Raw genomic sequence first — 57,671 nt, forward strand, 5'->3', positions numbered from 1 at the left:
AACGACACCGTCAAGCTCGACGGACGGGTCGACGACGTGGGCATTCTTAAGAAGCAAGGCCATTATCGGCACCTCCAAGCAGCAGATACAGGATAGCCATACGCACGCAGATACCGGCGTAGACCTGCTCCAGGATGACGGAGCGTTGCGGGTGGTCGGCCATATAGGAGTCGAACTCGACGCCGCGGTTGATGGGGCCCGGGTGACAGATGATCGCGTCGGGCTTCATGAGCTTCTCGCGGTCCTTGGTCAGGCCGAAGAGCTTGTGGTACTCACGAATGGTCGGGAACGGGGCACCCTCGAGGCGCTCCTGCTGCACGCGCAGCATGTAGACGACGTCCAGCTCGGGCAGGACGGAATCGAGGTCGCTCGTCACGTGGTCGCAGCCCAGGACCTCGGGCGCCGGCGGCAGCAGCGTGCCGGGGGCGACGGCGTAGGTCTCGCAGCCCATGATCTTAAGGGCGGGGATCAGCGAGCCGCAGACACGGGAGTGCGCGATATCGCCGACGACGGCGACCTTCAGACCGTGGAAGTCGCCCTTGTGCTCCCAGATGGTGTACAGGTCGAGCAGGGCCTGCGTGGGGTGGTTGTGCTTGCCGTCGCCGGCGCAGATGACGCTCGCGGGCGAGTTCTGCGTGACGATGTAGGGCGCGCCGGCGTGCTTGTCGCGCACGACGATGCAGTCGATCTTATAGGCGTTGAGGGTCTCGACGGTATCGACGAGGCTCTCGCCCTTGACCGTGGAGGTCGAAGAGCCGCCAAAGTTGAGGCTGTCGGCCGAAAGACGCTTCTCGGCGAGCTCGAAGGAGCTGCGCGTGCGCGTCGAGGGCTCGTTAAACATGTTGACGATGGTCTTGCCCTTGAGCGTGGGGACCTTCTTGATCGCACGCTCGTTGACCTCGGAGAACGCCTTGGCGGTCTCGAGGATGAGCTTGATGTCCTCTTCGGAGTACTCGGTAATGTCGATCAGGTGCTTATGGTTGAACGCCACGGTACTACTCACCTCCCAGCGGCGCGGAGCCCACGTGGGAACCCGGCGCGACGTCGTTAATCTCGACGGCGGTGTGGCCGTCGACTTCCTTCATATATAGGTGCACGTTCTCCTCATGCGACGAGGGAACGTTCTTGCCGACAAAGTCCGGCGAGATGGGGAGCTCACGGTGGCCACGGTCAACGAGAACTGCCAGCTCAACACGGCTCGGACGGCCCAGGTCCATAACGGCGTCCAGAGCGGCGCGGATGGTACGGCCCGTATACAGGATGTCGTCCACCAGCACGACGCGCTTGCCGTCGACGCTGAAGGGAATGTTGGTAGCGTGGATCGCGGGAGCGAAATTGGTCGCATAGTCATCGCGGTAGAAGCTGATATCGAGGCTGCCGAGCGGAACGTCGACGCCCTCGATCTCCTTGATCTCCTCGGCGAGCTTCTTTGCCAGAAGGTCGCCGCGCGTGACGATGCCGACCAGAGCGAGGTCTTCACAGCCCTCGTTGCGCTCGAGAATCTCGTGCGCGATGCGGGTCATCGCTCGATTGACGGCGGTCTCGTCCATGATGACCGCCTTGGGGGAAGTCGTGCCCATCGATCTCCTTCCTCACATGTCTTGACTGCTGACACAGTCAAAAAAATAGATGCCCGACCGCTCAAAGCGGACCAGACACCCACAGGAAGGGCTGCTCTTTGGCAGCTATGTAATTCCATGTGGGTATCTCGTACCCCTTTAATGGTCAAGGGATAGTGTAGCCAACGTTGAGCTTAATTGCGAGCATAAATACAGAGCAATCCGTAAACGGAGCCCTACGCTCAATAAACCTATATATATTTGTGGGACGAGCTTGAAAACCTTGTTGCGAGCTGGCATAATCCCCCCTGCTGCACGCAAATCGGATCTACGTCCAGGGCCGTAGCGTGGGCACTATCGCCAAAAGAGGAATATCTCTGTGTAGATTGCGCACAGGGAGTGACTTCTGTGCTATAGTTCAGGCTTGTTTGTTAACGCGACATGTTCGTTTGTCGCCCAAGGAGGGTCAGTTATGTCCAAAGTTTGCGAAGTTTGCGGTAAGCACCCCGTTGCCGGTCGCTCCATCAGCCACTCTCACCGCGTCACCAACCGTAAGTTCCGCCCCAACATCCAGCGCGTCTACGTCGTCGTCGATGGTCACCGTCGCAAGATGAACGTTTGCTCCACCTGCCTCAAGTCCGGCAAGGTTGCGCGCTCCTAAATAAGGTCTTACCAACAAGTACCTCGGACTCTCCGGGTCAAAGACCTCGCGTTCACATAGAACTTACCAAAGGCGTCCTCCCCCACGGAGGGCGCCTTTTTGCACTCATTGGGGACAGACTTACATGAGTGTTTGCAGATGTCAAAGGAATCATAGCCCCACTCATTGGGGACACACTTAGATGAGTGTTTTCACGCATTGGGGACAGACATGACGCACGCATGCGGCGTCCCGATCGGCTCCGGCCCCTATCTCACGCTGCATCCTTCCAGCCTGCAGTAGCCTTGGTCACGCTTGTGGCGCCGATACCGGTGATACGGGCAATTTGCTTGACCGTGAGATGTGCCCGCCTGAGCCTCAGCAGGCAGGCATCGCGTTCGGGGCGTGGCAGGGCCTTGAGCAACGCAGGATCTATGCTCGTCAGGACTTCGCGCGCAACGAAAAGGGCCTCCTCATCGGGGATCCGCCGGCGCGGAAGAACCTCCACTGACCAGATGCGCCCGGCAACTTTCTTGAGATGCTCGCAATAGCGACGGGAGCCTCCGACAACATCAAGCATAGGGGCCGCATCACAGATGTCAAAGGGATCATAGCCCAGCTGATACGCCTTATAGCTTGACCAGCGGTACGCCTCGAGCGAGTCAAGCGCACCCTTCACAGGATTGAGATGAATATAGTCGAGCAGCTGCACTGCCTGCGTGTCCGACTCAACCGCGACCCGCGAATAGCGATTGTCAAACAGATGGCCCGTTCTTCCCGTTTTCCCATTGAAATACTTGGCATACGCCGTCAGCGCGCACTGCATTGCCTTTGAAAGGTTGTCATATGGGTCATCAACCATCAAATGGAAGTGGTTGTCCATAAGACACCAGGCCAACACCGCCACGTCATGGCACGCAAACCTGTCCGATATGTCCGATAGGAAACGATAGCGGTCGGAATCATCTTCAAAAATGATCTGTTTGGAGTTACCGCGGTCAAAGACGTGGTAATAGCCGGTGAGCGAAATTTCGCGGGCGCATCGGGGCATGGTCTCTCCTTTCAAAGCCGTACAGGCAACACCTAAAAGGAGAGAAGAAACGCGAAATGCTGAGCCTGTGACCTATTTATATCCAATCAGCGACAAAAACAGGCCCAAAACGACAAAATCGCAAATCGATGTCTGTCCCAAATGAGTGAAACCACTCATGTAAGTCTGTCCCCAATGAGCGGGGCGATGCACTGGCAGATAGTTTTAGTTAAAACGCTTCAGTATATTGAAGCGTTTTAGTATGCCTTTTACGGGAATCTTGCCGTTCGCCGAATAATTTCTTGCTATCATGCAAGTCGTAGGGTAAATCTCCGATCGCAAGGAGACACAAATGGTGAAAAAGTCACCGGAAAACACTACTCCCGCAATTGTGGACAACGTAGAGGCGCTTGAGGCTAAGCTCGCTCAGATGCGAGAGGCCCAGGCGCTTTTTGCTACGTACACGCAGGAGCAGGTCGACAAGATCTTCTATGAGGCCGCCATGGCCGCCAACAAGGCTCGTATCCCGTTGGCGAAGATGGCCATCGAGGAGACCGGCCGCGGCGTTCTTGAGGACAAGGTCATCAAGAACCACTACGCCGCAGAGTACATCTACAACGCTTACAAGAACACCAAGACCTGTGGCGTTCTGGAGCGCGACGAGGCTTACGGCATCACCAAGATCGCCGAGCCCATCGGCATCGTGGGCGCCGTCATCCCGACGACCAACCCCACCTCCACCGCGATCTTCAAGACGCTGATCAGCCTGAAGACCCGCAACGGCATCATCATCTCCCCGCACCCGGCAGCCGCCAAGTGCACCATCGCCGCCGCCAAGCTCGTGCTTGACGCCGCCGTCAAGGCCGGCGCCCCCGAGGGCATCATCGGCTGGGTCGATGTCCCCTCCATCGAGCTGACCAACATGGTCATGCGTGACGTCGACATCATCCTCGCCACCGGTGGCCCGGGCATGGTCAAGGCCGCCTACTCCTCGGGCAAGCCCGCCCTGGGCGTTGGCGCCGGTAACACCCCGGTCATCATCGACGACACCGCCGACGTGCTGCTCGCCGTCAACTCCATCATCCACTCCAAGACCTTCGACAACGGCATGATCTGCGCTTCCGAGCAGTCCGTGACCGTCATCGACACCATCTATGACCAGGTCAAAGCCGAGTTCCAGAAGCGCGGCTGCTACTTCGTCAAGCAGGGTGCCGAGATGGAGGCCCTGCGTGCCGCCATGTTCAAGAACGGCGCTCTCGATCACCGCATTCCCGGCATGGCTGCCGCCAAGATCGCCGAGCTCGCCGGCATCGAGGTTCCTGCCAAGACCAAGATCCTGATCGCCGAGGTCACCTCCACCGACCCCGCCAAGGAGGAGTTCTCCCACGAGAAGCTCTCCCCGGTCCTGGCCATGTATCACGCCAAGGACTTCCAGGAGGCCGTCGACAAGGCCGAGCACCTGGTGCTCGCCGGTGGCCCGGGCCACACCGCCTCTCTGTACGTGCACCCCGCCCAGGCCGAGAAGATCAGCCTGTTCGAGCACGTCATGAAGGCCTGCCGCATCGTCATCAACACCCCGTCCTCGCACGGCGGCATCGGTGATCTGTACAACTTTGGCATGAAGCCGTCTCTGACCCTGGGCTGCGGCTCCTGGGGCGGCAACTCCGTCTCCGAGAACGTTGGGGTGAAGCACTTGATCAACGTTAAGACTGTGGCCGAGCGCCGTGAGAACATGCTGTGGTTCCGCGCTCCCGAGAAGGTCTACTTCAAGAAGGGTTCCACGCCCGTCGCTCTCGACGAGCTCGGTACCGTCATGGGCAAGAAGCGCGCCTTCATCGTCACCGACCAGTTCCTCTTCAAGAATGGCAACACCCGCGCCATCGAGGCCAAGCTCGACGAGATGGGCATCGCCCACGACTGCTTCTACGACGTCGAGCCCGATCCGTCGCTGCAGTGCGCACGTCGCGGCGCCAAGCAGATGGCTCTCTTTGAGCCGGACGTCATCATCGCCGTCGGCGGTGGCTCAGCTATGGACGCCGGCAAGATCATGTGGATGATGTACGAGCACCCCGAGTGCAAGTTTGAGGACATGGCCATGGACTTCATGGACATCCGCAAGCGTATCTTCACTTTCCCCGAGATGGGCAAGAAGGCCTACTTCGTCGCCGTCCCGACCTCTTCGGGTACCGGCTCCGAGTGCACGCCGTTCGCCATCATCACCGACAAGGAGACCGGCATCAAGTGGCCGCTCGCCGACTACGCGCTGCTCCCCAACATGGCTATCGTTGACGCCGACAACTGCATGACCGCCCCGCGCGGCCTGACCGCTGCCTCCGGCATCGACGTCATGACCCACGCCATCGAGTCCTACGTCTCCATCATGGCTTCCGACTACACCAAGGGCCTCTCCGAGCGCGCTGCTAAGCTCGTCTTCGAGAACCTGCCCTCCAGCTTCACGAACGGCGCCAAGGACCCGCATGCCCGCGAGGAGATGCACAACGCCTCTTGCATGGCCGGTATGGCCTTCGCCAACGCCTTCCTGGGCCTCAACCACTCCATGGCTCACAAGCTCGGCGCCTTCCATCACCTGCCTCACGGCCTCGCCAACGCCGTCATCCTGACCCGCGTTATGCGCTACAACGCCGCCGAGGCTCCCGTCAAGATGGGTACCTTCTCCCAGTATCCTTACCCCAACGCGCTGCACAACTACGCCGAGATGGCCAAGTACTGCGGCATCGACGGCAAGGACGACAAGGAGGTCTTCGAGAACTTCATCACGAAGCTCGAGGAACTCAAGGACTTCATCGGCGTCAAGAAGACCATCGCCGACTACGGTGTTGACGAGCAGTACTTCCTCGACACCCTCGACGAGATGACCGAGCAGGCATTCAACGACCAGTGCACCGGCGCAAACCCGCGCTACCCGCTCATGAGCGAAATCAAGGAGCTCTACCTGGACGCCTACTACGGCCGCGAGCCTCAGGACTACGCCGTCTGCTAGTTTTAGCACGGTTTTTAACGGCGGGGGTGCACGGGTGTTTCACACACCCCCGCCGTCGCTTCTATCGCATCGTTGAAAGGATGCAACCATGCTGCTACCCGATTCCAAGACCGAGCTCGTCCGCCGTGGCAACAAGGTCGTTTACGACCTGGGGGACAAGATCGTCAAGGTCTTTAACGAGACCAAGCCTGTCTCCGACGTGTTCAACGAGGCTTTGAATCTTGCCCGCATCAATGAGTGCGGCATCCGCAGCCCCAAGGCTCTCGAGGTTTCCCAGCTCGAGAACGCCAACGGCTGGGCGCTCGTGACCGAGAAGGTTCCGGGCACCACCCTTGCCGAGAAGATGACTGCTGAGCCCCAGCGCTTTGGTGAGTATCTCGAGATGTTCGTCGACCTCCAGATCGAGATCCACGGCTACACCTCCCCGCTGCTCAACCGTCAGCGCGACAAGTTCGCCCGCATGATCGACAGCCTTGATCAGCTCAATGCCACCACGCGCTACAACCTTCAGGAGCGTCTGGACGGCATGACCAAGGAGTTCAAGGTCTGCCACGGCGACTTCAACCCCTCCAACGTCATCGTCGGCGACGACGGCCAGCTCTATGTGTGCGACTGGGCACACGCCACCCAGGGCTCCCCTGCTGCCGACGTTGCCACCACCTACCTGCTCTTCGCCCTCAACAGCAAGGATCAGGCCGAGGCCTACCTGGAGCTCTACTGCGACCGCGCCGACATGCCCATGCAGGTCGTGCGTCAGTGGACGAGCATCGTCGCCGCTTCCGAGCTCGCTCGTAAGCGCAACGTGAACGATGAGTTCCTGAAGAACTGGATCGACGTCGTCGATTATCAGTAATATCTGAGCGATTTATTTCGCATCGGAGGCACAAGAAAACCCCGCAGCTCATATGGGCTGTGGGGTTTTTCTTTACCCATCGAGTTTATTCCAACAAAATAGACTGCTCCGCATCTCATCCTAAGAGAGATACGGAGCAGCCCCGCAATTACATCTAATAGCAGAAACGTCGATTAACGGCGGGCCGCCTTAACAAGCTCGGCAATCTTGGCGACGACCTCGTCGATCGCCACGTCCTCACGCTCGCCCGTGGCACGGTCCTTGAGCTCCACAGTACCATTCTTGAGGCCACGCTTGCCAAGCACGACCTGATACGGGAAGCCCATGAGGTCGTTATCGGCAAACTTAAAGCCAGGACGCTCGTCACGGTCATCGACGACAACCTCGATACCCTCGGCGCACAGGCCCTCGACGATTTGGTCGCAAACGTTAGCGCACTCCTCCTTCTTGGGATCGAGCGGAATCACCGCGACCTCGTACGGGGCAACGGAGACCGGCCAGACGATGCCGTGTTCGTCGTTGTGCTGCTCCACGACGGCAGCAAGCGAGCGGGACACACCAACGCCGTAGCAACCCATGATGAGCGGCTTCTCCTTGCCGTCCTCGTCCATAAAGGTGGCACCCATGGCCTCGGAGTACTTGGTGCCCAGCTGGAACACCTGAGAGACCTCGATGCCGCGGGCAGCAGAGAGCGGCTTGCCGCAGTGCGGGCAGGGATCGCCGGCAACGACGGTGACCAGATCTGCCCACTCATCGACGGTAAAGTCGCGCTCGGGGCAGGCACCGGTAAAGTGATAATCGACCTCGTTGGCACCGCAGGCCCACTGCTTGGACTCGCGCAGGCTCTCGTCGCACACCAGACGGATGCCCTCGGGCAAGTTAACCGGTCCGATAAAGCCCTTGTGCAGACCGTAGGTCTGGAGCTCCTCGTCGGTCATCATGCGATAGCCCTTGCCAAAGACATGCTCGGCCTTGCAGTCGTTGAGCTCGTGGTCGCCCGGAACAATGGCCACGACGGGCTTGTCCTCGGCATCGATGAGCGCCAGGGACTTGCGCGTGCCGTTCTCGGGGAACCCAAAGAACTTAGCAACAGCCTCAATGGTGCCCATGCCCGGAGTCTCAACCTTGGTAAGCGTACCGTCACCGGGACCCTCAGTCACGACGACCTTGGTGCTTGCAGCCTCATCATCGGCGGCAAAACCGCAGTCATCGCAATAGACGAGAGAAGCCTCGCCGGCGTCGGCCAAAGCCATGTACTCGACGGAGGTATCGCCACCGATCTCGCCGGAATCGGCGACAACGGGCAGGGCCTTGATATAGCAGCGCTCGCAGATATTGGCGTAAGCCTGCTTCATCTTGTCGTACTCCTCCTGCAGGCTCTCCTGCGTGGCGGAGAAGCTGTAGGCGTCCTTCATGATGAACTCGCGACCGCGCATCAGGCCAAAGCGGGGACGGAACTCGTCGCGGAACTTGTCCTGGATGTGATAGAGATTCACCGGCAGCTGCTTGTAGGAACGCAGCTCATTGCGCACCAGAGCAGTCACGGTCTCCTCATGCGTGGGGCCCAGCACGAACTCGCGACCATGACGGTCGTCAAAGCGCACAAGCTCCTTGCCATAGGCATCGATACGGCCGGACTCACGCCACAACTCGGCATCGACCATGATAGGCATCATAAGCTCCTGGGCGCCGGCGGCGTCCATCTCGTCGCGCACGATGTTCTCAATCTTGCGAATCGAGCGCCATGCGAGCGGCAGGTAGGAATACAGACCGGCGGCCTCCTTGCGGATCATGCCGGCACGGAGCAGCAGGCGGTGGCTGGCGAGCTCAGCGTCCGCCGGATCCTCTTTAAGCGTCGGCGCATAGAGCTTAGACATATACATTGCTCGGGTCATTTATTTCTCCTCAATAAGCTTGTCGACCTCTGCCATAAGCGCGTCGACAATTTGGTCCTCAGCTACTTTACCAATGATCTGGCCATGCGAAAAGAGCAAGGCCTGACCACGTCCGCAAGCAACGCCCAGGTCGGCATCAGAAGCCTCGCCGGGGCCATTAACGGCACATCCCATGACGGCAATCGAAAGCGGCGCGGAATAGTTCTTAAGCCGCTCGGTGACCTCCTCGGCGATGGGAATGAGGTTAACCTGGCAGCGGGCGCACGTGGGGCACGAGACAATCTCGGGACCACGGCGACGCAGGCCCAGCGACTGTAGAATTCCCCAGGCGACCGGCGGCTCCTCAACCGGATCGGCCGTGAGCGACACACGCATGGTGTCGCCGATGCCTTCGGAAAGCAAGATACCCAAGCCTACAGAGCTCTTGATGGTGCCCTGAAGCTTGGTCCCCGCCTCCGTCACGCCCAGGTGAAGCGGAACGTGGGGAATCTCACGTGACAGGGCTCGATAGGTATCGAGCGTCGTTTGCACGCTATGGGCCTTGGCCGAAAGCACAATGTTCGTAAAGCCGCGATCCTCAAAGTGCTTGACGAAGCGCTCGCTCGACATCACGAGCTTTTCGGGCTGCGTGAGGTCGTCGCGCTCGGCAATATCTTGCTCAAGCGAGCCCGCGTTCACGCCAATGCGAATCGCACAGCCCGCGGCACCCGCAGCATCGATCACCGCGTCAACCTTGGCCCAATCGCCGATATTGCCGGGATTGATGCGCAGCTTGGCGGCACCGGCCTCAACGGCACCAATGGCGAGCTTATGGTTAAAGTGGATATCGGCGACAATCGGCACCGGAGACTCGGCACAGATGGTGCGGAAGCCCTCAAGCGCGGCCTCGGAGGGCACGCTCACGCGCACGATATCGCAGCCAGCCTGCGCCAACGCGCACACTTGCGCAAGCGTTGCCTGGGCATCAGCGGTATCGGTGCAGGTCATAGATTGGACCACCACCGGCGCGCCGCCACCGATCTGCACGCCGCCCACATGCACGGGGCGCGTCAGCTCGCGAGGCAAAGGATGGGATAAAGACAATCCAAACACTCCCCTACAGAATAAATCGAAGGATGTCGGAACGAAGCATATAGACAAACAGCAGCGCAAAGAGCGCGATGCCCACATAGCTCACAATCGTCTGGACCTTGAGCGGAAGCTCGCGGCCCGCAATCTTTTGAATGATCTCGATGACTAGCTTGCCGCCATCGAGTGGCGGGATGGGCAGCAGGTTCATAAAGCCAAGCGAGAATGAAATGAGGGCGGCAAACGAAAGGAACGTGGCAGGGCCGGCAGCAGCAGCCTGTGAGGACATAACGCTAATACCCACGATCGAAGAGGACTGATCGAGAATCTCCATCGTATGCTGCGGCTGGAGCAGGCGCATCACGCCCTCCGCTGTCTGCACAACATAGGAGAACGACAGACGAGCCGACGTGATGGGGTCTAAACGGACCACCTGCGTAGAGGCATACACACCTAGGCGATCGTCCTCTTTGAGCGCAACCGTGGTCGAATGCTGCTTGCCGTCACGCTCGTACTCAATGGCGATATCGTCCTTACCGGCAGCCTTGCCGATGGCATCGTAAACGTCCATCCAGGTAGAGCACGATACACCGTCGACCGAAAGAATCGCGTCGCCGCCCTCGATTCCCGCCGAGGCGGCAATCGAGCCTTCGTCAACCTGGCCAATCACATTGGTATCCACCGGCACGGTGACACCTGCGATGGAATAGATGCTCATAAGGAGCAAAAAACCCGTCAGGATATTGACGATAATGCCCGCAAGCAGCATAAAGGCACGCTTGACAAAGCCCTGGCCCAAATAGGTGTGCGAGCGCTCGCGCGCAAGGAACTCGGCCTCGCCGCACGGCAGCTCCCACACATCGCCCTCGGCAGTCGCATGTTCGCGATCGAAACGGCGACCATCAAAGGTGGTATAGCCTGCCTTGTCTCGCGGCAACGTCTGATATTTGGTGGGATAGTAGCTCGGCGAGGGCTTCTCCCCTTCCTCATACCAGGGCGCGATGGAGCCCCAGCCCAGCAAAAGGGCGCATGCCTCGAGCACATCCTCCTCGGAAAGCTCGAGCTCGACAGCAAGGTCGGCCACGGTCACGCGACCATGACGATAGATAGCCGCGAGCACGCGGTCGGCGCACGAAACATCGGTCGGATCCATACCGCAGATGGCAGCGTAACCACCCAGCAGCAGCGGGGTCACGCCAAACTTGGTTCCAATGCGACGCGACGTGTAATGGATGTCAAAGCGGCACGGCAGACCCAAAAAGAACTCGGTCACACGGACGCCGCAGGCACGCGCCGCCAAAAAGTGGCCGCCCTCGTGCAAAAACACGAGGACGGAAAGCATCAGCAGGCCCCAAAAGACCGATGAGAGAACGCTCAGAACAGTATCCATAAAACGAAAATGCAATCCTTATGGGTTAGGAACGGGTTGCGGCGAGCACCTGCGCAGCCTTTTCACGCGCCCACGCATCGATGTCGCGAAGCTGCTCAAACGAATCGACCACCTGCATATCGTGGGCGTCCATGCAGGATTCCACAATGCGATCGATATCGGTAAAGCTGCAGCCATCGTGCAGGAAGGCATCGACGGCGACCTCGTTGGCGGCATTGAGCACGCACGGCATGGTGCCACCCGTCTTGCCGGCACGCTCGGCCAGTGCCAGACAGCGGAAGGTATCCATGTCGGCAGCATCAAACGTGAGCTGCCCCAGCTCGCGGAAATCGATACGAGGCGCCGGAGTATCCCAACGCTCGGGATACGAGAACGCGAACTGGATGGGAATACGCATGTCGGATGCACCGAGATGCGCCATCACGGAGCCGTCGGCGAACTCGACCATAGAGTGAATCTTGGACTGACGCTGCACGACCACGTTAATGAAATCGAGGTCGCAGTTAAACAGATGCATGGCCTCAATGCGCTCCAGGCCCTTGTTCATGAGGGTGGCGGAGTCAATGGTGATCTTGGCACCCATGGCCCACGTGGGATGCGCGAGGGCATCGACACGCGTCACGCGATCGAGCTCGTCGCGCGTGCAGCCAAAGAACGGACCGCCCGAGCAGGTGAGCCAAATACAATGAGCCTCGCGCGGGTTCTCCCCCAGATAGCACTGGTAAATGGCGGAGTGCTCAGAGTCGACTGGAATAAGCTGGCCCGGTTGCGCCAACGGCATAAGCAAGTCGCCACCGACGACGAGGGACTCCTTGTTGGCAAGGGCAAGGCGCTTATTCGAGGTCAAGGCCGCATGGCTCGCCTCGAGACCGGCGGCGCCCACAATAGCGACAAGCACGCAGTCGACATCGTCGCGACGCGCGAGCTCGCAAACCGCCTGCGCGCCAACGCCGAGCTTCGTTCCCTCGGGCAACTCCTGCAGCACGGCGTCATCGCCATGATCGACATCGGCCACGGCAACCGCCGGAACCGAGAACTCGCGGGCAGCGGCAACGAGCTCGGAGGTACTGGAGTTAACGGACAGCGCCGTCACCTGCAGGCGATCGGCATGCTGGCGGCACACATCGAGCGCCTGGGTGCCAATAGAGCCTGTACAGCCCAGGATGGCAACGCGAAGGCGTCCATCGGGGCCATACGTCGTCTGGAAGGACATTACAGCACGCCTCCGATCATCAGCAACAGCTGCGCGGTGATGCAGCCGAAGATAAGCGAATCGCTACGATCGAGCATTCCGCCGTGGCCCGGGATAAGGTTGCCGGAATCTTTGACGCCCACACCGCGCTTGATGCGCGACTCGATAAGGTCGCCGATAACGCCCAGAATGGACACGACCACGCCGCACAGCAGCGCATAGGGCAGGCTGAGCTTGTAGAAGTGCGTCGCCCACAGGATGAGCCAAATCAAAACCGAGCCCAAGATGCCGCCGGCAAACCCCTCCCAGCTCTTTTTGGGAGAGATCTTGGGAACCATCTTGTGCTTGCCGATACGGCTGCCCACGATGTAGGCAAACGAATCGGAGACCCAAAGGGACGCGCAAACGCCCACTGAAAGGAGGGCGCCGGCAAAACCGGGCACGGCATCGCGCAGCAGCACGATAGCCGACAGCATAAAGCCAGTGTAGATGGGACCCATGAGCGTCACGGCCACATCAGAGATGCGGGTACGCGGCGACCAGACATACCAAATGCCCACAGCGAGCATCAAGGCAAAAAGCAGGGCATTCAGCAACATCGAATCGCCCAACGCCGACAGCGGAAAGAGTACGGCGGCAGCGATACCCATGCGCTCGTTAGCCATCTTGCCATCGAGCCTTGTCATACGGAAAAACTCATAGCAGCACAGACCGCTCATGACGGAAACAAAGATGGCCGTGGGCACGATACCCAAAACCAGGCACAGGATAAAGACAACGGCGTAGACGATACCGGCGGCGGCACGGGTAATAAAGCCCGCCAGCCACGAACCGGTGCCGCTCTTCGCTGCAGGCGCTCCCGCAGTGGCAGCTTTGCGCGCAGGCGTCTTGGGAGCAGATGCCTTGGGACGATCGGACACGATTAAGCCTCCTCGGTCTTGCTCAGTCCACCAAACCTACGGTCACGGCCCTGATAGGCCAAAATGGCGTCGACAAGGCCCCAACGATCAAAGTCGGGCCAATAGGTATCGGTGACGTAGAATTCAGAATAAGCCACCTGCCACAGCAGATAGTTCGAAAGGCGCAGCTCACCAGAGGTGCGAATCACAAGCTCAGGATCGGGAAGGCCGGCAGTATAGAGGTGGGAAGCCACCATGTCGTCATCAATTGCGGCAGGATCGATCTTACCGGCGGCAGCGTCGAGTGCAATCTGACGGACAGCGCGGGTAATCTCGGCACGCGCGCCGTAGTTGACGGCAAGCGCCAGCGTCATACCGGTGTGATCGGCGCACTCGGCAAGACCGCGTTCAAAAACGTCGCGGGTCTTCTTGGGCAGCGCGGAAATGTCGCCCAAAAAGACAACACGCACATTTTCGCGCTTCAGAAGCGGCAGCTCGTCGATAAACGTCTTGGCAAACAGATGCATCAAGACGTTGACCTCATGCTGCGGACGGTTCCAGTTTTCGGTAGAAAACGCATAGGCAGAAAGCACGTCGACGCCCAGGCGCACGCAGGCGGTAATGATCTCGCGCAGCGAGAGGATACCTGCCTTATGACCCTCGGTGCGTGCAAGACCGCGCGACGTGGCCCAACGACCGTTGCCGTCCATGATGCACGAGATATGGTGCGGAATGTTATTGAGGTCAAGGTCGGAAAAACCGACGCCCGCAGGGGCGTCGGCAAAGTACTCGACCAGTTTATGCTCGTCGTATTGCACCTTAGATCTCCATGACCTCGGCTTCTTTTTCCTTCAGAAGCTCCTCGACCTTGGCGACATACTCATCGGTGTGCTTCTGGACCTTGGCCTGCTCGCGACGGACATCGTCCTCGGTGAGCTCCTCATCGCGCTCGAGCTTATTGTTGAAGTCGCGACGGATGTTACGGATAGACACCTTGGCCTGCTCGGCGTACTCGCGGCACTCCTTGACGAGCTCGCGACGGCGCTCCTCAGTGGGAGCCGGGAACGGAAGACGAACGACGGTGCCATCGGAGTTGGGGGTAATACCCAGATCGGAAGCGCCGATGGCCTTGACGATAGCATTGATGAGCGCCTTATCCCACGGCTCGATGAGCAGCATGTGAGCCTCGGGGGTCTTGACGGCGGCAACCTGCGTGACCGGCGTGGGGACACCGTAATAATCGACGGTGATGTCGGACAGAATGTTGGCGTTGGCACGACCGGTACGGACCTTGGAGAAGTTATGCTTGAGGGACTCGAGCGACTTGTCCATATGGGCGGTGATATTCTCTGCCATGCTTAATCCTCCTGATAGACGAGCGTGCCGACGGGCTCACCCGCGAGCGCGCGCTTGACGGTGTCCTCGCCATCGATGTTGAGGACCAAAATAGGCATACGGTTATCCTGGCACAGGGCCGTAGCTGTGGAATCCATAACCTGCAGACCGCGAACGAGAACCTCGTGATAGGTAATCTTGTCAAAACGGACGGCATCGGCGCACTTGACGGGATCCTTGTCGTAGATGCCGTCAACCTTGGTGGCTTTAATCAGAATCTCGGCGCCGATCTCGCACGCACGAAGAGCCGCGGCGGTGTCGGTCGTAAAGTACGGATTGCCCGAACCGGCGGCAAAAATAACGACGTTGCCCTTGGAAAGGTGGTTGATGGCGCGACGGCGAATATAGGGCTCGCAGATCTCGTTCATCTGGATAGCGCTCATCACACGGCAGGGAACGTCGTTATGCTCGAAAGCATCCTGCAGGGCGAGCGCGTTCATAACGGTCGCGAGCATGCCCATGTAGTCGGCCTGAGCACGCTCCATGCCACCGGCAGCGCCTGCCATGCCGCGGAAAATATTGCCGCCGCCGACAACGACGCCGACCTCATGGCCAACGGCGAGCAGCTCCTTGACCTGCTTGGCAAGATGATCGGTAACCTTGGGGTCGATGCCATATTGGCCGTCGCCCATCAGCGCTTCGCCGGAAAGCTTAAGAAGCACTCGTTTATATCGGATGTCGGACAAAGCGATCCTCCTTTAATTAGACTCTCAATATGATATCAAAGGCTCTGATAAGAGCCATGAAAAAGCAGGCTGTGAGTAAAACCCACAGCCTGCTCATTACCAGCTACAAGAGCTTATTTACTCGCCACGGACCAGACGGTCAAAGGCAACGACGGTAATGGTGTCGCCGAGCTCCTTGGAGACCTGCTCAGCGTACTTCTTGATGGTGAGGGAGCTGTCCTTGATGAACTCCTGCTCGGTGAGCACGGACTGCTTGTAGAACTTCTCCAGACGGCCAACAGCCATCTTCTCCTGGATAGCCTCGGGCTTGCCGGACTCGGCAGCCTGGGCCATGTAGATCTGCTTCTCGTGCTCGACGGTCTCGGCCGGAACCTGATCGCGGGTAGCGCAGATCGGGGCGACGGCGGCAACCTGAAGGGCAACGTCGTGAGCGAAGGTCTTGAAGGACTCAGCCTGAGCGGTCTCGGCCTTCTCGAAGGCGAACTCGACGAGGACGCCGATCTTACCACCCATGTGGATGTAAGAAGCGAGCGCGCCGTTCTCGGCCTTGCGGGCAGCGAAGCGGGAGATCTTCATGTTCTCGCCCATGATGTGAATCATCTCGGTGAGCTCGGAGGAAACGGTCTCCTCGCCCATCGGCTTCTCGAGCAGAGCGTCGACGTCAGCAGGCTCGGTGGTAGCGACAACCTCAGCGACCTTAGAAGCAAAGCCGGTGAACTTGGCGTTGGAGCCAACGAAGTCGGTCTCGCAGGAGAGCTCGAGCAGAGCGCCGGTCTTGCCATCCTCGGAGACGAACGCGGCGACAGCGCCCTCGTTGGTCTCACGGCCAGCCTTCTTGGCAGCCTTGGCAAGGCCGTTCTTACGCAGAACGTCGACAGCGGCGTCCATGTCGCCGTCAGCCTCGACGAGAGCCTTCTTGCACTCCATCATCGGGGAGTCGGTCATCTCGCGGAGCTGCTTGACCATAGCGGCGGTAATCTGGGCCATTGTGGTTCCTTTCAAAGAGATGAAAAAGAATTAACTAAGACTGATTTACTCGGCCTTGGGCTCAGCGGCCATCTCGGCCTCGGAGACCTGCTCCTTACCGGAGCCAGCGAGGCAGGCGTCAGCCATGAGCTCGCACATAAGGGTGACAGCGGAGATAGCGTCATCGTTGCAGGGGATGCCGTACTCGACCTCGTCGGGATCGGAGTTGGTGTCGATCAGAGCGACGACGGGGATGTTCAGGCGCTGAGCCTCCTTGATGGCGTTCTCCTCGCGCTTAGTGTCGATGACGAAGAGAGCCTGGGGCAGACCCTTCATGTCGCGGGCGCCACCGAGGTTGGTCTGGAGCTTGGTGAGCTCCTTGCCGAGCACAGCCTGCTCCTTCTTGGGGAGCACTGCCATGCGGCCGTCCTCGACCATGGCCTCGAGCTCCTCCATGCGGTTGATGCGGGAGCGGATGGTGACGAAGTTGGTCAGCATACCGCCGAGCCAACGCTGGTTGATGTAGGGCATATTAGCGCGCTCAGCAGCGTTCTTGACGGCCTCCTGAGCCTGCTTCTTGGTGCCGACGAACAGCACGTTGCCACCCTTGGCGATGTTCTTGACGAAGGTGTAGGCCTGGTCGGCGTCGAGGATGGTCTGCTTGAGGTCGAGGATGTAGATGCCGTTGCGCTCACCGAAGATGAACGGCTTCATCTTGGGGTTCCAGCGACGGGTCTGGTGACCGAAGTGGCAGCCGGCCTCGAGCAGGGTGCGGATATTAATCTTGGTAGCCATGTTAAACCTCCTGTGGTTTGCCTCCGCGCGGGGTCATCCTCCAAAACCAACCCGGACATGTGCTACCAAAGCCCGGGCACCACGGTATGAAGTAGCCGCGCGTGCGTGATAAAAACATGTTGCCGTGAAGCAACCCGATGAATGATAGCAGGAATGCATCTTCGTGCCAACCCGCAATCAAAACCACACACCTGAGTGCGGCGCGGGACGTCCCAGCCACTATTCGCCTCGGGGATGGGCTTGAGCCACGGCACGTTTGAGCCGATCGGGCGTGAGGTGCGTGTAGATCTGCGTCGTGGACAGGCTCGCATGACCCAGCAGCTCTTGAACCGAGCGCAGGTCCGCACCGCCCTCGAGCAAGTCGGTCGCAAAGGTATGGCGCATCGCATGCGGGGCGATGTCGGCCGGAATGCCGGCGAGTGTCGCCAGAGTATGGAACCGCCGCCTGAGCATGGCGGCACTCATGCGATTACCGCGCGCCGATATAAGCAGCGGATGCGGCCCGGTAGTGGGGTCACGGCGCTTTGCCTGAGCGAGCAACTCCGGCCGCCCCTCCTCAATATAGAGACGCGTCGCCTCGAGCGCGCGACGATACAGAGGGACGATACGTTCTTTGCTCCCCTTGCCCCACAGGCGCAGCGTGCGTTCGGACCACACAATGGACTCCACATTGAGTGCTGCGAGCTCAGAGATACGGGCGCCCGAGGCATAGAGCAGCTCGAGCATCGCCGCATCGCGCAGTCCCGCGGGTGTTGAGGTATCAGGCGTCTTGAGCAGCGCCTCCACCTGTTGGGTCGTCAGCACACCGGGTAGATCGCGCGGGAGCTTGGGCGAGGAAATTGCCGAGACCACATCGCCCTCCACGACCCCCTCGGCAGCCATCCACCGATAGAGCGAGCGAATGGCAGACAGGTGTGCCGCAAGCGTTCGGGGAGCCACCTGCTCACGCGAAAGTTCGGCAAGATAGCGACGAATGGTGCGCACGTCGGCAGCGAAAGCATCTATATCCTCACGCTCGCACCAGGCAGCAAAACGCTCCAGCCTCGAGCCATAGGCCGTCACCGTGTTGGGAGAAAGTCCCTCGACACGTGAGATATAGGCGATAAACGAGTCGACGGTGTCGTACAGGTCAAAGGCTATGACCGGTCGCCTCCAAACAAATCGGGGCGAGTGGCCAGATAGGCATCAAGGGCCTCGAGCGCACGGTCCGCATAGGCCTGGTAGCGGTCGCGCTTGCTGCGGCGCTTACCATCCTCGAGTGGCGGCACCAGGCCAAAGTTGACATGCATAGGCTGATAGCCCACGGTGGCAGGATCGGTCGCATAGCCCACGAGCGCACCCAGGGCGCCCACACGCGGCAGCTCGACGCCCGCGGCCCCGATAGCCTCGGCATAGGTGTTGAGCGCCGCGAGCAGACCCGTCGCCACGGCTTCCATGTACCCCTCGGTGCCGGTGATCTGACCGGCCAGGCGCACGCCGGTGCCGGGCACGGCAAAGGTGCCATCGAGCACGTGCGGGGCGTCGACAAAGGTATTACGGTGCATGACACCGTAGCGGAAGAACTCGGCGTTCTCCAGGCCCGGCACCATATGGAAGACGCGCTTCTGCTCGCCAAAGGTCAAGTTGGTCTGGAAGCCCACCAGGTTATAGGCGGTCTTCTCCTTATTCTCGGCACGCAGCTGAATCGCCGCCCAGGGACGACGACCGGTTCGCGGGTCGGTGAGGCCGACGGGCTTCATGGCGCCAAAGCGAATGGCGTCCTTGCCGGTGCGCGCAACTTCCTCGGCAGGCTGGCAGGCCTGGAACAGATCGCCGCCCTCAAAGTCCTTGAGCACCACGCGGTCGGCCGTGGTAAGCGCCTCGATAAAGGCCTCGTACTCTTCCTTGTTGAGCGGAGCGTTGAGATAGTCGCCGCTCCCCTGCTCCTCGTAGCGCGACTGCGAGAACAGCACGTCCATATCGAGCGTGGAGGCATCGACGATCGGCGCCGCGGCATCGAAGAACGCAAGGGCGTCGCCACCGACGAGCTTCATGACCTCTTCGCTCAGCGCCGGCGAGCACAAGGGGCCAGCGGCAATGACCACGTGACCTTCGGGAATCTGCGTGACCTCGCCGTGAATGATCTCGATATTGGGACGGGCGGCAACCTCGGCCTCGACAAACTCGGAAAACTTGACGCGGTCGACCGCCAAGGCGCCACCGGCGGGAACAGCCGCGCGATGGGCGCAATCGAGCAGGACCGAACCCATGCGCTCAAGCTCGGCCTTCAGCAATCCAGCCGCGGAATCCGGACGGGTCGACTTAAACGAATTGGAACAGACGAGCTCTGCCAGGTGATCGGTATGGTGGGCCGGGGAGCTAACCTGGGGGCGCATCTCGCACAGCTTTACGGCGAACCCGCGATCTGCCAGCTGAATCGCGCACTCCGAACCCGCCAGACCGCCACCGATAACCGTCACCTGATCAAACAGCATCTGCAAACACCTTTCTAATTGACATGTTTTCCATTGTGACCGAAGGGTGTCTGAGCGTGAAGGGCAAACTTGGAGGGCGCATACCTTCCATCCATCATGCGCTCGATAAGACCCTCGAGCTCAAGCGAACCCAGGAGTTTGAGTACGCCGACGGCATCGAGCGAGACGAGCGCCGCGATGTCGTCGACCTTGAGCGGAGAGGCGATGAGCGCATGCATCACGGTCTGCTGTGTTTGATCCAGGTCGGCAATGCCGGGAGCATCGGGGCGCGAGTAGCGCAGGGTGCCGTAGATGCGTGAAATAGCCATCTCGATAGATTCCTCGTCGATGATGCAGCAGGCACCGTTCGCAATGAGGTAATTCGTGCCACGCGACTCGGGCGATAGGATCGACCCTGGCACGGCAAGAAGTTCTCGCCCCAAATCCATAGCAGCCTCGGCTGTAGAAAACGTCCCGGAAGGCATACCCGCCTCGGATACAAAGAGGGCTTGCGACAGGGCCGCGATTACGCGATTGCGGCGCGGAAAGGCAAACTTGCGCGGACCCATGCCCCACGGAGAGATCGACACGACCGCGCCACCCGTATCGAGCGTGCGCGTAATAAGCCCCGCGCTCGAACGCGGGTAGACCACGTCGGCGCCCGTCCCCAGCACCACGACGTGTTTGCCGCCGGCATTGACCGCAGCCCAACCCGAGGCCTGGTCACAACCGACCGCGCCGCCCGAAACTACCGTCACGCCCGCCTCGACCGCAACCTTTGCCGCAAGCTCTGCCACGGCAAGACCATACGGAGAGGCCTTGCGCGCGCCGATGATGGAGAGCGCGGGCGTCGAAAGCACCTCGGGGTTGCCGCGCACATAGAGTGTCTGGGGTACATCAGAAAGCTCCAAAACGGTCTCGGGATACAACGCGTCACCTGGATGCAGCTCGAAGGTCCCCTCGGCCATCATTGGTCCCTCCTTCCCTGGTACATCGCCGCCTCGAGCACGTGGTCCTGCGTCACTTGCTCGCTCTCGGCGACGTCGGCGATGGTACGCGCGATACGCACCAGGCGCACGATGCCGCGGCCCGTGAGATGCGTGCGCTTCGACAGGCCGAGCACACACTTCTCCGCCGCATCATCGAGCTCAAAGGTCGAAACGACGCCGTCAATGGACCGTGTCTCGTCATCCTCGGCCTCGGCATCAGCATCGTCCATACGGGATTCGCGCCAAGCGCGAAAAGCGCGACCGCGCACAACGTAGTCACGTAACTCAGCTGACGACATACCCTCCGCGCCCTCGATAATCACCTGAGGGTCGGGACGGGTCACATCGATCATCATGTCGATACGGTCGGCCAAAGGACCGCGCAGTTTAGACCGATAGCGCTCGACCATCGCCGCCGAGCAGCGACACGGTACCTCACGATCGCCCAAAAAGCCGCAGGGGCAGGGATTGCTCGCAGCCAGCAGCTGAAAGCGCGACGGGAAGGTAAAAGCCCCGTCGACGCGTACGATCCTGACGTAGCCGCGTTCGATGGGCTGACGCAGCGTCTGCAGCACACCCGTGGGAAACTCAGCAAGCTCGTCCAAAAATAGCACGCCGCCATGAGCAAGGCTGATCTCACCCGGGTGCACCGGGCGCCCACCGCCGATAAGACCTGCGGTCGAAATACTGTGATGGGGACTGCGGAAGGGCCGGTGCCCCGCCAACAAGCCATCAATGTTCTCACCCAAAACCGAATGGATGCACAGCGCCTCCTGTTGATCCTCAACGGAAAGCTCGGGCAGGATGCCGGTCATACGACGCGCGAGCATCGTCTTGCCCGATCCCGGGGACCCGATCATGAGCAAGCCGAGTTCTCCTGCCGCCGCAAGCGCCATGCCGCGCTTGGCGACCTCCTGCCCCAGTACGTCGGCATAGTCGAGCTCGGGCTCAAAGGTCGCCTCGAGCACTTCAGAATCCAAGTAGTGCCGCGCGGCATCGCCCATGCCATGGGCAAGCTGAGACAAATGATCGATGAATCCACAATCCACGCCCGCAAGCGGCACATGCTGATCGGACCTGCCGGCGATAAAGGACAGCCCCATATCACGCGCCAATAGCTGAAACGCCACCTCGCCCTTGACAGGAAGCACCGTACCGTCCAAGCCAAGCTCACCAGCGATAAGACAACGATCGAGGTTGTCGCGGGGAATCTGACCATCGGCCGCCAATACCGCGATGGCGATGGGCAGATCAAAGCCGCTACCGGTCTTGCGAATATCGCCAGGCGCCAGATTGACCGTAATGCCCGAGCGCGGGATCTCGAACCCGGCGGAGCGCATCGCGCAGCGAATACGACCGCGTGACTCCATCACCTCCATGCTCGGAATGCCGAGCATCTGGATGCCCGGAACGCCACCGGCAAGCGAGACCTCGACCGTGACGTGAATCGCCTCGACGCCGCGGATGCAGGCCGCGTGAACGGCAAACGTCTCGAACGCCATCACGACACCTGCCAATCGAACGCGTTGTACTGATGCTCGATCTCGGCGATATGCCCGCCACGAATGGTGACGCCCACGGCATCGAAGCGAATCGCCTTGAGCGGATAATGCTCCATGAGGTAGCAACTTGCGATGCGGCGGTAGCGGCGTTGCTTTTGGGCGTCCACGGCCTCCTCGGGAAAGACCCGCGTGCTGCAATCCAGTGCAACTCGTCTGGTTTTGACCTCGGCCATCACCACGACATCGTCGAGCTCATCGAGCAGCACCAGATCGGCCTCGCCCTCGGTGCAACGATAACCCTGCTCCAGCAAGGTGTAGCCGCGCTCGTTAAAGTAGTCGATGGTGATCAGCTCGCCCAGCATGCCCAGCTCGCGGGGACTGAGTCCCTTGATAAAGTCGGGCGTCATCGCCCCACAGTCGAGCTCGCCGTTTTCCCAACGCTCCTTGAGTTGCTGCGTCTTGCTCTTTTTGCTTGCGGCACTCATGGGGTCTCCTTTCCCGCACACTGCATTGCCCCGATGATGAGGGCACCTTTCATGCGGGTAAGTACCGGAAGCAAACCAAAAGCTGACCAAATGCCGTCAAAAAACGGGCCGTACGCAGCAATGGTGTTGCATACGGCCCGCTACCAGCAGGTTTATAAAACCCCTGAGGTCCCTGTCTCCACAATTGACCTAGAAAAGGCGCTCAGTCTGCAGAAAGTTTCCGCAAAAGCTCACGCGGTGCAGTGGACAAAGTCCATGTTTGCGAATGGCCTCGATATGCTCGGGGCTTGCATAGCCCTTCGACTCGGCCAGATGGTACTCGGGATACTCGGCGTCGTACTCGACCATCATCTCGTCACGCGTGACCTTGGCCATGATGGACGCCGCGGCGATGCAGGCGATTTTGGCATCGCCCTTCACCACATCGCGCTCGTTAGGAACGGCGCCCAAGGGGTTGCCATCCATGAGGACGCAGTCGGGTTCAAGTCCCGTATCGGCCACGGCGCCCGCAACGGCAGTACGGATAGCACGGGCCATGCCCATCTCATCGATATCCTTCGGCGCGATATGGCAAAAGCCGATGGCAGTCGCCACCTCGGCTATCTTCACCGAGAGCAACTCGCGGCGCGCGGGCGTGAGCTTTTTGGAATCGTTGATACCCCAGACGCGCGGCTCCATAGGAAGACAGACGGCGCATACCGTCAAAGGGCCGGCCACCGATCCGCGACCTACCTCGTCGACACCAACGACCACCCCATCGCCGCCAAGCTCATGCATAAGCTCGTACATGTCATTGACGCGCTCGCGCTCGGCAAGTTCCTTGGCATGGCGCTTAAGAGCACGCTCGCAAGCCTTGATCACCTGCTGGCGCGGGTCCTCGCGATAATGCTCCACGAGGGCGGGAATCTCCTCGAACGTGGCGCTCGCCAGCTCGCCGGCAACCTGCGATGCCGAAACCGAGCTCGTCATGTTGGCCATACCAGACCCTCCTTGCATGCAAATCAGATAAAAAGAAGGGCCACCCGAAGGTGACCCTCGTGTCCAAACGAGTGGACAGACGCTGCGATCTTCTTAGCGCTTCTCGGGGATGCGAGCAGCCTTGCCCACCTTGTCGCGGAGGTAGTACAGCTTGGCGCGACGGACGCGACCATGGCGAACGACCTCGAGCTTGGCGATCTTGGGGCTGTGAAGCGGGAAGGTACGCTCAACACCGACACCGAAGGACATCTTGCGGACGGTGAAGGTCTCGCGGGCACCGGCGCCGGCCATGCGGATGACGTCGCCCTGGAAAACCTGGATGCGCTCGCGGTCGCCTTCCTTAATGCGGTAGTGAACCTTGACGTTGTCGGCGACGCGAACCTGAGGAATGTCCTCGCGGATCTGCTGACGCTCGATTGCGCGGATGTAATCCATGTGCAATTCCTTACTCTTCTAGAGGTGCCGTACCACCTTGGCCGGCACGTAGTTGAACAAACGTATTCGAGTATACACGCGCGGGTTTCTGCTGCAAGAACAATTTTTTGCGCAGACAAAAAGACAAAACCCGCACATGATAACCGCCCGCTTCACGAATGAGACGGGCGGTATGAAGGGGGGCTACGCTAGGCGTCTAAACGCTAAACGCTAGGCGGAACGCTTGGCCTCGAGCTTGGCCTGGGCGGCAGCTAGGCGCGCGAGGGGCACGCGGTAGGGCGAGCAGGACACATAGTCCACGTCGGCCACGTTAAACAGGCCCTTGATGGACTTGGGGTCGCCGCCGTGTTCGCCGCACACGCCAAAGTGCATGTCGGGATTGGTGGCGCGGCCCTTCTCGACGGCCAAGCGCACGAGCTCCAGCACCGCCGTGTCGATGGTCTCGAAGGGGTTGTCCTTCAGGATCTTCTTGTGCAGGTACAGCGGAATGAACTTGGCCTCGGCATCGTCGCGGGAGAAGCCGAAGGTCGTCTGGGTGAGGTCGTTGGTGCCAAAGCAGAAGAAATCTGCGTGATGGGCGATCTCGTCGGCGACCATGCAGGCGCGCGGCAGCTCGAGCATCGTGCCCACGGGAATGTTGAGCTCGACACCTTCCTCGGAGGAAACCTCGGCGATGGCACGCTCAATGACCTCGCGGGTCTGGACATGCTCTGCCGTGATGGAAACGAGCGGAACCATGATCTCGGGGCGTGGGTCGACACCATCCTTGATAAGGCGGGCAGCAGCCGTGGCCACGGCGCGGACCTGCATGAGCGGCAGATCGCCAAAGACGACGGACAGGCGCACGCCGCGCAAGCCCAGCATGGGGTTGGACTCGACCATGCCGTCAATGCGACGTAGGCGGGCGCGCAGGGCAGTGAGCTCCTCCTCGGGAGCGCCGGCGGCCTCCTTCTTGGTGATGGCGACCTCGAGCTCGCGAGGATTATCCAGGAACTCGTGCAGCGGCGGATCAAGCAGGCGAACGACCACATCGCGACCGGACATGGTCTTGAACATGGCTAGGAAGTCCTCGGTCTGGACCTTGAGCAGGTCGGCCAGGGCCTGCTGCTTCACGGCCTCGTCGTCGGACAGGATGAAGCTCTGGATGATGTTCTTACGATCGCCCAGGAACATGTGCTCGGTGCGGCACAGGCCGATGGCCTCGGCGCCAAACTCGAGGGCGAGTGCGGCATCCTCAGGGTTGTCGGCGTTGACGCGCACATGGTTGGCGTGGCCACAGGTCTCGTCCAGGCGAATCTCGTCGGCCCAGGACAGGATGGTGTCCAGATCGCCGGTGAGTTCAGCGGAGACCAAATCGACAGCGCCATCGACGACGATGCCCTGGGTACCGTCGATGGAGATGACATCGCCCTCGTGCAGTACGCGGTCGCTGCCATCGATGTGCACGACCTTCTCGGCGGCGTCGATGTGGAAGCGCTCGACACCGCAGACGCAGGGTGTACCCATGCCGCGGGCGATAACGGCTGCGTGGCTCGTCTTGCCACCATGGCTGGTGAGGATGCCCTCGGCAGCGACCATGCCCTTCAGATCGTCGGGGTTGGTCTCCCAGCGAACCAGGATAACCTTGTGACCCTCGTTGGCGCGCGCAACGGCGTCATCGCTCGAGAACACAACCTCGCCCACGGCGGCACCGGGGCTGGCGTTAAGGCCGGTAGCAAGTGCCTCATACTTCTTGGAGGCATCGAACTGCGGGTGCAGGAGCTGATCGAGCTGTGCGGGGTCGATGCGCCCCACGGCTTCCTCGCGCGTGATCAGGCCCTCCTCGACCATCTCGATGGCGATGCGCAGGGCGGCCGTGGCGGTACGCTTGCCCACGCGGGTCTGGAGCATCCAGAGCTTGCCCTGTTCGATGGTGAACTCGATATCGCACATATCGCGATAATGATCCTCGAGGGTCAGGAACACGCGCTCGAGCTCCTCACCTGCAGACTCGAGGCCCGGGGTGGTCTTGAGGTCGGCGATGGGCTCGGTATTGCGGATGCCGGCGACGACGTCCTCGCCCTGGGCGTTAACCAGAAAGTCGCCGTAAAACTCCTTGGTGCCGTCGGCCGGGTTGCGCGTGAAGGCGACGCCGGTCGCGGAGGTCTCGCCCTTATTGCCAAAGGCCATAGCCTGAACGTTGACGGCGGTGCCGAGTTCGTCGGAGATACCATGCTGCTTGCGGTAGATGCAGGCGCGCTCGTTCATCCAGCTGCCAAAGACGGCCTGGATGGCAAGACGCAGCTGGAGCTCCGGGTCGTGCGGGAAGACGGGCTTGCCGTCAGCGACCTCGAGCTCGGGGTACAGGGCGGCCTCGACGTTGTCGGAGAAGATCCCCTTGAAGGTCTCGACGAGCCCCTGCAGGTCCTCGGCCGAAAGCTCGGAATCGACGCGAACGCCGGCGACCAAGCGTGCCTGGGTCAGAGCGTTCTCGAACAGGTCGGCGTCGACGCCCATGACGACGTTGGAGAACATCTGGATAAAGCGGCGGTAGCTATCCCAGGCAAAACGCGGGTTTTGCGTCTGGGCGATAAGGCCCTGAACGGAATCGTCATTGAGGCCCAGGTTGAGGACTGTGTCCATCATACCGGGCATGGAGAACGGAGCGCCCGAGCGAACCGACACGAGCAGCGGGTCGGAGGCGTCGCCGAGCTTCTTGCCACAACGGGCCTCGAGGTCGGCCTCAGCGGCAACGATCTCATCGAGTGCGCCCTCGGGCCACACGTTGCCGGCACCGGAGTACTCGACACAAGTCTGGCAGGTAATGGTAAAGCCACCGGGAACCGGCAGGCCGATGCGGCTCATCTCGGCAAGGTTTGCGCCTTTGCCGCCAAGCACGAAGTTCATGGACTTGTCGCCCTCGGTGACACAGGTGCCCTGGGCGTCGGTTCCAAAACGGCAAACCCTCTTGCAATCGCTCACGATACTTCCCCTTCCATGCGCTTACGCGCACGACCGTGGTAACGAATCGACCCGCCGGATGCGGGCCGTGAGGGAACTATACGGCGGGTTTTGGGCAGGCTTGAGCAGAGGGTGCGCGGTTTGGTAAACGTGCTAAAACTAGCGGTAAACGGTAGGTAAAGTTGGTTACCTTATGAAGATACCACTACAAGAAGAATGCAGGTCAGATGCGATGTTTTTGCTAAATCGCTTTATCAATTCAGGCTATTTAGCCACTCCGATGATTTTTCTGGGACGGGGATTAAAAAATCATTGAGTACCTAATGATTTTTTAATCCCCGTCCCAGAAAAATCGTCACAGAAAGGACTACTGCTGTTGAGCGCGGCGGGCGGCACGGCGGGCTCTTGCCTCTTGAATCTCTTCGAGATGAGCAATGATCTCGGCAGCGCTTTCCTCGATGGCTTTGCCGTCGGTACGCACTACAAAGCAGCCCAGGCGTTTCATGAGCGCGCGGGCTTCCGCAAGCTCACTACGCACGCTCTCGGGCTCGGCATAGGAGCCTGCGACGGCGCGGGCGTAGTCGTCGCCCAAGCGGCTATCGCGAATCTCGGAAATCACATCGACGGTCGAAATCAAGCCGAACAGGCGCATCGGGTCAACCTCGTAAATCGACTTGGGCGGCTCCATGCCATGCGCCAGTGGGACATTGGCGACCTTGTAGCCCTGATAGGCTAAATACATCGACAGCGGCGTCTTGGATGTACGCGACACACCCAGCAGCACGATATCGGCACCCGACAGATCGTCGCAACCACGACCGTCATCGTGCTCAACGAAATACTCCATGGCCTCGATACGATGGAAATAGCGGTCATCGGTCTTGTGAATCACGCCCGCAACGCACTTGGGCGGCACACCGATGAGCGACGACAGCACGGCAAGCGTCGGGCCGATCAGGTCGACCGAACGGATATGCAGCATACCCAGGTAATCGAGCACGCGGGCGCGAAGCGCCGGATCGACAATGGTATGGAACACGGCGACATCGCGATGGTCGGCATCGACGCGCGGCCCCACAAATGACTTGACCTGCTCCACCGAGGTCACCTTGGGCAGGCGCAAGAGACGAAAAGCCCCTTCATCAAATTGCCCGGACGCCGCAAGCACCACCTCACAAGCGGTATCGCCGAGCGAATCGGAGATAACGATAACGGTGGGACGAGCGGTGACCGGGCAATCCATGCGGGGCTCCTTTTGCGCTTATGCGCAGGCTGGCTTACTTTTTGCGGGCAAGCTCACCGATGTTGGCGATGCCGGAGAAAACGGCCTCGAAGCGGTTGAGCAGCTTAAGGCGATTATCGCGAAGCTGCTCGTCCTTGTCCATGACCATGACCTCGTCGAAGAAGCGGTCGATGGGGGCACGCAGGGCGGCGAGGGCAGCAAATGCGGCCGGGTAGTCCTCGGCAGCAAGGGCGGCATCGACAGCGGTCTGAGCAGCCTCGGAGGCGTCGGCGAGCGCGAGTTCGGCCTCGCCCATCAGGGCGCGGTCGTACTCCGCACCCAGCTCGGGCTTCGAGATATGCGCGGCACGGGCATAGGCGGTAGCCAGGTTGTCGAACGTCTCAGCGTCGTTTTTGCGGGCCTCGTCGAGGGCGGCGCAGCGGGCGAAGAAGACGGACGGGGCGATAATGTGCACCGCGGAGACAGCGGCAACGGTATCGGCCGGGATCTTTTCGTCGCGGGCCATGCTCACCAGGCGGCCATGGAAGAAGTCACGAACCTGCTGCGCGACCTCGGCGGCGTCGAACTCAATGCCCTGCTCGCTATAGAGCTCGAGCGCAAAGTCGATGAGCGACGTGGGATCGATCGGCAGACGGTCGCGCAGGATGTTGATGATACCGATAGCGGCACGACGCAGCGCGTAGGGATCGGAGGAGCCAGTCGGGGGCTCGCCGATGGCAAAGATACCGGCGATGGTATCGAGCTTGTCGGCGCAGGCCACGATGCAGCCAGCGGTGCCCTCGGGCAGCTCGTCGCCGGCAAAGCGGGGACGATAATGATCGCGAATGGCGTGGGCAACCTCGTCGTTCTCCCCCATCGCGGTCGCGTAATAACCGCCCATCACGCCCTGTTGGCTCGTGAACTCGACGACGGCGTTGGACACCAGGTCGGCCTTGCACAGGTGAGCGGCGCGAGCGGCGTCGGCGGCCAGGTGGGCGCCCAGATGGGCCTCACGGGCAATGGCGAGCGCGAGCTGCTCAACACGCTCGGACTTGGCGAGCACGCTGCCGAGCTTCTCCTGGAAGGCGACCTTGGCCAGACGCTCGCGGAACTCGTCGAGGGAGATCTTCAGGTCCTCCTCGTAGAAGAACTTGGCGTCGTCCAGGCGGGCGCGCACGACGCGCTCGTTGCCGTCGATCACACGCTCGGCGTTCTCGGGCTTGCTGTTGGAAACGACCACGAACTCACGCGTGAGCTTGCCCTCGCCGTCATAGATCGGGAAGTAGCGCTGGTTGGTGAGCATGGACTCGCAGATAATCTCGTGCGGGACCTTGAGGAACTCCTCGTCGAAGGTACCGACGAGCACCGTCGGCCACTCGCAGAGGTTGATGACCTCCTCAAAGACCTTCTTGGGCGTATCGACATGGCAGCCGGGGCGAGCAGCCTCGACCTCGGCGATGCCGGCAAGGATGGCCTCACGACGACGCTCGGCAGAAAGCACGCCGGCGTCCTCGAGCACCTGCTCGTAGACGGCGGGGCTGGCGACAACATGGTCGCCGGGGCCAAGCACGCGATGGCCGCGCGTGGTGTTGCCGCTCGTCACGTCGGCAAACGACACGGGCACAACGTCCTCGCCCAGAAGACAGCAGATCCAACGGACCGGACGTACAAACGTAGCGTGCTCGTGACCCCAGCGCTGGCTGCGGTAGTTGGGCCACTGCAGGCCGGCGATGGTCTTCTCGCACAGGGCCGTCAGGATCGGGGTAGCCGGTGCGGAAGGAATGTTCTTCTCGGCGAACACGTACTCACGGCCGTCGGTGTCCTCGCGACGGACCAGATCCTCGGCAGCCACACCGCACTTGCGGGCGAAGCCCTGGGCGGCCTTGGTGGCGTTACCGTCAGCGTCGAAGGCGATGTTTGCCGCGGGGCCACGCTTGACCTCGTGAACCTCATCGGTCGCGGTGGCAACGTCGGCAACGAGCGCAGCCAGGCGACGCGGGCTCGAGATCACGCGGACCTCGCCGTGGGCCAGACCGGCCTCGTCGAGACCCTTGGCGATCATGGTACCAAGCTGCTTGACGGCATTGTTCAGCGGTGCAGAGGGCATTTCCTCCGTACCGATCTCAAACAGGAAATCCTTAGCGTCTGCCATGGCTTACGCCACCTCGCCTTCCTGGTCGGCATTCTCGTTGACTCCGGCGACCTCGGCCATGTAGGCCTCGCAGCACGCCTTGGCGACGGCGCGGACGCGCAGGATGTAGTTGGCACGCTCGACCGCGGACAGGGCGCCGCGGGCATCGAGCAGGTTGAAGGCGTGGCTGCACTTCATGACACAGTCGTACGCCGGCAACGGCAGCTTGCGTTCCAGGCAGGAATGGCACTCGGCCTCGTAGTCGTCAAACTTCTGACGCATCATCTCGACGTTGGCGACCTCAAAGTTATAGGCACTGAACTCGCGCTCGTTCTCGAGGAACACGTCGCCGTAGGTCATGGGCGTGCCGTCGGGCAGATAGCTCCACACCAGATCGTAGACCGAGTTGACGCCCTGGGCGTACATGGCGATACGCTCCAGGCCATAGGTAATCTCGACGGGCACGGGGTCGACCTCGATACCGCCCACCTGCTGGAAGTACGTAAACTGCGTGACCTCCATGCCGTTGAGCCAGACCTCCCAGCCAAGGCCCCAGGCGCCCAGGGTCGGGCTCTCCCAGTCGTCCTCGACAAAGCGGACGTCATGGTCGTTGGGGTCCAGGCCAATGGCGGCCAGCGAACCCAGGTAGAGCTCCTGGGCGTTGACCGGCGACGGCTTGATGAGCACCTGGAACTGATAGTAGTGCTGCATGCGGTTAGGGTTCTCGCCGTAGCGGCCGTCGGCGGGACGGCGGCAAGGTTGAGCATAGCAGGTGCGCCACTCGGCGGGACCGAGCGAGCGCAGCGTGGTCGCGGTATGGAAGGTACCGGCACCGACCTCGGAGTCATAGGGCTGCATAATGACGCAGCCCTGCTCGCCCCAGTACTGCTGGAGGCGCAGGATGATGTCTTGGAAGGAAAGCGATGAAGCGTTCATGCCTCTAATATCCCCTCGTCGAAACGAATACACGGTTAGGTACTGTACTATAGCGGTTTTTAATCGATAGCGCCGATGCGGTTGAGCGGCCAGTAACGCACGAGTGCCACGGCAACCAGATCCGAGCTTTTGACCGGACCAAATATACGGGAATCAGCGGAGTTCTCACGATTGTCACCCATCATCCACACGCAATCATCTGGAACGGTATAAGGAAAGGTAATGTTCTCGGACAAGGGCCAGCTCATACCAGCTGTATAGCCCTCGTCGAGCACTTGTCCGTCGACAACCACCTTGCCATCTTGCAAGTCAACGGTCTGACCCGCAGTTGCTATCACGCGCTTCACAAGCAAGTCATGCCCAGTAGTCTTATCGGGGTTGTGGAACACCACAATATCGCCCTGCCTAACGGGCATACCGAGCTCAAGTGTCACCTTCTGCGCCAAGATCTGATCGTGTTCTTCAATCGTATGCTCCATGGAGCCGGTGGGCACCACAAAGGGTTCAACCACAAACGAGCGAATCAAAAAGGTGGCGGCGAGCGCGATTAGAATGACCAAAACCCATTCCAAGGCGCCCCGCAAAGTAAAAACGGACCTCTCGCCAAAATCATGTTCAAGATGAACTCGTTGGCGACCCTTATTGTCCTCCATGTTATTCACCTCTTCCAGAAAGCAAATCCTGCGCGTAAGCGCGCTCCTCGAGCGTGAGCCGCGCCGTCTCGATCAAGTCCGGACGCCAGCGGCAGGTGCGCTCGATGGCATTCTTACGGCGCCAGGCGTCAACCTTGGCATGGTCGCCGCTCACGAGCACCGGCGGCACGCCCTCGCCGTTGAACTCGGCAGGGCGGGTGTACTGCGCATACTCGAGCAGGCCTCCGTCCTCGGCGGTCGAGAACGACTCGTCCACGTTGCTCATCTCGTCACCAAGGGCGCCGGGGATCAGGCGTACGACGGCATCGGCAACGACCATAGCGGGAAGCTCGCCGCCCGTGAGCACGTAATCGCCGATCGACAGGCGCTCGTCGGCATACGCATAGGCACGCTCGTCAACACCTTCGTAACGGCTGCACACAAACAGCAGGCGCTCGCTTTTGAGCAGGCGCTCGGCCACATGCTGCGTAAAAGGCTCGCCGCACGGGGTGAAGAACACCACCGTCGGCTTGGGGCCCTCCGCGCTAATGGCCTCGATAGCCTCGGCGATAGGCTCGACCTTCATCAGCATGCCCTGCCCGCCGCCGTACGGCTCGTCATCGACGGTACGATGGCGGTCGTGCGTCCAGTCGCGCAGGTTATACGCCTTAAAATCAAAAAGGCCGGCCTTGCGGGCGCGGCCCAAAATCGATGTGGACATGACGGGCTCAAACATCTCGGGAAAGACCGAAAGGGTCTCAATCAGCATGTTGTCCTCCCTACTTGTCCATATCGATCAGGCCGTCCATAACGTGGACGGAAATTGTTCCTGTGTCGGGAAGATCGAGCACAACCTGCTCGATCACGGGAATCAGTACCTCGCCGTACCGATCGCCCTCGACGACCCAAACATCGTTAGCGGGCGTCGACATGATCTCGACGATCGTACCGAGTGAACCGAAGCGCTCGTCGACCACCTCGCGACCCATCAGGTCGGAATAGGCGGCGTCGAGTGAATCGAGCTCAAAATCGTCACGATTTGCCAACACATAGCATCCCGTGATGCCCTCGGCGGCCGTCAAGTCGTCAATGCCCTCAAACGAGACCAGATCGCCATCGCCCGTATCGGTGACGGACACGACCGTGCAAAAGCGGTCGCGCTTGAGCGCCGGCGGCGTCAGGGCGACGCGCATACCCGGCTCTAATACAGAAGGAAGCCCCCGCAGCGGCTGCGCGAGGACCTCCCCCTTCCTTCCGTGCGGCTTGACCACACGGGCGATGTTTTTGTACTGGGACCTCAAGGTCCTAGCCCAGAACCTCTACCTCGACAGCAGTGTCGAGGCGAGCGGCCAGTGCACGGGCGAGCGTGCGAATGGCCTTGATGGTACGGCCACGACGGCCGATGACCTTAGCGACGTCATCCTCGGCGACCGAAACCTCAATCGTGGAGGCGTCGTCACCATCGATGACCTCAAGGCTCACGGAATCCGGGTCGTCGACGATCTGAACAACGAGATATTCGACGAGATCGGCGATGCGATCTGAGAGCATTGCCTCACCCTCGAGCTGTGCAGCGTCAACCTCAGGCACGATTTACTCCTCGGCGCCCTCAGCGGCCTCAGCGGCAGCCTTAGCGGCCTCGGCCTCTTTGGCGAGCTGCTTCTTGGACTTCTTGACGACGGTCTCGGTCTTCTCGCCCTCGTTGGCGGCCTTGACCAGAGCGGCGACGGCGTCGGTGAGCTGAGCGCCCTTGGCCTGCCAGTCGGCGATCTTCTCGAGGTCGAGATTGATGGTCTTGGGGGCGGTCATCGGGTTGTAGCGGCCAACCTCCTCGATGATACGACCGTCACGCGGGGCGCGGGAATCGGCGACGACGACACGGTAGTACGGACGCTTCTTAGCGCCGTGACGAGCAAGGCGAATCTTGACTGCCAAAGGAAACTCCTCCAACCAAGCAGCTTTAGGCTGCAACTACAAACAAACAGTTGAACATAATACGCCATCGACGCGGGCAGGTGAAGTCCGTGAGACCAACTTCTTCGGTGTAGTCGAGGGCAAATCCATATCTTAGACAAGAATTCGGGATTTGCAAGCACATACACGCACCCCACATGAGCTGCGCGGTATACTCATGACATGGAAAGACGCGAACATACATACGGTTATGAGGATGCCATGGGCGTCACGCCGCCGCCCTGGACGGGTCCGGCGGTGGGCCTCATGGACCTCGATGCGTTTTTTGCGAGCGTGGAGATGCTCGATCATCCCGAATGGCGCGGAAAGCCGCTCATCGTGGGCGGAGACGCCGATTCGCGTGGCGTCGTGTCCACGTGTTCGTATGAGGCACGTCGCTTTGGCGTGCACTCTGCCATGGCCTCGGCCGAGGCGCGGCGCTTGTGCCCGCAAGCCATTTGGACGCACGGGCACTTTGATCGCTACCGCGAGGTGAGCGCGCAGGTCATGGCGATTCTTGCCGAGGAGACGCCGCGCGTTGAGCGCGTATCCATCGACGAAGCCTTTATCGATATCACACCGGGTCGCTTTGCGCCCGAAGACCCGCTACTGGTTGCGCGGCGTATAAGCGACCGCGTGGCAGCGCTGGGAGTGACCTGCTCCATTGGCGTGGGCTGCAACAAGACGGTCGCAAAGATCGCAAGCGAGCGGGATAAGCCGTTTGGGCTGACCATCGTGCGCCCCGGAACCGAGCAGCGCTTTTTGGCCGCGCTGCCGGTATCTGCCATGAGCGGCATCGGGCGCTCGGCCGAGGAGCGACTGCGCCGCATGCGCATCTACACGCTCGGCGAGCTGTCACGTTCACCGGAATCAACCTTGGCCTCTATTTTTGGCGTCAACGGCGAACGCATGCGCCAGCGTGCGCTGGGACTCGAAATATCCGAAGTAACAAGCCTCGATGAGGAACGCGAGGTTAAATCCGTGAGCAATGAGCGCACCTTTGCGAAAGATTTGACTGAGCGTGGGGACATCGAAGCGGCGATTGCGCTGTTGGGAGAGTCGGTTGGACGCCGCCTGCGCCGTCAGGGACTGACGGGCGGCACGGTAACGCTCAAGCTTAAGTATTCGTATGGCAGCGGACGCACGGCGCAGCGGCGGCTTCCCCACCCCACCGACGATGAGAACATCTTTGTGGCGGTTGCGCTCGAACTGCTCGACAACATCTGGCAGGAAGGCATGCATGTGCGTCTGGCGGGTATCGGGATGAGCGACTTTGACCATCAGGGCGGCATCCAGACCGACCTGTTCTGCGAAGTCGACGACCGCGGAGCCCAATCAAGCGACCGTCGCGACCTCTCAGTCGCGATCGATGCCGTCCGAGACAAGTTCGGCGACACCGCCCTATCTTTCGGCCGCCAATCCCGCTTCAATGATTAACCGCCTTTGTAAAAATAGAAAGCCGGGCAGGTGCGGAAAACCGCAACTGCCCGGCGAAATGCGCGAGGCTAGCTAAAAGCCCCATATCAAATGAGCCACTAGAGGAGGTCGAGGGGGAGCTGGGGGGCGTCACCCCAGAGCTTTTCTAGGCGGTAAAAGTCGCGGGCTTCGGGAGTGAAGACATGGACGACAACCGAGCCGTAGTCCATGAGCATCCAGGTCTTCTGCTCGCGGCCCTCGATGGAGAACGGATGCTCGCCGCAAGCCTCGGCAACCTTCTCCTCGATCTCGTCGACAATCGAATCGACCTGGCGGTTGTTGGTACCGGTGGCAAGCACAAAGTAGTCGCACACGTCGGAAAGCTCGGTCAGGTCGAGCACCTGCACGTCCTCGCCCTTCTTGTCGTAGGCGGCCTGCGCGGCGGCGCGGGCGACATCCTCGGCGGCGACACCGCTCGCGGACAGCGAGGCGGCGGTGCGGTCGGACGTGGCAGCGAAACTCTTGTGCTCCACACCTTCAAGAATCTGCTCGTCAGTCATGGTCTCGTCGGCCATGGAATACCTCTTTCTAGACACACCCGAGCTAGCGCAGCTGGGCGTAATGGTTGTAAATCGTAATAGCCGTGGGATAAAGATAGCGCCCGGACTGGATCACAAAGACCAGACCCTGCGCAAAACAGGAGAAGAACAACTCATCGAGCGAGGACTTCCCCACCATCTTGCGCAGCGCATGGGCATAGTCGCCGTGACGGTTGGGCTCGATGGCATCTGCCACAAAGACCACCATATCGAGCGGCGTCATGTCGCAGGCACCCACGGTGTGACGGTCGACAGCCTGGAAAACGGCCGGTGACAGCTCGGGAAAAAGCTGCGGAAGCTCATAGGCGGCAACAGGGCCATGCAAAAGCGGCGTCGCGGCGGAAGGAGAGCCGGCAACCTTGATGCCATAGTGAAGCGCGCGGGCCACGAGCTCGTCATCGGAAAGAACCTTGTCCCAGTCGTGAATTAAGCCGGCGGCAGCCGCATCAAAGCGGTCAACGCCGTAGACCTCGGCCAGATGAAGTGCGGTCTCGGCAACACCCAGCGAATGCACATAGCGCTTGCGCTTATCTTTCATGCGAACATCGAGCAGCTCTTGAATGCGCTTGAGCAGCGCGCGCTCATCGCCCTCAAACTGATCCTCTACCGACAACGTAGCCCCCATCACTCAAAATCTTCTTGGCCCAAATCGGCATATAGCCTGCGCTTGCGAATGTAGCCGAGCACGGACTCGCTCGTAAGATAGCGCACGCTCATGCCGCGGGCAACTCGCTTACGAATGTTCGTCGAGCTGATCGCCAGCGCCGGAATCTGAATATAGCGCACGTCGAACGGCAGCCCCGACTCTTTGATTCGGGCACGCGCCGTATCGATATCAAAGCCCGGTCGCGTCGCCGCAATAAAGGTAGCAAGCTCAGCGATTCGTTCGGCATCATGCCAGGTCACAATATCGATAATCGCATCGGCGCCCGTAATAAAGTAGAGCTTTACCTGCGGCGGGTAAAAATCGCGAAGGGCATGAAGCGTATCGGCCGTATAGGTTACACCCGGACGGTCAATCTCGAACCGGCTCGCCAAAAAGGCCGGGTTCGCGGCGGTGGCGAGGACCGTCATGGCATAACGGTCCTCGGCAGGCGTAACCGGCTTGTCAAGCTTAAAGGCGGGAGAGCCCGCCGGCATAAAGAGCACAGCGTCCAAGTCGAGCGACTCGCGCGCCTGCTCGGCAGTCACCAGGTGCCCGTAATGAATCGGGTCGAATGTGCCGCCCATAATGCCAAGCCGAAACTCCTTGCCCTCTTTTATGGGCAGCTCGGGCAAACCGATTCCACCGCGCAGCGACATGGCTTACTCGCCCTCCGAGGTCTCGGCATCGTCCGCGGCATCCGCCGCATCGACAACCTCGACGCCCTCATCCGCAGCATCGGCCACGTCAATGGCCTCAACGGCAACGTCCTCGCCAGCGTCCTCGAGCTCCTCGTACTCCGAGAAGTCCTCAGCGCCCTCAAAGTCAAAGGCACGCTGGCAAATGCGGACCTCGTCGCCCGCACGGCAACCGGCCTTCTCGAGCGCGTCGTCAACACCCATACGTGCAAACTTATGCTGCAGGTAAATGACGGCTTCCTCGTTTTCCCAGTCGGTCTGTATGACCATGCGCTCGATGGCACGACCAACCACACGGAAGGCACCGGGCTCCTCCTGGACAATGCGGAACCGCTTCTCGCGCTGCAGACGGCGGCGCTCCCACTCCTCGTCGCGAAGATCGACCGGCTCATCGGAAACCGCCAGCTCGGCGCGAAGCTTAGCCACCTGCTCGCCCACGGCAAGCATCAGCGTATTGAGCCCGGCGCCCGTCACGGCGGACACGGCAAAGAACATATGTCCATCGTCGAGCGCGGCGCGCTTGAGGTCGGCAATCTTGTCGGCCGTGCCCGGCGCATCGCACTTGTTGGCGACAACGATTTGCGGGCGCTCCGAGAGCTCTGCGCCATACTGCTCGAGCTCACGGTTGATGATGCGGTAATCCTCAACCGGGTCGCGATCCTCAAAACCGCCCGTCATGTCGACGACATGCATGATCAGGGCCGTACGCTCAATGTGGCGCAGGAACTGGTGGCCTAGGCCCTTGCCCTCGCTCGCGCCCTCGATCAAACCAGGAACGTCGGCAACGACGTAAGAATACTCACCGGCACGCACCATGCCGAGGTTCGGCACGAGCGTTGTAAACGGATAGTCGGCGATCTTGGGACGGGCGGCACTCATGCGCGCGATAAGCGAGGACTTGCCCACCGAGGGGAAGCCCACGAGTGCGGCATCGGCCATAAGCTTCATCTCAAGCTCAATCCAGTGCTCCTCGGCCGGTTCGCCCAGCTGAGCGAACGCGGGCGCGCGGCGCACCGACGTCACAAAGTGCGTGTTGCCCAGGCCACCGGCACCGCCGGGCGCCACGACAACGCGCTCGCCATCGTGCACCAGGTCAGCAATCTCGAACATCGGGGTCTGCGTCTCGGGGTCGAGCTCGCGCACCACGGTGCCCATGGGAACCTTCAGGATCAGGTCCTCGCCGCTCTTGCCGTTACGACGGGCACCCTGCCCGTGCGTGCCGCGTTCGGCGCGGAAGTGATGCTTAAAGCGGTAATCGATCAGCGAAGACAGCTGAGCATCAGCCTGGATGACGACATTGCCGCCACGACCGCCGTCGCCGCCATCGGGGCCGCCCTTGGGGACAAATGCCTCGCGCCTAAACGACATGCATCCGGCTCCGCCGTCGCCGCCGCACACGTTAATGCGGCTGATATCGGTGAACTGTGACAACAGAATCGCCTCCTACAAAAAGAGGGAGACCCTTGAATCCTAAAACTCAAGTGCCTCCCACATATGTGCTCTATGAAGGGTGAATTACGCGTTCGCGAGCGGGCGTACGCTGACCCTGTGCTTGATACCCTTGTGGAACTCAACGGTACCGTCGACCAGCGCGAACAGCGTATCGTCCTTGCCACGGCCAACGTTCTCACCCGGGTGGATGTGAGTGCCGTGCTGACGGACGAGAATCGTGCCCGTGGTTACCGTCTGGCCGGCATAGCGCTTCGTGCCAAGGCGCTGACCGCGGGAGTCACGGCCATTACGGGAGGAACCGAGTCCTTTTTTGTGTGCCATTGTGTATACCTACTCTTTCGTTACGAGTGTAATCTACTCGGCGACGGGAGCCTCGGCAACAGCCTCGGCCTCTGCCTTGACAGCCTTCTTGGCGCGGGACGTAGCCTGGACCTTCACGATCTTCAGCTTGGTGAGCTGCTGACGGTGACCCTTCAGACGACGATAGCGCTTACGCTTGTGGAACTTGAAGACCAGCTGCTTCTCGCCCTTGAACTGCTCAACGATCTGAGCGGTAACCTTGGCCTTGGCCAGCTTGTCGGGATCGGTGACGATCTTCTTACCATCGTTGAGGAAGATGACCGGCAGGGTGACCTTGTCGCCCTCATTGCCCTCGATCTTCTCGACGGTGATGACATCGTCGGTGGCGACCTTGTACTGCTTGCCGCCCGTGTTAACGATTGCGTACATGTTTACTTGCCCTTCATGCATCAGTTAGTGCAACAGCCGAATATAGTAGCAGGCGAAAATACCCCCGTCAACGAGTATGTGGAGCAAATCCACAAGTTCGCACAGGTATGGGGCTGACGAGTCGGCCCTCGTCGTCCTCGCATGCTTGATTCTGACGCTCGACATCGTAGGAGCAGATGGTCACGAGGTCTTGCATACCGGTGGAAACAATAGGTGCATCCACGCCCGGGGTCAAGCCCTGCAACAAAACATCAGCAGCGGAAAGCAAAATTTCCGGACGCATGGAGCCCTCGTTGTCGGCATGGGTGTCGAGCATGAGCACCAGATGGTCCGGACGCTCCCCAGCCGTGAGCTCATAGCCCACGAGCGTGTGATCCAAATCCAAGCGCTTGCTCTTTTTGCCGCGCGCGTAGTCGATGCCATGGTCGGCGCGCAGCGTGTCGATCGCACGACGCACCTCGTCGGCGCTTACGGGCGCCTCGGGATCCAAGTGCAGGTCGATGCGATACGACAGACGCGTGAGCTGCGCCGTCAACGCCGGCGTGCGCACGTCGATATACGCCGCCTCGATGGGCGCCAGATCGGCCGGTGACGCCGCAGCCAGGCGCCCAAACGCCTCGTCGAGCGCCACGAACTCGGTCATAAACAGGTCATACCACTCGCAGGTCGACGACGTACCCACCGGTAGCGCCGAAGAGAAGCCCACGCGCATGTGCGGAGAGAAGCCCTGCGTGACGGCATAGGGAAGTCCCGCACGGCGCACGATGCGCTCAATGGTATGGATTACTTCGAGATGGCCCAGGTACTTAAGGCGATCGCGCTTGCCATAGCGAACACGAAGCCTAAAGAGCGTGGGGTTGTCGGTCAGGCGCTCACTCATGCGCGATCACCCATCAATACATTCTTGACGTGGAGCGTGGGGCAGATTCCGCAGCCGGTGCACGACGTGCGGGTGCAGTCGGGAGTCGTGACACCCTCGAGCGAGCGACGGTACTCGCGCTCGAGGAAGCCACGCGTGCAGCCGGGGCTCACATGCTCCCACGGCAGGCGCCAGTCCAACTCGTAGGGCAGGTGCACGAGCTCATTGAGGTCGATGCCGTTTTTGGCAGCAGCCTCCTTCCAGTTATCGAGCGAGAAATGCTCTACCCAGGCGTCAAAGCGAGAGCCCGAGCGCCAAGCGTCGATGATGACGGGCGTCATGTCACGACCGGCGCGGGACAGCGCGGCCTCGATGAGCGAGGTCTCGGCATCGTGGTAATGAACGCGGACGGCACGGTTGCGAACGCTCGTGATGAGCAGCTTCTGGCGACGCTTGACGTCGTCGTAGTCGAGCTGCGGGCACCACTGGAACGGCGTGGCAGCCTTGGGGATAAAGACCGAAACCGAGATCGACACCGAGATCGAGCCGCGACGAGCCTTGGGCACCACGGAACGACCGAGCTCCAGCACGTGATCGGCCAGATTGGCGATGGCCACGATGTCCTCGTCGCGCTCGCCGGGAAGGCCCATCATAAAGTAGAGCTTCATGCGGTTCCAGCCGGCCTCGAAGGCCGCCTTGGCCGCACGGTCCAGGTCCCCCTCGGTCACGTTCTTGTTAATGATGTCGCGCATGCGCTGGCTGCCGGCCTCGGGCGCGAACGTCAGGCCGCCCTTCTTTTCGCCGGCGACCGACTCGGCCATATCCACGCCAAACGAATCCAAGCGCTGCGACGGAATAGACACGCGAATACCCGTATCTTCCAGGCGACGGTTGAGCCTGTCAAGCACGTCACGAATGCAGGAGTGGTCGGTCGTGGAGAGCGAGGTCAGCGACACCTCGTCATAGCCGGTCTTTTCCAGACCCTGAATCACCGACGAGACGATCTGGTCGGCCGAACGCTCACGCACCGGGCGATACGTCATGCCGGCCTGGCAAAAACGACAGCCGCGAGCGCAGCCGCGCAGAATCTCGATAGACAGGCGGTCGTGAACCAGCTGCGCATAGGGCACGCACGACTGCGACAGCGGATTCGTGGCGCCGAAATCCTCGACGACGCGTTTGTAGACCACGGTCGGCGCATCCTTGCCCTCGCGCGGCACGGTGTAGCCGTGCGGCGAGCAGGGCTCGTCGTGACGAACCTCATAGAGCGACGGCACGTAGTTGCCGGCAATGGATGCAAGCTGCTCAACAATCTGCGCGCGCGGGACTCCTTCGTCGCGCAGGCGGCGATGCAGCTGGCAGGTCTCGAGCAGCGATTCCTCGCCCTCGCCGATGAGGATGGCATCGAAGAAGGCCGCGTACGGCTCGGGGTTGTACACCGAGGGGCCGCCGGCGATGATGATGGGGTCGTCTTCACCTCGGTCGGCCGCTAACAGCGGAATGCCAGCGAGATCGAGTGCCTCAAGGAAGTTCGTCACCGCCATCTCGTGCGGCACATGCAGGCCGACGATATCAAACGAAGCGACCGGCGCTGCACCCTCGAGCGAGAGCAGCGGAATGCCTGCCTCGCGCATAGCGTCACCCATATCGGGCCACGGCACATAGCCACGCTCGCAGGAGATGCCCTCGGCCTGGTTAAGGATGTTGTAGAGGATGGCGATACCCTGGTTGGGCAGACCAACCTCGTACACATCCGGGTAGATCAGGCAGCAACGGTAGTCGGCATCGGCCTTGGAAAGCGTGCCCCACTCGTGATCGATATAGCGACTCGGCTTTTCGACCTTGGCGAGCAGCGGCTCAATTAAATGAAAACAGTCTTGATACGGAACGCGCAACGGAAAACCCCTAAGCAGCGAGATCGGACGCGTCTTGGTAGGACGCCATAGGACGGGTAGCGCCCGCGACCGTGGTCACCAGATCGCGAACGCGGGAGAACGTGGCAGTGACCACCTCGTTGGCACGGCTGTAGTCGACATCGCGCTCGTAGAGCGAAACGAGCGCACGGCCCATGCCATAGGTGCCCGCGGCAGCAGTGAGCGCCTTGACGGCAAACCCAATATGCGGCGTCTGCTTGACGAGCGCGCGGGTGACCGCGCGGATCACAAGACCGCCGACAAGCACGCCCGCGACCTCGTAGCCGCGCTCAGGCTTAATGCCGCGTCCAAAGACGGCAGCGAGCTCAAAGAGCATGCCCACCTGCGCCAGCGCCATAACGGGATAATCGGCACCCGGCAAAAACACCAGCGCACCGGTCGCCATATTGGTGAGCGCGCACGAGGTGATGATACGATTGGCCGCCGCGATGCGCATGAAGGCAAAGTTCGCCGCAAAAGCCGTTTCCTTTTCGGTGCGATCGAGAATCCAGCGGGCAAGCGTCTCGAGCAGATACGTCTTATCGGTTGCCGCTACCACGCCGAGCACAGGCGTGGACTCCTCGATAAACGGCACCTCCACAGCAGACTCGGCAAGCACGCACACGGGGGCGCCGGCGATCACGAGCTCCTGCACGGCACTCTCCAAGCGGTCGGAGCCGCACGAGAGCACCAGCACCACATCGGTATCGGTCTTTGGAGCAATTCGCTCCTCCCCCAGACGCTCGACGCGCACAATGCCCGAGGTCGTCTGCGGTACAAAGGCGTCACGCACCGTCTCGGCCAGAAAGCGCGAGGCGGACGAATCCAAATAGACCGAGACGCGCACCGGCGTATCGGAATCCTTCTTAACGGACGCGCCCATCTTAAAAGCGCGGGTCAGCTTATCTACGGGAATTTTCATAGCAAACCCCTCCAGCGGTTACGCGGCGCCCGAACGATGCCGCCATATGGATTGTACGATACCCACCGTCAGCAGCTGAATCATCATCGAAGACGAACCGAAGCTAATAAACGGTAGCGGAATACCGGTAATCGGCATCATGCCGATGCACATGCCGATGTTTTCGAAGGTCTGGAACGCCCACATGCCAACGATGCCCACACACGATAGGCGCAAGAACAGCGACTCACACTTAAAGGCGACGCGAATCGTCGAAAAGATCAGCAGCACGTAGAGGCACAGGAGCAAAAAGGAACCGCAAAAGCCAAAGGTCTCGGACAGGAAGGCGAAGACGAAGTCGGTGTGGAACTCGGGCAGAAAGCCGCCGGCCGACTGCGTCGCATGGCCCAAACCCTTACCAAAGAAGCCGCCCGAGCCAACGGCGATAAGCGACTGCTGCAGGTTGTAGGCATCGTCCGAATCGGCATTATCGGGGTCGATAAAGACCGTCAGACGGTTCATCTGATACTGCTTGATGAGCACATCGTGGCCGAGCAACGAATCAAAGACCGAATCGAGCGCCAGGACGAGGGCCACCAGGCCCACGAGCAGGGCCAGGGTCGACAGCACCCATTCGCGGCGTGCACCGCTCATGCAGATGACGATGGCGCCCGAGACCAGCACGACCAGGCCCGAGCCCAGGTCGCCCATGGCGACGACGGCCAAAAACGGAATGGACAGCATGCCGCAGAGCTTGACGTAGTCGCGAACGGTATCGATGCGGCCGTTATACTGCGAGCCAAGCGTGGCGATAAAGAAGATGGTGATGAGCTTGGCAAGCTCAACCGGCTGGAATGTCAAGCCGATACCGGGAATCTTGATCCAGCCCGTCATGCCCAGACCGCCCGTATAGGACAGGCCCGGAATCTTGGGCGAGAAGATCACAATAAGGTCAATGACGAGCAGCGCCGTCGAGAAGTTAGAGATGCCGCGCAGATCGGTACGCCAGACGAGCACCGCAAGCACCGCGCCAATGCCAATGCCCAGCAGGTGGCGCGAGAATGAGGCGTCGGCCTTAAACTGTGACGCCGACCAAATAATGATGGCGCCATAGGCAACGAGCGCGACGGTAGCCAGCAGCACACCGATATGCACCTTTTGGCGAAACGTACCGCGCGAGGCCGAAAGTTGCTTGTTGACGCGGTCCAGGCTGCTGCGAGAGCCGGTCTTGGTTGAACGGAACAGATCCGCCGGAGAAAAATCCATCGCAACCTCCTATCGAACCGAAGAATCGCCCGAGGCCGAAGAGGTATCGGGCTCGTCATAAATCGCGCCGAGCACGTCGCGCACGACATGCATCGCGGTATCTGAGCCACCGCCGCCCTGCTCCAGGACAGTAGCGATGACATACTTGGGATCATCGGCCGGCGCATAGGCGCAGAACCACGCGTATTCGTCCTCGCCGCTTTTCTCGCCCGTGCCCGACTTGCCGTATACCTGCGGCGTCAGGGTGCCAAAGTGAGCCGCCAGGGACGTCGATGCCGTGTAAATCACGTCGTGCATGCCGTTGCGAACAAGAGCCAAATCCGAATCGCTGTTGATCTTGGCCTCCAGGCGCTTCTTCTTGCCTTTGCCGTTGTACTTATAGGCATCGCCGTCGCCATCGCGCGACACGGCAGACAAAAACACGTGAGGCACGTACTGCTTACCGCCGTTGGCAAGGCCCATGTAGGCGCATGCCATCTGCAAAGGCGTCACCAAAATGTCGCCCTGGCCGATGGCAATGTTGGTCATATCGCCGGCATTCCACTTGCGGTCCTCGGCAGAGGCGTCGGTAAAGTACGACTCTTTCCACTCGGCATCGGGAATACGGCCCGCGCCCTCACTCGGCAAATCGATACCGCAGGTCTTGCCTAGGCCCCAGCGACGAAAGACCTCCTGCAGGCCCTCGGAATGTTGCTCGTCATAAAAGAACGCCTTGCCCATATCGTAGAAGACGGGGTCGCACGAGTTGGCAATACCCGACTGCAGCGTCATGGTGCCGTGTCCAGACGTCAGCCAGCAGCGCTTGCCCCAAGCCTTGCCCAAGCCCGTCCAATAGCCCGTGCAGTTGGTTGTCTGCGTTGAAGTGTAGGTTCCAAACTCAAGACCGGCCAGTGCCGAGAGCGGCTTGATGGTCGAGGCCGACATGTACTGTCCGCTAATGGCGCGGTTGAGCAGCGGGTGCGAACCCTTGTCATCATTGAGCTCGGTCCACACGTCATTTGAGACGCCGCCGATAAAGACGGACGGATCGAACTTGGGCTCGCTCGCCATGCCCAGGATCTCACCATTGTTGGGATCGAGGCACACCACAGCGCCGTTGCCGGCATTGCTGTAGCCGGTGGTCTTGGCAAGCTCGATGGCGCTCGCCAGCGCCGTCTCACAGGCCTGTTGGATCTTAAGGTCGAGCGTGAGCTTAATGTCGGAGCCGGCCTTGGCGGGCACGGCGCCGGCCTGACCGGTCACATTGCCCGAGGCATCGACCTTGACGGTCTGCTCGCCACGAATACCCTGCAGCAGGTTTTCGTAGTAGCTCTCAACACCCGCCTGGCCCACGATATCGCCCGACTGGTACGTAATCTTGCCAGCAGAAGCATCATCATCGCCAGAGGTTTTCTTATTCTGGGCCTCGAGCTGCTCGGAGGTAATGGTGCCGGTATAGCCCAAAATGTGACAGGCCGTCTCGCCGTACGGGTACTGGCGCTCGGTACGCTCGGCAATCTTGACGCCCGGGAACTCGCCTGCGTGCTCCTTGATATAGGCAACCGTGGAACGACGGACGTCCGTCGCGATGGTATGCAGGCTCTGGGCGCCCTCGGAATTGTCCTGAATATTGCGCAGAACCGCCACGTAGGGCATACCGAGCACGTTGGCAAGATGGCGAACCAGAACCTCATCCTCGGCAAGGTCGCGGTAGGCCACGACAGCAAGTGAGGGACGGTTCTGGACAAGTGCCACGCCATTGCGGTCGAGGATGCGGCCGCGCACAGCGGGTGTGGTAACGGTGCGCGTCTGATTGCTATTAGCCTGCTTTTCGTAATAGTCCGACGAGACCATCTGCATGCCCCACAGCTTGACGGCAAGCGCCGCGAACATCGCGCCCACACCCGTGGTGAGGATGGAGAAGCGGCCCTTAAAGGCGGTCGCCGCGGTATTGCCCTCGCCCTCGGTGGCGCGCGGGGCCGTTCCATGCTGCGTATCGTAGGTAAAACGGGAATCGCCGCGACGCATGATGACCAGCGCGACCACGATGGCCACAACCAGCACGATACCGGCGATAATAACCGTCATCTGGGAAGACATCTACGAGCCTCCCCTATTTGAGCTTACGGGTCTTGGGCTTAAAGCGCATGCCCGTCTGGCGTCCGCCACGTGCGGAGAATCCATAACCGGACTGCGGCACGACGCCGGACATCAAAAACGGAATGGCAACCAAACCCGTCAGGATCGAAGACGGCAGCGCATGGCCGAAGACCGCCACGACAAAGCTCGTCTCCAAACCCATAAACAGCAAGATGATGCTGTAGATCACATTAATGACGAGCGCGAAGGCACCCACAGTGATGCCGCGCGCACTCGGGGTACCGCCCGTCTGACCGGCGGCGCTATGCACCAGGGCAAAAGAACCCACGGTCAGCAGGAGCGACATAACGCCCACCGGCACGGCAGCGGAAAGGTCATAGAACAAGCCGCTGCAAAAACCGCACACGACGGCACGGGTCGGGTCGCCCGAGAACACGCTTATGCACACCAGGATAATCATAAAGTTGACGCGACCGCCCGCAATGGAGATCTGCGGTGCCAGGCCTGCCTGCAGCAGCACGCACACGATGGCGGCGATTACAAACGTACGGGAGCTCATCCCCTGCTCGTGTAGATCCATGGACATGCCCCCTATTCGCTCGAGCCGGAATCGGTCGTCTCGGACGTGTCGGAACCGTCATCCGAGCTCTCGTCCTTCGTCTTGGTCGCAGCATCGCGCGACGTTCCCTGCGGCGTGCTATTAGCGGTGCTCACGTCCTCATCCGAGGCCGACTGTTCGTCGGTCAGCGAGGTGATGACCAGCACTTCCTCGTTGTTCTCGGCCGTCGTCTGGGCGCGCACCACAATGGTGTAGTACACGTCGTTTGCCGATTTCTCAACCGACGAGACGGTGCCGAGCGGTAGACCCTTGGGGAACACACCGCCAATGCCCGAGGTCACGATGATGTCGCCAACCTTAACATCGGAGTCGACGCTCACGTACTCAAGACGCAGCGTGCCGTCAGCCTGACCCTGCAGCATACCCTGGGCGCGCGTGTCCTGCACCATGGCGGATACGCCGGAGTTCTCGTCGCCAATCAGGCGCACGGTAGAGGTCTTGGCCGATACCTCGATAATCTGGCCGATAACACCGGCAGAACTCGTCACGGGCATGTTGATGGTAAGCCCGTCGGCAGAGCCCTTGTCGATGGTAACGGTCGAGGTCCAGGCATCGCCGGAGGCACCAACGATACGAGCAGCGGTCGATTTGAGGTTGTAGGTCGACTGCAGACCGACCAGACCCTCCAGTCGCTCGGCGGTCTTTTGAGCCTCGGAGAGCTCGGCAACCTTGGAGGTCAGCTCCTCATTTTGCTTCTTAAGCTCGTCAAGCGTGTCCTGTGACGCCGTAAGGTTAGAGAACACGTTACCGATCGCATTGAAGGGAGCCGCCACAGCCGAGCCCACAAAGCGCACCGGCGAGGTAATCGTCGTCACGCCCGAGCGCACGGCATGAATCGGCCCCGTCTCGCCCTCGCGGATGTAAAACGTGAGCAGCAACACCGAAATCAGGCTGAAAACAATCAACGGGCGCATACCCGTTGATTGTCGCTTGGTATTCAGATTTGTGGAGAAACCCGAAGATCGTGCCAAATGGAATCCACCTTTTGGAAATTAAGCATTGGTCTGGACGAAGCCGCCATCAAACGCATTGGCCTCGAGCACGCGGGCACAGCCGTTAACAACGTTATCGAGCGCCGTGGGGCTGACGTTGACCGAAACGCCGGTCTCATCGCGCAGGCGCACATCGAGACCGCGCAGCAGCGCGCCGCCACCGGTCAGCAAAATGCCATAGTACATAAGGTCCGAGGCAAGATCGGGAGGCGTAGCGTCGAGTGCGTCCTTGACGGCCTTGGCCATCTCGTCGAGCGGCTTGTTGAGCGCGCGACGAATCTCCTCGCTCTCGATGCGCACGGTCTTGGGCAGACCGGTGATCACGTCGCGGCCGTTGACCTCGACGTCGAGCTCATCCTTGAGCGGCACGGCGGAGCCGACCTTGATCTTGATGTCCTCTGCCGTACGCTCGCCGATGGCCAGGTTGTAGGCATCACGAACGTGCGTGAGGATGGCCTGATCGAACTCGTCGCCGGCAATACGGATGGACTGCGAGACGACGATGCCGCCCATAGCGATAACGGCAACCTCGGTGGTACCGCCACCGATGTCGATGACCATGGAGCCGGTGGGTTCCTCGACGGGCAGGTCGGCGCCGATGGCAGCCGCCATGGGCTCTTCGATCAGATAGGCCTGGCGGGCACCGGCCTGGATCGTGGCCTCAAAGACAGCGCGCTTCTCGACCGACGTGACACCGGAGGGAACGCAGACGACAACACGCGGACGCGGAGTCCACGGATAGCGCTTCTCGGACGCCTTGTCGATAAAGTAGCGAAGCATGGCCTCGGTAACATCGAAGTCGGCGATGACGCCGTCCTTCAGGGGACGAACGGCCACGATGTTGCCGGGCGTACGGCCGAGCATGCGCTTTGCCTCGATACCGACCGCCAAGATGCGCTCGTCGTTCTTGTCGATGGCGACAACAGAGGGCTCGCGAATGACGATGCCCTTGCCGCGCACGGAGACAAGCGTATTGGCGGTGCCGAGGTCGATGGCAAGATCGCCCGCATAGCTACCGAAGAACATATCCATCAAAGAAAACAACGCAACTCCTGATGTGTTGGATGATTGCTGGAAAACTACTAGCTCATCATACTAGCGCAAGCCCGGCGCCTCACTTGCGGTGAAGCGCCGGGCAAAGCTAAATCCCATAAGGTCACTACTGGTTGTCAGCAGCCGAGAAATCCATATCAAGCGAAGAAACGGCCCAGCCGATATGGTTGTCGGAGCGCACGAATTTGACGGTGTACTCCTGCTCGCCGCCCTTGGACAGCGATGCCTTCACCTTGGCGGTCGTCTCGGTCATGGACTGATCCATGCCCTCAACGGACACGGTGGCACCCTGCGGAATCGAGGAGATGATCATCGACTTAGCGTCCTCGGACAGGCTCGAGGCCAGGCAAGACTCGGCCCTTGCGGCGTCACCGTCGCCGGCAGCCTGGAACAGATCGGTAACGACAGACTCCTGAGACGGGAAGCCAAAGCCGCGCGTGTAGGCAAAGCCCAGACCGCCCGCGGCGATCAAAATGAGCAGAAGCAGCACGATGAAGACTTTAAGACCCGTGTGGCGATGGCGACGACGGACCTTGGCCTGCTTACGATCCTGACGGTCCTGCTGGACCATCTCGGACTCGGACAGCGTAAAGAAGCCGGTGTCCGAGGGATCGGGCATAAACTGACCGGTCGCGCCCGTAGGATCGAGCGGATCGACGGCAGGAGCGTCCATCGCGGGCGCCGGAGCCGTGGCCATAGCCGTCTGGGCAGACAGCGCGGCAAGCGAATCGTGCACGCGGGCAAGCTCATCGGCCTGCTCGGAGGTGAGCTGGTAGATGCCATCGGCAGTAGCGGCGTTAAAGGCGTCGAGTGCGTCGGAGGGACGGCCGGCGGCAGAAAGCGCCTGACCCATGCCGGCGTTGAGCGCACGCGTGTCGTCGCGGGGGCCGGCAAAGTCGATAGCCGTGCGGTAGGTCTCCACGGCATCCGCCGGACGGCCGAGCTTAATGAAGCAACGACCGAGCTCGCCGAGTGCGGCGGCAGGAGCCGGATTGGCGCCGTCGATGGCAGCCTGACGGAAGGCGGTTCCTGCGTTGGCATAGTCGCCCGACTGGAACAGAGCATTGCCCAGGCCCAGATAGGCCTTGAACGGCGTGGCATAGGAAGCATCCTGCGTAGCAGCAGAGAACGCCTGAGCGGCCGTCGTGTAGTCGCCCACGGCGGCAAGCGCCTTGCCGCGGTTGGTGAGCAGCGCGCCGCGCTTGCCGTAGGTGCCGTCGTTGAGGGCGGCGGCATAGGCCTCGGCAGCCTCGGCATACATGCCCAGGTGCATCAAGGCGTTGCCACGAAGGTGATCGGCCTCGCCCATAATCTCATCGGGAGTCTTTGCCGCCCCAAGCATCTGGGCTGCAGCAGAAAAATCACCCGCGCGGTAAGCGGCGCGGCCCTGTTGGATCAGCTGGCTATTCAAGAAAGTCCCCTTTACTCGTGAACAATCTCGACATGGACGATCTCGTCGCCGGCACGCAGCTGCGAAATCACATCGAGACCCTCGACCGTGGTACCAAAGACGGTGTAACCAGAATCGAGGTTATGCTGGGCACCCAGGCAGAAGTAGAACTGCGAACCCGCGGAATCGGGATCCATGGAGCGTGCCATGGCAAGAGCGCCATCGACATGGCTGTTGCGCGGATTGGTGGCAAACTCGCCCTTGATGCAGTAGCCGGGGCCACCGGTACCGGGCATGCCGTCGGGGCCCTCAAGACCGGCGGCGACGTCGGCGCCGGACATGTCGCGGGTATTGGGGTCGCCACCTTGGATAACAAAACCGGGCACATAGCGATGGAACTTAAGGCCATCATAGAAGCCCATCGTGGAAAGCTCGCAGAAGTTCGCGACATGAATGGGAGCGCCCTCGCCGTCAAACTTGACCTTGATGGTACCCTTCGACGTCTCGATTACGGCGCACTCGTCGCCGACAAGCTGATACTCGGGCGTGTAGAGCTCTTTCTTAAAACCAAACATGTGGTTCCTTCCTCGTGCGTTTAAAGCATATTTGTACGAATTGTAGCAATAAGCACGGGCTTACATCAATTGCGCACGTAGGTTATGCCGACTATGGCGAACTAATTTTAGGAACGCTGCTGCGGCTTCCAGGAACCCACATTGGCATCGTACTGGTTCAGCGCGCTGTTGCCACCCTGCGCGATGGGCGCCAGGATCTCGCTTTGGTGGGAACTCATCGACTCGCCATCGGGAATGGCCAGCGAGATATCCCAGCTCTGGCAGATCACGTCAACGCGCTCATACATCCACTCGGCAAGCTGCTTTAAGTGGGCGATGTCATCCGCATAGACCGTATCGTCCTGGTACTTAAGGTTGTTGAGCTCATCTTGCGTCTTTTTGATCTGGTCGCGCAGGGCGTAGGCACTCTGCGACAGCTCCTGACGGGTGGACAGCGGCGTTCGGAGATAGCCGTTGTTAAAGGAATCGATGACCTCGCCGATCTGGTCCTCGTCAGCGTAGGACACGATGGTCTGATACAGACCGTCGAGCCTGGTATAGAGCTGATCATCGGTGAGCACGGTTTCTTCCTGGACCACCTCCGCAGAATCGTCCTGCTTGGTATCGTCCTCAGTGGCCTCGCCCTTTTGGCGCGTGGGGAAGGTGGTCTGTGCAGCTTGGCCAAACTGGTCGTAGAAGCCGGGCATAACACCCATGGGATCGGTCGTCACGAACCAATAGGCACCGCCGCAAACGACGGCAAGGACCGCGATTACGATAAGCGGCTTGGGAATATGACGCTTGTGCTTGTGATAGGCGTCCTCGTCGGGGTGCACCTTGCGCTTGGGTTTTTGAGCATCGTCATGCAGGGAAACGGGCATGGGAATATCGACCTTGGGGATACCGAAATCCTTATCGAAAGCCGGCAGCACGCAGGTCTCATTGGGGTCGGCGGCGTCCGAAAGCACCGCAGCGGCAGAGGCCGGCGCATGCGGCACCTCGGTATCGATCTGCTCTTGCGTTAGGCGCGGAAAGCCCGCCGTGCGGCCCGCTGCCAGGTCGGATGCTGCCGCATCCTCGGAGAGGATACCCGGAGCGGGGCGTCCGCATTTGGGGCACGTACGATCATGCGGAGAAAGACGGGCACCGCAGCCCTCACAGAACACGAACTCGGTGTGCTCGGGACCATCGCCCGGACCCACATAGGCGTTGCAGTAGGGGCAGAACGAGGCGCCGTCCTCGATAGTCTTAAGGCAATGCGGGCAGATCACGGCATCCTCTTTTCGAAGCAATTCAAATAATCGAGGTTAGAGCATAACATCGCCACGGCCCCACAGGAGCAAGGCACCAATTCAACATCGCCAGGGCGCGTAGTTACTTCTTCTTTTTGCTCGACATCGAGACTTTGATGCCTTGGGCGGACTTGGTTACGCGGGAGCGCTTGACTCCGGTACTCTTCTTTTTCTTGGGCTGGGCCTGGGCCACGCCCTCGAGTGCGCGGGCCTCGGCCTCACGAACGGTGCGAGCTTCGCGGCGCTGCGCCATGTCGGCGGCGACGCGCTTGGCAAAACGCTCGGCCGTCGAACCCGTCGAGCTCACCTTGCCGCCACCGCGACCCAAGCGGACGCGCACACCGCGGCCAAAACCAGTTGCGGCATGACGACGACGCGGCTTGAGCGAATCCATCATCGTGGCGAGCTTAAAGAACACCGAGCAGGTGATGACCACGATGACAGCCAAGATAACCATCTGGCCCATCGACAGGTTGGCAATAGACAGCAGCTTCGGGAATCCGATAACGCCCGTCAGGATGCCGGCAACTACAAACACAAAGAGCGCCACACGTAAGGGCGTGAGGGGCTGCGAGATACGCCAGATCAGGCTGACACTCGCCGCGCACGACGTAAGCAGGCACATCGTAGACAGCGTGAGCTGGCTAAAGCCAAACACCCGCGCCACAAAGATATCGAGCGCCGCAGCCAAAATGACCGCAATCGACGCCGGCAGTGCCCGCTTGAGCACGTTCGTCAGGAACGATCCCTTCACGCGAGCATTGTTGGGCTCCAGGCCCAACACAAAGCCCGGCGCGCCAATACAGAAGAAGTTAATGAGCGTCATCTGGATGGGCTCGAAGGGGTACGGCGGCAGCGCGATGCACAGCGCCGCCAAGCCCATCGAGAACAGCGTTTTGGTCAGGAACAGCGCCGCGGAGCGCTGCAGGTTGTTGATGGAGCGACGGCCCTCGGCCACCACGGCGGGCATCGAGGCAAAGTCGTTGTCGACGAGTACGATCTCGGCCACGTTACGCGCGGCGTCGGAGCCAGCCGCCATGGCGACGGAGCAGTCAGCCTCCTTGAGCGCTAGCACATCGTTAACGCCGTCGCCCGTCATGGCCACGGTGTGCTCGCGGCGCTTGAGTGCCTGCACGAGCTCGCGCTTCTGCTGCGGGGTCACACGACCAAAGACATGGTAGCGGTCCACTGCGGCATCGAGCTTGGCCGGCGTATCGAGCGTCGTGGCGTCCACATAAGCGTCCGCCCCCGGCACGCCCACCACGCGCGCAATCGACGACACCGTACGCGGGTCGTCGCCACTGATCACGTTGAGGGTCACGCCCTGCTCGTTAAAGTACCCGATGGTCTCGGCGGCCGAGGTGCGGATCTCGTCGCGAATGGTCACAAAGCCCACGGGCTCGGCCTCGCCCACCATATCGCCATCGGGCGTAAAGCCGTCCACGCAGGCCACCACAAGCACGCGGCAGGTGTCGGCAAGTTCGGCCACGCGGTTCTCGACCTGCGAAAAGGCGCGCTCTGAAAGCACAAATTGCGCCGCGCCCATCACATAGGAGCCCTGCGCAAACGAGGCACCGCTCCACTTTTTGGACGACGAGAACGGAATGACCGACAGCGGCTCAGACACCTCGACCGGGCGGTCGGCGTAGTAGTTGAGCAGCGCCTGGCAGGTCTCGTTGGCATCGGCCGAGGTCGCACGTGCGACGTTAGCCAGAGCAAAATCGAGCACCGTGGTATCGACGGGAACGGCGGCGTCGCCCTCCCCCGCACCCATACCCTCGACCGGCAGCGGATAGGTACCCTCGACCTCCATGCGGCCCGACGTGATGGTGCCCGTCTTGTCCAGGCACAGCACGTCGACGCGCGCGAGCGTCTCAATGCAGTAGAGCTGCTGCGCGAGTACCTTGCGGCGGGCCAGGCGCACCGTGGCGATGGCGAGCACCGACGAGGTCAGCAGCACCAGGCCTTGCGGGATCATGCCCAGCAGGGCGCCCACCGTGGACAGCAGCGCCGACGAAGGCACATGACCAGCCAACAGCTCGGAGAAGCACCACGAAAGCGCGCTATTGCCTGGGGTTCCCGCGGCATCCCACAGCTCGCTCACGCTCGAGGCAAACAACGCCAAACCGAGCGGGATCATGATGATGCTCGCAAAGCGCACGATGGCGTTAAGCGCGTTCATGATCTCGGAATTGACCTTTTTGACGTACTTGGCCTCGTTATTAATTTTGGCCACGTAGTTGTCGGCGCCGACATGGATCACGCGGGCGCGCAGCAGACCCGAGTCGATAAAGCTGCCGCTCATGAGCTCGGAACCGGGCTGTTTCTTAATAAGATCGCTCTCGCCCGTCAGCAGGCTCTCGTTCACGAGCGCCTCGCCCGAAACCACCACGGCGTCAGCGGGGATCTGGTCGCCGCGCCCCAGGCGGATGATGTCGTCGAGCACGATCTGGTCCAGGTCGAGCTCCACCTCGGAGCCGTCGCGCACCGCGATGGCCTTCTTGGAGGTCAGCAGCGTGAGCTTATCGACCATCTTTTTGGAACGCATGGACTGAATGACGCCAATAGCGGTATTGAGGAACACCACGAACAGGAACGTCAGATTCTTAAACGAACCGGTCAAAATGACCAGGAACGCCAAGATCACGTTGATCAAATTGAACAGCGTGCAGAGGTTCTCGATGATGAGCTCCTTGACCGACTTGGTCTTGAGCTCCATGTTGCGGTTGATCTTACCGGCGGCGATGCGCTCCTCGACCTCGGCGGTCGAGAGTCCGCGCTCGATATCCGTTGCTGCCATACCACGTCCCATCACGTCGCGTCGGTATAAGAAAAACCGCCCGGACCATACGAGGTTCGGACGGTCTCACGTTCGATGGTGCCCCATGTTGGATTCGAACCAACGGCCTTCTGCTCCGGAGGCAGACGCTCTAATCCCCTGAGCTAATAGGGCCAACGCTTGGCATTATACCCAAGTGCACCACGGGCTATCAAAATAAAAGAAAAAGCTTTGCAATTCCGAGGAAGACGCGGCTCAACGGCCCACTTTAGAAGGCAAAAGCGAGTCAGATAGTATAAACTCTCATGCACCATATGTACACGGCTCGCGATGCGGGCCGTTTTTGCAAGGGTTATCCATCGAGGTGAGAGGCACACCATGATTGCAATTTTAAAGCAGAGCGCCAGCGACGAGGCCGTCAGCCATATCGTCAGCTGGATTGAGAAAAAGGGCCTGAAGACCGATGTCTCGCGCGGCGAGAATGAGACGATCATCGGCCTGGTGGGCGATACGACCAAGATCGACCCGTTCCTGCTCGAGTCCATGGATGTCGTCGAGCGCGTGCAGCGCGTCTCCGAGCCGTTCAAGCGCGCCAACCGCAAGTTCCACCCCGAGGACTCCGTCATCGACTGCGGCCACGGCGTCAAGATCGGCGGCGATCAGTTCCAGGTCATCGCCGGCCCGTGCTCCGTCGAGGGCGAGAACCTCATCCGCATCGCACGCCGCGTGAAGGCCGCCGGCGCCACGATGCTGCGCGGCGGCGCCTACAAGCCCCGCACTTCCCCGTACGCCTACCAGGGCATGGGCCCCGCCGGTCTGGACCTGCTGTGCGAGGCGTCTGCCGAGCTCGACATGCCGATCGTCACCGAGATCATGGACCCGCGCGACGTGCAGGTCTTCCTGGACAAGAAGATCGACGTCATGCAGATCGGCGCCCGCAACGCCCAGAACTTCCCTCTGCTCAAAGAGGTCGGCAAGACCAAGACTCCGATCTTGCTTAAGCGCGGCATGTCCGGCACGATCGATGAGCTGCTCATGGCCGCCGAGTACATCATGAGCGAGGGCAACGACAACGTCATCCTGTGCGAGCGCGGCATCCGCACCTTCGAGACCCGCACCCGCAACACCTTCGACCTCAATGCCGTGCCGGTGCTGCACCACCTGTCGCACCTGCCCGTCGTCGCCGACCCCAGCCACGCCACCGGCTACACCCGCTACGTTGAGCCCATGGCGCTCGCCGCGACCGCCTGCGGCGCCAACGGCCTGGAGATCGAGGTCCACGACGAGCCGAGCCGCGCCTGGTCCGACGGCGCCCAGGCCCTCACCCCCGATCAGTTCGACGACACCATGCGCCGCATCCGAGCCATCCGCGAGGTCGTCTGCCAAGAGACCATGGAGTAGCCCATGGGTACAGTGAGAAACGCGCGCGTTAACCAGGGCGGCCCCAAGTGCGCCGGCATCGTCGGCCTTGGCCTCATCGGCGGCAGCTTTGCCCGCGGCTATGCGCAGGCGGGCGTCCGCGTGCTGGCCCGGGATCCCGATGACGATGTCATGACGGCCGCCAGCATGGGCACCGTTGCCGGCGAGCTCAACGACGAGACGCTCGGCGAATGCGACATCATCGTCCTGGCTTGCTACCCCGAAGCCTGCATCGAGTGGCTCGAGGCACACGCCCAGGCACTCGCCGACGCCACCGATACCGAGGCCATCATGGGCCCCGTGGTAATTGACACGGTGGGCGTCAAGGGTATCGTGTGCGAGCGCGCCTTTGAGCTTGCCCGCGAGCACGGTTTTTACTTTGTGGGCGCGCACCCCATGGCGGGCACGCAGTTCTCGGGCTACGCGCATTCCCGCGCCGACCTGTTCCAGGACGCACCGCTCGTGCTCGTTCCACCCGCGGTAGACGATGCCCTTAAGCTCGAGCTCTTGGGCCAGGTGCGCGAGATGGTACGCCCCTTGGGCTTTGGCAAGTTCAGCGTGACCAGCGCCGCCGAGCACGACCGCGTCATCGCCTTTACGAGCCAGCTCGCGCATGTCGTCTCCAACGCCTATGTTAAGAGCCCGACCGCTCAGGTCCACCACGGTTTTTCGGCCGGCAGCTACCGCGATCTCACCCGCGTGGCACACCTCAACCCCCAGATGTGGTCCGAGCTCATGATCGACGACGCCGACGCGCTCGCCTTCGAAATCGACCATCTGATCGAGTCGCTTGGCGCCTACAGCCGTGCGCTCAAGGACCGCGACCAGCGCTATCTAGAGAATCTCCTTGCCGAGGGCGACCGCATTAAGCGTGCACTCGACGACGAGGCCTCCCACTAGACCACCTATCACGCCAGGTCGAAAGGACCGAAGCTTATGGCGATTACCATCGATATCGACACCGCACGCCCCTACCAGGTGCATGTTGGCACG

The 57,671-nt window shown here is 60.8% G+C and carries 55 protein-coding genes and 1 tRNA gene (2 of these 56 running past the window's edge); 7 read left to right on the forward strand and 49 right to left on the reverse strand.

Annotation, left to right across the window (positions count from 1 at the left end):
• The 3 genes in view from DW899_RS04470 to pyrR are tightly spaced (at most 4 nt apart) and all read right to left on the reverse strand, a layout consistent with a single transcriptional unit that may run on beyond the window.
• Positions 1–63, reverse strand: partial view of a dihydroorotase gene (locus tag DW899_RS04470; RefSeq protein WP_117800134.1) — the beginning only. 1,227 nt of this gene lie to the left of the window's left edge; 63 of the gene's 1,290 nt are visible here — the first part of the coding sequence; the start codon lies at positions 61–63; its stop codon lies off the left edge, out of view.
• Positions 47–991 (reverse strand): aspartate carbamoyltransferase catalytic subunit, encoded by a 945-nt coding sequence (locus DW899_RS04475; protein WP_035138537.1) that lies wholly within the window; start codon positions 989–991, stop codon positions 47–49. The genes DW899_RS04470 and DW899_RS04475 overlap by 17 nt, the downstream gene beginning before the upstream one ends.
• Positions 992–995: 4 nt before the next feature.
• Positions 996–1,580 (reverse strand): bifunctional pyr operon transcriptional regulator/uracil phosphoribosyltransferase PyrR, encoded by a 585-nt coding sequence (gene pyrR, locus DW899_RS04480; RefSeq protein WP_117800135.1) that lies wholly within the window; start codon positions 1,578–1,580, stop codon positions 996–998.
• A 451-nt stretch (positions 1,581–2,031) separates the two neighbouring features.
• Between pyrR and rpmB the strand changes: the two genes are divergently transcribed.
• Positions 2,032–2,220 (forward strand): 50S ribosomal protein L28, encoded by a 189-nt coding sequence (rpmB, locus tag DW899_RS04485; protein WP_022094725.1) that lies wholly within the window; start codon positions 2,032–2,034, stop codon positions 2,218–2,220.
• A gap of 253 nt (positions 2,221–2,473) precedes the next feature.
• Here the strand turns inward: rpmB and DW899_RS04490 are convergent, their stop codons facing one another.
• On the reverse strand, positions 2,474–3,250 hold the full coding sequence (locus DW899_RS04490; protein WP_117564268.1) for a transposase: 777 nt from the start codon (positions 3,248–3,250) through the stop codon (positions 2,474–2,476).
• A gap of 331 nt (positions 3,251–3,581) precedes the next feature.
• Between DW899_RS04490 and adhE the strand changes: the two genes are divergently transcribed.
• Together adhE and DW899_RS04500 are read left to right on the forward strand one after the other, a co-directional pair.
• On the forward strand, positions 3,582–6,230 hold the full coding sequence (adhE, locus tag DW899_RS04495; protein WP_117800136.1) for a bifunctional acetaldehyde-CoA/alcohol dehydrogenase: 2,649 nt from the start codon (positions 3,582–3,584) through the stop codon (positions 6,228–6,230).
• Between the two features lie 88 nt (positions 6,231–6,318).
• Positions 6,319–7,083 (forward strand): aminoglycoside phosphotransferase family protein, encoded by a 765-nt coding sequence (locus DW899_RS04500; protein WP_006236119.1) that lies wholly within the window; start codon positions 6,319–6,321, stop codon positions 7,081–7,083.
• Between the two features lie 173 nt (positions 7,084–7,256).
• Here the strand turns inward: DW899_RS04500 and DW899_RS04505 are convergent, their stop codons facing one another.
• The 26 genes from DW899_RS04505 to rpsP all read right to left on the reverse strand — a co-directional run bounded on the left by DW899_RS04505 (position 7,257) and on the right by rpsP (position 34,007).
• Positions 7,257–8,978, reverse strand: coding sequence for a proline--tRNA ligase (locus DW899_RS04505; protein WP_233539902.1), 1,722 nt, complete (start codon positions 8,976–8,978; stop codon positions 7,257–7,259).
• On the reverse strand, positions 8,979–10,061 hold the full coding sequence (gene ispG, locus DW899_RS04510) for a flavodoxin-dependent (E)-4-hydroxy-3-methylbut-2-enyl-diphosphate synthase (RefSeq protein ID WP_117779087.1): 1,083 nt from the start codon (positions 10,059–10,061) through the stop codon (positions 8,979–8,981). It lies immediately after the preceding gene.
• A 13-nt stretch (positions 10,062–10,074) separates the two neighbouring features.
• Complete coding sequence (locus DW899_RS04515) at positions 10,075–11,436, reverse strand: RIP metalloprotease (protein ID WP_117800137.1); 1,362 nt, start codon at positions 11,434–11,436, stop codon at positions 10,075–10,077.
• 25 nt (positions 11,437–11,461) lie between these two features.
• A complete protein-coding gene (gene dxr, locus DW899_RS04520; protein WP_117800138.1) occupies positions 11,462–12,649 on the reverse strand; it encodes a 1-deoxy-D-xylulose-5-phosphate reductoisomerase in 1,188 nt (395 codons plus the stop codon).
• Positions 12,649–13,548, reverse strand: coding sequence for a phosphatidate cytidylyltransferase (locus DW899_RS04525; RefSeq protein ID WP_233539903.1), 900 nt, complete (start codon positions 13,546–13,548; stop codon positions 12,649–12,651). Before DW899_RS04525 ends, dxr begins: the two co-directional genes overlap by 1 nt.
• Positions 13,549–13,550: 2 nt before the next feature.
• Positions 13,551–14,345 carry an isoprenyl transferase gene (locus tag DW899_RS04530; RefSeq protein WP_089573403.1) on the reverse strand — a complete coding sequence of 265 codons (795 nt, stop codon included), beginning with the start codon at positions 14,343–14,345 and terminating at the stop codon, positions 13,551–13,553.
• Between the two features lies 1 nt (position 14,346).
• Positions 14,347–14,883 carry a ribosome recycling factor gene (gene frr / locus DW899_RS04535; protein ID WP_006236112.1) on the reverse strand — a complete coding sequence of 179 codons (537 nt, stop codon included), beginning with the start codon at positions 14,881–14,883 and terminating at the stop codon, positions 14,347–14,349.
• Positions 14,884–14,885: 2 nt separating this feature from the next.
• Entirely contained in the window at positions 14,886–15,608 is a 723-nt protein-coding gene (pyrH, locus tag DW899_RS04540; RefSeq protein ID WP_040359955.1) for a UMP kinase, read from the reverse strand.
• Positions 15,609–15,725: 117 nt separating this feature from the next.
• Positions 15,726–16,595 carry a translation elongation factor Ts gene (gene tsf, locus DW899_RS04545; protein WP_022094736.1) on the reverse strand — a complete coding sequence of 290 codons (870 nt, stop codon included), beginning with the start codon at positions 16,593–16,595 and terminating at the stop codon, positions 15,726–15,728.
• 45 nt (positions 16,596–16,640) lie between these two features.
• Positions 16,641–17,369: a 30S ribosomal protein S2 gene (rpsB, locus tag DW899_RS04550; protein WP_117800139.1), complete on the reverse strand. Its 729-nt coding sequence runs from the start codon at positions 17,367–17,369 to the stop codon at positions 16,641–16,643.
• A gap of 219 nt (positions 17,370–17,588) precedes the next feature.
• Complete coding sequence (locus tag DW899_RS04555; RefSeq protein WP_117766655.1) at positions 17,589–18,509, reverse strand: tyrosine recombinase; 921 nt, start codon at positions 18,507–18,509, stop codon at positions 17,589–17,591.
• Positions 18,506–19,843, reverse strand: coding sequence for a methylenetetrahydrofolate--tRNA-(uracil(54)-C(5))-methyltransferase (FADH(2)-oxidizing) TrmFO (gene trmFO, locus DW899_RS04560; RefSeq protein WP_117800140.1), 1,338 nt, complete (start codon positions 19,841–19,843; stop codon positions 18,506–18,508). Before trmFO ends, DW899_RS04555 begins: the two co-directional genes overlap by 4 nt.
• Positions 19,844–19,857: 14 nt before the next feature.
• A complete protein-coding gene (locus DW899_RS04565) occupies positions 19,858–20,790 on the reverse strand; it encodes a DNA-processing protein DprA (RefSeq protein WP_117564298.1) in 933 nt (310 codons plus the stop codon).
• Positions 20,790–22,313, reverse strand: a complete 1,524-nt coding sequence (locus DW899_RS04570) for a YifB family Mg chelatase-like AAA ATPase (protein ID WP_117766659.1) — start codon at positions 22,311–22,313, stop codon at positions 20,790–20,792. The genes DW899_RS04565 and DW899_RS04570 overlap by 1 nt, the downstream gene beginning before the upstream one ends.
• Positions 22,313–22,798, reverse strand: coding sequence for a YraN family protein (locus DW899_RS04575; RefSeq protein WP_117766661.1), 486 nt, complete (start codon positions 22,796–22,798; stop codon positions 22,313–22,315). The genes DW899_RS04570 and DW899_RS04575 overlap by 1 nt, the downstream gene beginning before the upstream one ends.
• Before the next feature lie 189 nt (positions 22,799–22,987).
• Positions 22,988–23,776, reverse strand: coding sequence for a ribonuclease HII (locus DW899_RS04580; RefSeq protein WP_055250018.1), 789 nt, complete (start codon positions 23,774–23,776; stop codon positions 22,988–22,990).
• A 93-nt stretch (positions 23,777–23,869) separates the two neighbouring features.
• A complete protein-coding gene (rplS, locus tag DW899_RS04585; RefSeq protein ID WP_006236098.1) occupies positions 23,870–24,211 on the reverse strand; it encodes a 50S ribosomal protein L19 in 342 nt (113 codons plus the stop codon).
• A gap of 210 nt (positions 24,212–24,421) precedes the next feature.
• The gene (ppdK, locus tag DW899_RS04590; protein WP_117800141.1) at positions 24,422–27,172 is read right to left on the reverse strand and encodes a pyruvate, phosphate dikinase; all 2,751 of its coding nucleotides are present in this window, start codon (positions 27,170–27,172) and stop codon (positions 24,422–24,424) included.
• A gap of 346 nt (positions 27,173–27,518) precedes the next feature.
• Positions 27,519–28,394, reverse strand: a complete 876-nt coding sequence (locus tag DW899_RS04595; protein ID WP_117637236.1) for a pyruvate, water dikinase regulatory protein — start codon at positions 28,392–28,394, stop codon at positions 27,519–27,521.
• Positions 28,395–28,428: 34 nt separating this feature from the next.
• Positions 28,429–30,525: a glycine--tRNA ligase subunit beta gene (gene glyS / locus DW899_RS04600; RefSeq protein WP_117800142.1), complete on the reverse strand. Its 2,097-nt coding sequence runs from the start codon at positions 30,523–30,525 to the stop codon at positions 28,429–28,431.
• 3 nt (positions 30,526–30,528) lie between these two features.
• Positions 30,529–31,440, reverse strand: coding sequence for a glycine--tRNA ligase subunit alpha (locus DW899_RS04605; RefSeq protein WP_006236091.1), 912 nt, complete (start codon positions 31,438–31,440; stop codon positions 30,529–30,531).
• Between the two features lie 59 nt (positions 31,441–31,499).
• Positions 31,500–32,093: a signal peptidase I gene (gene lepB, locus DW899_RS04610; protein WP_117800143.1), complete on the reverse strand. Its 594-nt coding sequence runs from the start codon at positions 32,091–32,093 to the stop codon at positions 31,500–31,502.
• Position 32,094: 1 nt separating this feature from the next.
• A complete protein-coding gene (gene trmD, locus DW899_RS04615) occupies positions 32,095–32,841 on the reverse strand; it encodes a tRNA (guanosine(37)-N1)-methyltransferase TrmD (protein ID WP_117800144.1) in 747 nt (248 codons plus the stop codon).
• Positions 32,842–32,851: 10 nt separating this feature from the next.
• Complete coding sequence (rimM, locus tag DW899_RS04620; RefSeq protein ID WP_089573449.1) at positions 32,852–33,373, reverse strand: ribosome maturation factor RimM; 522 nt, start codon at positions 33,371–33,373, stop codon at positions 32,852–32,854.
• A 4-nt stretch (positions 33,374–33,377) separates the two neighbouring features.
• On the reverse strand, positions 33,378–33,623 hold the full coding sequence (locus tag DW899_RS04625) for a KH domain-containing protein (protein ID WP_171021534.1): 246 nt from the start codon (positions 33,621–33,623) through the stop codon (positions 33,378–33,380).
• 42 nt (positions 33,624–33,665) lie between these two features.
• Positions 33,666–34,007, reverse strand: a complete 342-nt coding sequence (rpsP, locus tag DW899_RS04630) for a 30S ribosomal protein S16 (protein ID WP_117800145.1) — start codon at positions 34,005–34,007, stop codon at positions 33,666–33,668.
• A gap of 201 nt (positions 34,008–34,208) precedes the next feature.
• On the opposite strand from rpsP, the gene dinB reads away from it, so the two are divergent.
• Positions 34,209–35,462, forward strand: coding sequence for a DNA polymerase IV (dinB, locus tag DW899_RS04635; protein ID WP_197032155.1), 1,254 nt, complete (start codon positions 34,209–34,211; stop codon positions 35,460–35,462).
• A gap of 98 nt (positions 35,463–35,560) precedes the next feature.
• On the opposite strand, the gene rsfS is transcribed toward dinB, so the two are convergent.
• From rsfS to DW899_RS04730, 19 genes are all read right to left on the reverse strand, one after another.
• Positions 35,561–36,016 (reverse strand): ribosome silencing factor, encoded by a 456-nt coding sequence (rsfS, locus tag DW899_RS04640; protein WP_117786060.1) that lies wholly within the window; start codon positions 36,014–36,016, stop codon positions 35,561–35,563.
• 28 nt (positions 36,017–36,044) lie between these two features.
• Positions 36,045–36,578 carry a bis(5'-nucleosyl)-tetraphosphatase (symmetrical) YqeK gene (gene yqeK / locus DW899_RS04645; protein WP_199410567.1) on the reverse strand — a complete coding sequence of 178 codons (534 nt, stop codon included), beginning with the start codon at positions 36,576–36,578 and terminating at the stop codon, positions 36,045–36,047.
• An 86-nt stretch (positions 36,579–36,664) separates the two neighbouring features.
• Positions 36,665–37,342 carry a nicotinate-nucleotide adenylyltransferase gene (gene nadD, locus DW899_RS04650; RefSeq protein WP_117637231.1) on the reverse strand — a complete coding sequence of 226 codons (678 nt, stop codon included), beginning with the start codon at positions 37,340–37,342 and terminating at the stop codon, positions 36,665–36,667.
• A gap of 3 nt (positions 37,343–37,345) precedes the next feature.
• Positions 37,346–38,812, reverse strand: coding sequence for a GTPase ObgE (gene obgE / locus DW899_RS04655; RefSeq protein WP_199410562.1), 1,467 nt, complete (start codon positions 38,810–38,812; stop codon positions 37,346–37,348).
• An 84-nt stretch (positions 38,813–38,896) separates the two neighbouring features.
• On the reverse strand, positions 38,897–39,154 hold the full coding sequence (gene rpmA / locus DW899_RS04660) for a 50S ribosomal protein L27 (RefSeq protein ID WP_006236075.1): 258 nt from the start codon (positions 39,152–39,154) through the stop codon (positions 38,897–38,899).
• A 33-nt stretch (positions 39,155–39,187) separates the two neighbouring features.
• Complete coding sequence (rplU, locus tag DW899_RS04665) at positions 39,188–39,562, reverse strand: 50S ribosomal protein L21 (protein ID WP_035138585.1); 375 nt, start codon at positions 39,560–39,562, stop codon at positions 39,188–39,190.
• Between the two features lie 67 nt (positions 39,563–39,629).
• Positions 39,630–40,442: a TIGR03936 family radical SAM-associated protein gene (locus tag DW899_RS04670; protein WP_099431827.1), complete on the reverse strand. Its 813-nt coding sequence runs from the start codon at positions 40,440–40,442 to the stop codon at positions 39,630–39,632.
• Positions 40,439–42,316, reverse strand: coding sequence for a TIGR03960 family B12-binding radical SAM protein (locus DW899_RS04675; RefSeq protein WP_117800146.1), 1,878 nt, complete (start codon positions 42,314–42,316; stop codon positions 40,439–40,441). The genes DW899_RS04670 and DW899_RS04675 overlap by 4 nt, the downstream gene beginning before the upstream one ends.
• A gap of 10 nt (positions 42,317–42,326) precedes the next feature.
• Positions 42,327–43,256: a YcjF family protein gene (locus DW899_RS04680; RefSeq protein WP_117800147.1), complete on the reverse strand. Its 930-nt coding sequence runs from the start codon at positions 43,254–43,256 to the stop codon at positions 42,327–42,329.
• A gap of 18 nt (positions 43,257–43,274) precedes the next feature.
• Positions 43,275–44,501: an FtsW/RodA/SpoVE family cell cycle protein gene (locus tag DW899_RS04685; RefSeq protein ID WP_055249988.1), complete on the reverse strand. Its 1,227-nt coding sequence runs from the start codon at positions 44,499–44,501 to the stop codon at positions 43,275–43,277.
• Between the two features lie 9 nt (positions 44,502–44,510).
• Positions 44,511–46,580 (reverse strand): penicillin-binding protein 2, encoded by a 2,070-nt coding sequence (mrdA, locus tag DW899_RS04690; protein ID WP_117800148.1) that lies wholly within the window; start codon positions 46,578–46,580, stop codon positions 44,511–44,513.
• Between the two features lie 13 nt (positions 46,581–46,593).
• Positions 46,594–47,160: a hypothetical protein gene (locus DW899_RS04695; RefSeq protein ID WP_117800149.1), complete on the reverse strand. Its 567-nt coding sequence runs from the start codon at positions 47,158–47,160 to the stop codon at positions 46,594–46,596.
• A gap of 11 nt (positions 47,161–47,171) precedes the next feature.
• Entirely contained in the window at positions 47,172–48,113 is a 942-nt protein-coding gene (gene mreC / locus DW899_RS04700) for a rod shape-determining protein MreC (protein WP_117800150.1), read from the reverse strand.
• A 78-nt stretch (positions 48,114–48,191) separates the two neighbouring features.
• Entirely contained in the window at positions 48,192–49,223 is a 1,032-nt protein-coding gene (locus DW899_RS04705) for a rod shape-determining protein (protein ID WP_006236061.1), read from the reverse strand.
• A gap of 127 nt (positions 49,224–49,350) precedes the next feature.
• Positions 49,351–50,655 (reverse strand): tetratricopeptide repeat protein, encoded by a 1,305-nt coding sequence (locus DW899_RS04710; protein ID WP_233539904.1) that lies wholly within the window; start codon positions 50,653–50,655, stop codon positions 49,351–49,353.
• A gap of 11 nt (positions 50,656–50,666) precedes the next feature.
• A complete protein-coding gene (locus tag DW899_RS04715) occupies positions 50,667–51,209 on the reverse strand; it encodes a peptidylprolyl isomerase (protein WP_055249980.1) in 543 nt (180 codons plus the stop codon).
• 107 nt (positions 51,210–51,316) lie between these two features.
• Entirely contained in the window at positions 51,317–52,459 is a 1,143-nt protein-coding gene (locus tag DW899_RS04720) for a zinc ribbon domain-containing protein (protein WP_158564348.1), read from the reverse strand.
• A 103-nt stretch (positions 52,460–52,562) separates the two neighbouring features.
• Positions 52,563–55,280: an HAD-IC family P-type ATPase gene (locus tag DW899_RS04725; protein ID WP_117800152.1), complete on the reverse strand. Its 2,718-nt coding sequence runs from the start codon at positions 55,278–55,280 to the stop codon at positions 52,563–52,565.
• A 76-nt stretch (positions 55,281–55,356) separates the two neighbouring features.
• Positions 55,357–55,433: transfer RNA gene (locus tag DW899_RS04730), tRNA-Arg, on the reverse strand.
• A gap of 204 nt (positions 55,434–55,637) precedes the next feature.
• Here DW899_RS04730 and aroF point away from each other — a divergent pair.
• The 3 genes in view from aroF to aroB are tightly spaced (at most 36 nt apart) and all read left to right on the forward strand, a layout consistent with a single transcriptional unit that may run on beyond the window.
• Positions 55,638–56,660 carry a 3-deoxy-7-phosphoheptulonate synthase gene (aroF, locus tag DW899_RS04735; RefSeq protein ID WP_117629151.1) on the forward strand — a complete coding sequence of 341 codons (1,023 nt, stop codon included), beginning with the start codon at positions 55,638–55,640 and terminating at the stop codon, positions 56,658–56,660.
• 3 nt (positions 56,661–56,663) lie between these two features.
• Positions 56,664–57,578: a prephenate dehydrogenase/arogenate dehydrogenase family protein gene (locus tag DW899_RS04740; protein ID WP_117800153.1), complete on the forward strand. Its 915-nt coding sequence runs from the start codon at positions 56,664–56,666 to the stop codon at positions 57,576–57,578.
• Positions 57,579–57,614: 36 nt separating this feature from the next.
• A protein-coding gene (gene aroB / locus DW899_RS04745) for a 3-dehydroquinate synthase (RefSeq protein ID WP_117800154.1) crosses the window boundary here: on the forward strand, positions 57,615–57,671 show its beginning. Its footprint extends 1,050 nt past the window's final position; the window shows 57 of its 1,107 coding nt (coding positions 1–57); the start codon lies at positions 57,615–57,617; its stop codon lies beyond the right edge, outside the window.

The organism is Collinsella sp. AM41-2BH (assembly GCF_003468085.1).
Taxonomy (GTDB): domain Bacteria; phylum Actinomycetota; class Coriobacteriia; order Coriobacteriales; family Coriobacteriaceae; genus Collinsella.

Excerpts from the sequence above, each read along its gene's own strand:
- pyrR (WP_117800135.1), bottom strand. The coding sequence starts at position 1,580 with ATGGGCACGACTTCCCCCAAGGCGGTCATCATGGACGAGACCGCCGTC.
- rpmB (WP_022094725.1), top strand. The coding sequence starts at position 2,032 with ATGTCCAAAGTTTGCGAAGTTTGCGGTAAGCACCCCGTTGCCGGTCGC.
- DW899_RS04490 (WP_117564268.1), bottom strand. The coding sequence starts at position 3,250 with ATGCCCCGATGCGCCCGCGAAATTTCGCTCACCGGCTATTACCACGTC.
- adhE (WP_117800136.1), top strand. The coding sequence starts at position 3,582 with ATGGTGAAAAAGTCACCGGAAAACACTACTCCCGCAATTGTGGACAAC.
- DW899_RS04500 (WP_006236119.1), top strand. The coding sequence starts at position 6,319 with ATGCTGCTACCCGATTCCAAGACCGAGCTCGTCCGCCGTGGCAACAAG.
- DW899_RS04505 (WP_233539902.1), bottom strand. The coding sequence starts at position 8,978 with ATGACCCGAGCAATGTATATGTCTAAGCTCTATGCGCCGACGCTTAAA.
- DW899_RS04515 (WP_117800137.1), bottom strand. The coding sequence starts at position 11,436 with ATGGATACTGTTCTGAGCGTTCTCTCATCGGTCTTTTGGGGCCTGCTG.
- dxr (WP_117800138.1), bottom strand. The coding sequence starts at position 12,649 with ATGTCCTTCCAGACGACGTATGGCCCCGATGGACGCCTTCGCGTTGCC.
- frr (WP_006236112.1), bottom strand. The coding sequence starts at position 14,883 with ATGGCAGAGAATATCACCGCCCATATGGACAAGTCGCTCGAGTCCCTC.
- tsf (WP_022094736.1), bottom strand. The coding sequence starts at position 16,595 with ATGGCCCAGATTACCGCCGCTATGGTCAAGCAGCTCCGCGAGATGACC.
- rpsB (WP_117800139.1), bottom strand. The coding sequence starts at position 17,369 with ATGGCTACCAAGATTAATATCCGCACCCTGCTCGAGGCCGGCTGCCAC.
- trmFO (WP_117800140.1), bottom strand. The coding sequence starts at position 19,843 with ATGCTGTTTGATCAGGTGACGGTTATCGGTGGCGGTCTGGCGGGTTCG.
- DW899_RS04565 (WP_117564298.1), bottom strand. The coding sequence starts at position 20,790 with ATGGCCGAGGGGACCTTCGAGCTGCATCCAGGTGACGCGTTGTATCCC.
- DW899_RS04570 (WP_117766659.1), bottom strand. The coding sequence starts at position 22,313 with ATGGCGTTCGAGACGTTTGCCGTTCACGCGGCCTGCATCCGCGGCGTC.
- DW899_RS04575 (WP_117766661.1), bottom strand. The coding sequence starts at position 22,798 with ATGAGTGCCGCAAGCAAAAAGAGCAAGACGCAGCAACTCAAGGAGCGT.
- DW899_RS04580 (WP_055250018.1), bottom strand. The coding sequence starts at position 23,776 with ATGGCCAACATGACGAGCTCGGTTTCGGCATCGCAGGTTGCCGGCGAG.
- rplS (WP_006236098.1), bottom strand. The coding sequence starts at position 24,211 with ATGGATTACATCCGCGCAATCGAGCGTCAGCAGATCCGCGAGGACATT.
- DW899_RS04595 (WP_117637236.1), bottom strand. The coding sequence starts at position 28,394 with ATGGATTGCCCGGTCACCGCTCGTCCCACCGTTATCGTTATCTCCGAT.
- glyS (WP_117800142.1), bottom strand. The coding sequence starts at position 30,525 with ATGGCAGACGCTAAGGATTTCCTGTTTGAGATCGGTACGGAGGAAATG.
- DW899_RS04605 (WP_006236091.1), bottom strand. The coding sequence starts at position 31,440 with ATGAACGCTTCATCGCTTTCCTTCCAAGACATCATCCTGCGCCTCCAG.
- lepB (WP_117800143.1), bottom strand. The coding sequence starts at position 32,093 with ATGGAGGACAATAAGGGTCGCCAACGAGTTCATCTTGAACATGATTTT.
- trmD (WP_117800144.1), bottom strand. The coding sequence starts at position 32,841 with ATGCTGATTGAGACCCTTTCGGTCTTTCCCGAGATGTTTGAGCCCGTC.
- DW899_RS04625 (WP_171021534.1), bottom strand. The coding sequence starts at position 33,623 with ATGCTCTCAGATCGCATCGCCGATCTCGTCGAATATCTCGTTGTTCAG.
- dinB (WP_197032155.1), top strand. The coding sequence starts at position 34,209 with ATGGAAAGACGCGAACATACATACGGTTATGAGGATGCCATGGGCGTC.
- rsfS (WP_117786060.1), bottom strand. The coding sequence starts at position 36,016 with ATGGCCGACGAGACCATGACTGACGAGCAGATTCTTGAAGGTGTGGAG.
- yqeK (WP_199410567.1), bottom strand. The coding sequence starts at position 36,578 with ATGAAAGATAAGCGCAAGCGCTATGTGCATTCGCTGGGTGTTGCCGAG.
- nadD (WP_117637231.1), bottom strand. The coding sequence starts at position 37,342 with ATGTCGCTGCGCGGTGGAATCGGTTTGCCCGAGCTGCCCATAAAAGAG.
- rpmA (WP_006236075.1), bottom strand. The coding sequence starts at position 39,154 with ATGGCACACAAAAAAGGACTCGGTTCCTCCCGTAATGGCCGTGACTCC.
- rplU (WP_035138585.1), bottom strand. The coding sequence starts at position 39,562 with ATGTACGCAATCGTTAACACGGGCGGCAAGCAGTACAAGGTCGCCACC.
- DW899_RS04670 (WP_099431827.1), bottom strand. The coding sequence starts at position 40,442 with ATGAGTGAGCGCCTGACCGACAACCCCACGCTCTTTAGGCTTCGTGTT.
- DW899_RS04680 (WP_117800147.1), bottom strand. The coding sequence starts at position 43,256 with ATGAAAATTCCCGTAGATAAGCTGACCCGCGCTTTTAAGATGGGCGCG.
- DW899_RS04685 (WP_055249988.1), bottom strand. The coding sequence starts at position 44,501 with ATGGATTTTTCTCCGGCGGATCTGTTCCGTTCAACCAAGACCGGCTCT.
- mrdA (WP_117800148.1), bottom strand. The coding sequence starts at position 46,580 with ATGTCTTCCCAGATGACGGTTATTATCGCCGGTATCGTGCTGGTTGTG.
- DW899_RS04695 (WP_117800149.1), bottom strand. The coding sequence starts at position 47,160 with ATGGATCTACACGAGCAGGGGATGAGCTCCCGTACGTTTGTAATCGCC.
- mreC (WP_117800150.1), bottom strand. The coding sequence starts at position 48,113 with ATGCGCCCGTTGATTGTTTTCAGCCTGATTTCGGTGTTGCTGCTCACG.
- DW899_RS04705 (WP_006236061.1), bottom strand. The coding sequence starts at position 49,223 with ATGGATATGTTCTTCGGTAGCTATGCGGGCGATCTTGCCATCGACCTC.
- DW899_RS04715 (WP_055249980.1), bottom strand. The coding sequence starts at position 51,209 with ATGTTTGGTTTTAAGAAAGAGCTCTACACGCCCGAGTATCAGCTTGTC.
- DW899_RS04725 (WP_117800152.1), bottom strand. The coding sequence starts at position 55,280 with ATGGCAGCAACGGATATCGAGCGCGGACTCTCGACCGCCGAGGTCGAG.
- aroF (WP_117629151.1), top strand. The coding sequence starts at position 55,638 with ATGATTGCAATTTTAAAGCAGAGCGCCAGCGACGAGGCCGTCAGCCAT.
- DW899_RS04740 (WP_117800153.1), top strand. The coding sequence starts at position 56,664 with ATGGGTACAGTGAGAAACGCGCGCGTTAACCAGGGCGGCCCCAAGTGC.